This window comes from Mycoplasma testudinis ATCC 43263, assembly GCF_000687795.1.
Classification (GTDB): domain Bacteria; phylum Bacillota_I; class Bacilli_A; order Mycoplasmatales; family Mycoplasmoidaceae; genus Mycoplasmoides; species Mycoplasmoides testudinis.
This window is the reverse complement of the sequence record NZ_JHXT01000006.1, coordinates 1-57,671: the sequence shown is the minus strand read 5'-3', so window position 1 is coordinate 57,671 and position 57,671 is coordinate 1. Positions and strand designations below refer to the sequence as shown.

General features: G+C 31.9%; 46 protein-coding genes (1 of these 46 running past the window's edge). 7 read left to right on the top strand and 39 right to left on the bottom strand.

Translation table 4 applies throughout. From position 1 onward, the window contains the following. The 3 genes from kdpB to T384_RS0102200 form a co-directional block, all read right to left on the bottom strand. Positions 1-499 carry the beginning of a potassium-transporting ATPase subunit KdpB gene (gene kdpB / locus T384_RS06215; RefSeq protein WP_084266109.1) on the bottom strand. The gene continues 1,676 nt to the left of window position 1, outside the view, so 499 of the gene's 2,175 nt are visible here — the first part of the coding sequence; its start codon is at positions 497-499; its stop codon lies off the left edge, out of view. An 18-nt stretch (positions 500-517) separates the two neighbouring features. Continuing rightward, a complete protein-coding gene (gene kdpA / locus T384_RS06210) occupies positions 518-2,299 on the bottom strand; it encodes a potassium-transporting ATPase subunit KdpA (protein ID WP_084266108.1) in 1,782 nt (593 codons plus the stop codon). Positions 2,300-2,545: 246 nt separating this feature from the next. Beyond that, positions 2,546-3,217, bottom strand: coding sequence for a potassium channel family protein (locus tag T384_RS0102200; RefSeq protein WP_027119663.1), 672 nt, complete (start codon positions 3,215-3,217; stop codon positions 2,546-2,548). Positions 3,218-3,375: 158 nt separating this feature from the next. Between T384_RS0102200 and T384_RS06205 the strand changes: the two genes are divergently transcribed. After that, a complete protein-coding gene (locus T384_RS06205; protein ID WP_169734575.1) occupies positions 3,376-5,202 on the top strand; it encodes a TrkH family potassium uptake protein in 1,827 nt (608 codons plus the stop codon). 8 nt (positions 5,203-5,210) lie between these two features. Here T384_RS06205 and T384_RS0102190 read toward each other — a convergent pair whose 3' ends face one another. Both T384_RS0102190 and T384_RS0102185 read right to left on the bottom strand, forming a co-directional pair. Continuing rightward, a complete protein-coding gene (locus T384_RS0102190) occupies positions 5,211-5,915 on the bottom strand; it encodes a YebC/PmpR family DNA-binding transcriptional regulator (protein ID WP_027119662.1) in 705 nt (234 codons plus the stop codon). Positions 5,916-5,920: 5 nt separating this feature from the next. Then, on the bottom strand, positions 5,921-6,892 hold the full coding sequence (locus tag T384_RS0102185; protein WP_027119661.1) for a gluconeogenesis factor YvcK family protein: 972 nt from the start codon (positions 6,890-6,892) through the stop codon (positions 5,921-5,923). A 98-nt stretch (positions 6,893-6,990) separates the two neighbouring features. Between T384_RS0102185 and T384_RS0102180 the strand changes: the two genes are divergently transcribed. Then, positions 6,991-7,215 carry a hypothetical protein gene (locus tag T384_RS0102180; protein WP_027119660.1) on the top strand — a complete coding sequence of 75 codons (225 nt, stop codon included), beginning with the start codon at positions 6,991-6,993 and terminating at the stop codon, positions 7,213-7,215. A gap of 300 nt (positions 7,216-7,515) precedes the next feature. On the opposite strand, the gene T384_RS0102175 is transcribed toward T384_RS0102180, so the two are convergent. The 6 genes from T384_RS0102175 to T384_RS0102150 all read right to left on the bottom strand — a co-directional run bounded on the left by T384_RS0102175 (position 7,516) and on the right by T384_RS0102150 (position 15,156). Continuing rightward, a complete protein-coding gene (locus tag T384_RS0102175) occupies positions 7,516-7,767 on the bottom strand; it encodes a hypothetical protein (RefSeq protein ID WP_027119659.1) in 252 nt (83 codons plus the stop codon). A 438-nt stretch (positions 7,768-8,205) separates the two neighbouring features. Next, positions 8,206-10,851, bottom strand: coding sequence for a DUF31 family putative serine protease (locus T384_RS0102170; RefSeq protein WP_027119658.1), 2,646 nt, complete (start codon positions 10,849-10,851; stop codon positions 8,206-8,208). Between the two features lie 173 nt (positions 10,852-11,024). Further along, the gene (locus T384_RS0102165; protein ID WP_027119657.1) at positions 11,025-13,175 is read right to left on the bottom strand and encodes a DUF2779 domain-containing protein; all 2,151 of its coding nucleotides are present in this window, start codon (positions 13,173-13,175) and stop codon (positions 11,025-11,027) included. Beyond that, positions 13,175-14,131: a methionyl-tRNA formyltransferase gene (gene fmt, locus T384_RS0102160; protein ID WP_027119656.1), complete on the bottom strand. Its 957-nt coding sequence runs from the start codon at positions 14,129-14,131 to the stop codon at positions 13,175-13,177. The genes T384_RS0102165 and fmt overlap by 1 nt, the downstream gene beginning before the upstream one ends. A gap of 12 nt (positions 14,132-14,143) precedes the next feature. After that, entirely contained in the window at positions 14,144-14,833 is a 690-nt protein-coding gene (locus T384_RS0102155; protein WP_084266107.1) for a DUF5385 family protein, read from the bottom strand. Continuing rightward, positions 14,833-15,156 carry a hypothetical protein gene (locus T384_RS0102150; protein WP_027119654.1) on the bottom strand — a complete coding sequence of 108 codons (324 nt, stop codon included), beginning with the start codon at positions 15,154-15,156 and terminating at the stop codon, positions 14,833-14,835. Before T384_RS0102150 ends, T384_RS0102155 begins: the two co-directional genes overlap by 1 nt. Positions 15,157-15,242: 86 nt before the next feature. On the opposite strand from T384_RS0102150, the gene rpsT reads away from it, so the two are divergent. After that, positions 15,243-15,482, top strand: a complete 240-nt coding sequence (gene rpsT / locus T384_RS0102145) for a 30S ribosomal protein S20 (protein WP_027119653.1) — start codon at positions 15,243-15,245, stop codon at positions 15,480-15,482. A 61-nt stretch (positions 15,483-15,543) separates the two neighbouring features. Here the strand turns inward: rpsT and T384_RS0102140 are convergent, their stop codons facing one another. From T384_RS0102140 to T384_RS0102095, 10 genes are read right to left on the bottom strand one after another with little or no spacing between them, the layout of a single operon-like run. Further along, complete coding sequence (locus T384_RS0102140; protein WP_036498839.1) at positions 15,544-16,488, bottom strand: hypothetical protein; 945 nt, start codon at positions 16,486-16,488, stop codon at positions 15,544-15,546. A 37-nt stretch (positions 16,489-16,525) separates the two neighbouring features. Beyond that, complete coding sequence (locus T384_RS0102135; protein WP_027119651.1) at positions 16,526-17,980, bottom strand: MPN449 family protein; 1,455 nt, start codon at positions 17,978-17,980, stop codon at positions 16,526-16,528. A 1-nt stretch (position 17,981) separates the two neighbouring features. Next, a complete protein-coding gene (gene holA, locus T384_RS0102130; protein ID WP_027119650.1) occupies positions 17,982-18,908 on the bottom strand; it encodes a DNA polymerase III subunit delta in 927 nt (308 codons plus the stop codon). Continuing rightward, on the bottom strand, positions 18,844-20,025 hold the full coding sequence (locus tag T384_RS0102125; protein ID WP_027119649.1) for a ComEC/Rec2 family competence protein: 1,182 nt from the start codon (positions 20,023-20,025) through the stop codon (positions 18,844-18,846). Before T384_RS0102125 ends, holA begins: the two co-directional genes overlap by 65 nt. A 54-nt stretch (positions 20,026-20,079) precedes the next feature. Next, positions 20,080-22,689, bottom strand: coding sequence for a valine--tRNA ligase (valS, locus tag T384_RS0102120; RefSeq protein WP_036498836.1), 2,610 nt, complete (start codon positions 22,687-22,689; stop codon positions 20,080-20,082). 3 nt (positions 22,690-22,692) lie between these two features. Continuing rightward, positions 22,693-23,256: a ribosome biogenesis GTP-binding protein YihA/YsxC gene (yihA, locus tag T384_RS0102115; protein ID WP_052663436.1), complete on the bottom strand. Its 564-nt coding sequence runs from the start codon at positions 23,254-23,256 to the stop codon at positions 22,693-22,695. Between the two features lie 8 nt (positions 23,257-23,264). Continuing rightward, on the bottom strand, positions 23,265-23,489 hold the full coding sequence (locus T384_RS0102110) for a YneF family protein (protein WP_027119646.1): 225 nt from the start codon (positions 23,487-23,489) through the stop codon (positions 23,265-23,267). A 17-nt stretch (positions 23,490-23,506) separates the two neighbouring features. Beyond that, positions 23,507-25,273 carry a thiamine pyrophosphate-dependent enzyme gene (locus tag T384_RS0102105; RefSeq protein WP_027119645.1) on the bottom strand — a complete coding sequence of 589 codons (1,767 nt, stop codon included), beginning with the start codon at positions 25,271-25,273 and terminating at the stop codon, positions 23,507-23,509. Positions 25,274-25,310: 37 nt separating this feature from the next. After that, positions 25,311-26,300 carry a glycosyltransferase family A protein gene (locus T384_RS0102100; protein WP_027119644.1) on the bottom strand — a complete coding sequence of 330 codons (990 nt, stop codon included), beginning with the start codon at positions 26,298-26,300 and terminating at the stop codon, positions 25,311-25,313. 28 nt (positions 26,301-26,328) lie between these two features. Further along, the gene (locus T384_RS0102095) at positions 26,329-27,486 is read right to left on the bottom strand and encodes an iron-containing alcohol dehydrogenase (RefSeq protein ID WP_027119643.1); all 1,158 of its coding nucleotides are present in this window, start codon (positions 27,484-27,486) and stop codon (positions 26,329-26,331) included. Positions 27,487-27,861: 375 nt separating this feature from the next. Here T384_RS0102095 and T384_RS0102090 point away from each other — a divergent pair, with 375 nt between their 5' ends. After that, entirely contained in the window at positions 27,862-28,866 is a 1,005-nt protein-coding gene (locus tag T384_RS0102090; protein WP_156933113.1) for a hypothetical protein, read from the top strand. Positions 28,867-28,943: 77 nt separating this feature from the next. Here the strand turns inward: T384_RS0102090 and T384_RS0102085 are convergent, their stop codons facing one another. Together T384_RS0102085 and T384_RS06200 are read right to left on the bottom strand one after the other, a co-directional pair. Beyond that, positions 28,944-30,506 carry a catalase gene (locus tag T384_RS0102085; RefSeq protein WP_052663434.1) on the bottom strand — a complete coding sequence of 521 codons (1,563 nt, stop codon included), beginning with the start codon at positions 30,504-30,506 and terminating at the stop codon, positions 28,944-28,946. Positions 30,507-30,698: 192 nt separating this feature from the next. Further along, positions 30,699-32,093: an APC family permease gene (locus T384_RS06200; RefSeq protein WP_052663432.1), complete on the bottom strand. Its 1,395-nt coding sequence runs from the start codon at positions 32,091-32,093 to the stop codon at positions 30,699-30,701. A gap of 319 nt (positions 32,094-32,412) precedes the next feature. On the opposite strand from T384_RS06200, the gene T384_RS0102075 reads away from it, so the two are divergent. Further along, positions 32,413-32,838: a hypothetical protein gene (locus T384_RS0102075; RefSeq protein WP_027119640.1), complete on the top strand. Its 426-nt coding sequence runs from the start codon at positions 32,413-32,415 to the stop codon at positions 32,836-32,838. Between the two features lie 89 nt (positions 32,839-32,927). Here the strand turns inward: T384_RS0102075 and T384_RS0102070 are convergent, their stop codons facing one another. Genes T384_RS0102070 through T384_RS0102060 form a run of 3 tightly spaced genes read right to left on the bottom strand, consistent with a single transcriptional unit; the run spans position 32,928 to position 36,429 of the window. Next, positions 32,928-33,380: a hypothetical protein gene (locus T384_RS0102070; protein ID WP_027119639.1), complete on the bottom strand. Its 453-nt coding sequence runs from the start codon at positions 33,378-33,380 to the stop codon at positions 32,928-32,930. A 17-nt stretch (positions 33,381-33,397) separates the two neighbouring features. Beyond that, complete coding sequence (locus T384_RS0102065) at positions 33,398-34,891, bottom strand: C1 family peptidase (protein WP_052663430.1); 1,494 nt, start codon at positions 34,889-34,891, stop codon at positions 33,398-33,400. Positions 34,892-34,893: 2 nt separating this feature from the next. After that, complete coding sequence (locus T384_RS0102060) at positions 34,894-36,429, bottom strand: C1 family peptidase (protein WP_027119637.1); 1,536 nt, start codon at positions 36,427-36,429, stop codon at positions 34,894-34,896. Positions 36,430-36,544: 115 nt separating this feature from the next. On the opposite strand from T384_RS0102060, the gene T384_RS0102055 reads away from it, so the two are divergent. Next, positions 36,545-36,997, top strand: coding sequence for a hypothetical protein (locus tag T384_RS0102055; RefSeq protein ID WP_027119636.1), 453 nt, complete (start codon positions 36,545-36,547; stop codon positions 36,995-36,997). 86 nt (positions 36,998-37,083) lie between these two features. Here the strand turns inward: T384_RS0102055 and glgD are convergent, their stop codons facing one another. From glgD to T384_RS0102030, 5 genes are read right to left on the bottom strand one after another with little or no spacing between them, the layout of a single operon-like run. Then, positions 37,084-38,202 carry a glucose-1-phosphate adenylyltransferase subunit GlgD gene (glgD, locus tag T384_RS0102050; protein WP_027119635.1) on the bottom strand — a complete coding sequence of 373 codons (1,119 nt, stop codon included), beginning with the start codon at positions 38,200-38,202 and terminating at the stop codon, positions 37,084-37,086. Beyond that, a complete protein-coding gene (locus T384_RS0102045; RefSeq protein WP_036498831.1) occupies positions 38,202-39,329 on the bottom strand; it encodes a glucose-1-phosphate adenylyltransferase in 1,128 nt (375 codons plus the stop codon). Before T384_RS0102045 ends, glgD begins: the two co-directional genes overlap by 1 nt. 3 nt (positions 39,330-39,332) lie before the next feature. Then, on the bottom strand, positions 39,333-41,498 hold the full coding sequence (pulA, locus tag T384_RS06195; RefSeq protein WP_052663428.1) for a type I pullulanase: 2,166 nt from the start codon (positions 41,496-41,498) through the stop codon (positions 39,333-39,335). 19 nt (positions 41,499-41,517) lie between these two features. Continuing rightward, positions 41,518-43,506, bottom strand: a complete 1,989-nt coding sequence (glgB, locus tag T384_RS06190) for a 1,4-alpha-glucan branching protein GlgB (RefSeq protein WP_052663426.1) — start codon at positions 43,504-43,506, stop codon at positions 41,518-41,520. After that, complete coding sequence (locus T384_RS0102030) at positions 43,496-44,932, bottom strand: glycogen synthase (RefSeq protein WP_027119633.1); 1,437 nt, start codon at positions 44,930-44,932, stop codon at positions 43,496-43,498. The genes glgB and T384_RS0102030 overlap by 11 nt, the downstream gene beginning before the upstream one ends. Positions 44,933-45,226: 294 nt before the next feature. Between T384_RS0102030 and T384_RS0102020 the strand changes: the two genes are divergently transcribed. Next, positions 45,227-46,774: a phospho-sugar mutase gene (locus tag T384_RS0102020; RefSeq protein WP_027119632.1), complete on the top strand. Its 1,548-nt coding sequence runs from the start codon at positions 45,227-45,229 to the stop codon at positions 46,772-46,774. A 219-nt stretch (positions 46,775-46,993) separates the two neighbouring features. Here T384_RS0102020 and T384_RS0102015 read toward each other — a convergent pair whose 3' ends face one another. The 8 genes from T384_RS0102015 to T384_RS06175 all read right to left on the bottom strand — a co-directional run. Continuing rightward, on the bottom strand, positions 46,994-47,203 hold the full coding sequence (locus T384_RS0102015; RefSeq protein ID WP_027119631.1) for a hypothetical protein: 210 nt from the start codon (positions 47,201-47,203) through the stop codon (positions 46,994-46,996). 631 nt (positions 47,204-47,834) lie between these two features. Next, complete coding sequence (locus T384_RS0102010; RefSeq protein ID WP_027119630.1) at positions 47,835-49,127, bottom strand: hypothetical protein; 1,293 nt, start codon at positions 49,125-49,127, stop codon at positions 47,835-47,837. A gap of 269 nt (positions 49,128-49,396) precedes the next feature. Further along, positions 49,397-50,821 carry a hypothetical protein gene (locus tag T384_RS0102005; protein ID WP_027119629.1) on the bottom strand — a complete coding sequence of 475 codons (1,425 nt, stop codon included), beginning with the start codon at positions 50,819-50,821 and terminating at the stop codon, positions 49,397-49,399. A gap of 216 nt (positions 50,822-51,037) precedes the next feature. Then, entirely contained in the window at positions 51,038-51,982 is a 945-nt protein-coding gene (locus T384_RS0102000; protein WP_027119628.1) for an ABC transporter permease, read from the bottom strand. After that, positions 51,982-53,679, bottom strand: a complete 1,698-nt coding sequence (locus tag T384_RS06185) for an ABC transporter permease (RefSeq protein WP_052663425.1) — start codon at positions 53,677-53,679, stop codon at positions 51,982-51,984. Before T384_RS06185 ends, T384_RS0102000 begins: the two co-directional genes overlap by 1 nt. Next, entirely contained in the window at positions 53,666-55,408 is a 1,743-nt protein-coding gene (locus T384_RS0101990) for an ABC transporter ATP-binding protein (RefSeq protein ID WP_052663423.1), read from the bottom strand. Before T384_RS0101990 ends, T384_RS06185 begins: the two co-directional genes overlap by 14 nt. A gap of 60 nt (positions 55,409-55,468) precedes the next feature. Beyond that, the gene (locus tag T384_RS06180) at positions 55,469-57,151 is read right to left on the bottom strand and encodes a BMP family ABC transporter substrate-binding protein (RefSeq protein ID WP_052663421.1); all 1,683 of its coding nucleotides are present in this window, start codon (positions 57,149-57,151) and stop codon (positions 55,469-55,471) included. 238 nt (positions 57,152-57,389) lie between these two features. Further along, on the bottom strand, positions 57,390-57,671 hold a 282-nt coding region (locus T384_RS06175; RefSeq protein ID WP_036498828.1), incomplete at its 5' end, for a hypothetical protein.

Sequence of the window (57,671 nt, the reverse complement as noted above, 5' to 3'; positions counted from 1 at the left end):
CAACTGAAGCAATTCCTAAAACGGCTTCGCCATCTGTTGGCACTTGATCTCCTGCTTTAATTAAAACTAAGTCACCAATATTTAAAAGTTGACTATTAATTTCTTCATAAGGCGATTCATAATTGATTTCTTTAATCCGTTTGGCCATCACATTCTTTTTGGCTTTTTTTAAACTATCTGCTTGAGCTTTTCCCCGTCCTTCAGCAATTGCTTCAGCAAAATTAGCAAATAAAACGGTAAATCACAATATTAAAGCAATTGTTCCAACATATCATGGTTGAGAAACAATTAATCCTGTACTAAAACTTAAGCCAAATAAGATGGTGGTAAAAATCGCAGATAAATAAACGATAAACATTACGGGGTTTTTCAACTGAAATCAAGGGTTCAATTTAACAAAAGTTGCCTTTATTGCAGATTTTAAAATCGGTTTAATTTTTGATCATTTACTACCAAAACTAGCTTGGTTTTTTTGCTTTTTCAAGTTCGAAACTGACATAAATAAATCCTATTTAAACTAACGTAAATAACTTAAAGGCAAGACCTTAAGTGATAACAATGTTTGTTTGTTCATTTGAATTTTTGGCATAGTTTGTCTTTGTGAAACTTGTTCGCCAATCGGACCTAAAGCTCAAGCCGGGAAAAAGCTTAATGCACCGATAATTAAAATTACTCCAAAAACCATAATTGAAAACATTGTGGTATCTGTTTTTAAAGTTCCAGCTGAACTTGCGACATATTTTTTCTTGGCAAAATTCTTGCCCAGATAAATAACTGCCATTATTGGTACAAAACGGGTAATTAGCATAATTACACCCCCCGAAACATTCGTCCATAAATTATTGGCATCAAATCCCGCAAAAGAGCTACCATTATTATTAGCTAACGAACTAAATGCGTACAAGATTTCGCTAAATCCATGGACACCTTTATTTGTTAATGATGCGTTTATATTTGGAATAAATGTTGTAAATGCAGTTCCCAACAAAACTAATAAAACCGGCGGTAAAATAATTGAACTTACCATCTTCATATCAAAGCTGTCAATTTTCTTATTGAGATATTCTGGAGTTCTACCAATCATTAATCCAGCAATGAAAATTGAAAGTAAAACGAAAGCAATCATCCCATATAAACCACTACCAATTCCTCCAAAAACGATTTCCCCTAACTGCATCAAAAACATTAATACTAATCCGCCCATTGGCGTAAAACTATCAAGGGTCGAATTAACAGATCCATTAGAAGTTGCTGTTGTAGCCACTGCCCAAAAAGCTGACAAGCCAACTCCAAATCGGGATTCTTTACCTTCAAAATTTTGGGTTTTTAAAACTGACGAACCAACATATTCAGCAGCCACCCCAAGAACAAGACAAATAACAAAAATTGAAAGCATTACTTTTAAAATCATTGATCCTTGTTTACGTTGATTTACAGCAAACCCAAAAGTAAAACATAACGAAATGGGAATCAATAAAATGCTTCCGGTTTGAACTAAGTTACTAAATACAGTCGGGTTTTCAAACGGATGTGCCGAATTCGCTCCAAAAAATCCACCACCATTAGTTCCTAGTTGCTTAATACTAATTTGGCTTGCGGCTGGACCTAAGGGCATAAAAATATTAGCTTGTTCTGTATTGGCGTTAGCACCATCTAAGGTTTGGCTAACACTTCCAGCAGCAAATGATTGGGGAACTCCTTGTGAAATCAACAAAATAGAACTAAGTAAAGCTAAAGGTAATAACAAATATAAAACAACGCGAATTAAATCAACATAAAAATTACCAACAGTTTTAGATTCTTTTAAAATCAAACCACGAACCAAGACAAACAAGACACAAATCCCTACAGCTCCTGAAACAAAATTTTGAACTGTTAAACCTAATACTTGGGATAAATATGATAATTGGGTTTCGCCGGCATAGGCTTGTCAGTTGGTGTTAGTAATATAACTAATGGCTGTGTTTAATGCAAGATCTCAACTCATTCCTTGAACGTGATTAGGATTAAGAATAAAATAACCTTGCAACATTAATAACCCGAACAGAAAAATGAAACCAACGAAAGAAAAAGCCAATACGTGAAGGGTATATGTTTTCGGTTTCATTTGCGCATCCATTGAAACCCCCATCATTTTGAAAATGAGTTTTTCAATAGGTCCAAAAAAACGACTAAAAAAGAATATTTTTTGACCGTTAAAAATCTTATAGATAAATTTACCAATAAAATACGACAAGCCAATAACGATTAGTAAGGTAATTACAATCGTTACCGAAGATAAAATTATGTCTTGTTGCATAAAGATGAAGTTTTATATATTTAATAAACCTTAAGAATTAAAGTTTTTGTAAAAAAAACATGAAAAACAAGTAAACCAACAGGGCTAATCCAATTACGCCAGCAACGATTAATAAAATAGTCATTTCTTTAGTTGCTAATTTCCTTATGGCATGAATAATAACATATTAATCGCAAGTGAACTAATCTAGTCATCAAAACAGGCGTTTATTTTGGAAACATCTGATTTGTGAATTTAGTTAATTTATTAGTCTTTTTTAAGAGTTACATATTCAATAAAAGAATCTATATCTTCAGATTTACATACGGCTGAAACAAGATCACCTTGCTTTAAGATAGTTGTAGCTGTAATAGGAAAAATCAATTCTCCATCCCGTTGTATTGAAATAACGTTAGCACCACCATAGCGGCGTAAATTTAGATCAGCTAATTTACGCTCAAAGATTTCTTGGTTGGTAACTGCAGTTTTAACGAAACTAATTCCTTCACCTAATAAAGAAATATCAGCACTTAAATTATGAATAACTTTTAAAGCCACGTTTTGACCAACAATTTCTTCGGGGATGACTGAATCTTTTACACCCATTGTATTAAGAACCCGCTTGTGAACGACGTTTTTTGCTCGAGCAATAATGTTTTTCACTTTTACTTCTTTTAAGTTTGCACAAATCATAATTGAAGCTTCGATATTACTAACACCAACAATAACAGTACTAAATGTTCGCAGACCTAATTCATCTAACGTATTTAAATCAGTGGCATCTGCCCGAACAACATATTCAAATTCTTTTGAAGCCAATTGAACTAGTTCGTCGCGAGTGTCAATCAGCAAAAGATTATTGTTATTTGATTGAAGTGATTTGGCAACTTGCATGCCAAAGCGCCCCAATCCAATAATACATATATCTGCTTTACTCATATAAAATTATTGTGCCTAAAACCTTAAATTTCCATTGAATGGAATAAGTTATTTTGGTTAATATAATATAATATATTTTCCAGTATATGAAAAATAATAGAAATTCAAAATTTCAAGAATTTAAAAATAAGCATCGAAAATTACTCAAAATAACAAAAGTGTTGCTTTGGGGCGATACCGTCGCCCAAAAGATAACACATTTTTATGTTTACTTAATACTACTTGGTGCAATTCTTTTATATTTACCAATTTCTTTGACCTCGGTTCCAGATCATTACAGCAAAACGATCTCTGAAGATTATTTGAATCCAGCAACGATTGGTTCAGCTTGAAACGCCACTATTCACGGCGTTGTTCCAGCTAGTGCTTGGAATCAAGTAATCAACGGAACTGATCATTTCTTTTTGTTACAAAATTCTGGAAATACTAATACTTACTTAATAATGGATAGTATTTCTGGAGCGCCAAAAATTATCCAAACCCAACAATATACTTTTTGAGATGCCATTTTTGTTGCTGCTTCAGCATTTAGTGATACTGGGTTAACAACAGTTGTATTGCGCAGTACATATACTGTTTTTGGTCAAGTTATAGTAGCTTTATTAATTCAAATTGGTGGAATCGGATTTGTAGTTATTGCTTTTTTGTTATGAAAAATATTCCGGGCTCGGGAACGTGATCATTCAGCTTTTTCTAAAGCGTTGGTTCTGCAAGCAGAACGGGGAAATTCAAAATTAGGTGGAACCACAAAAACGATTATTGTTGCTGTTATCTTTATTTTTTGCGCTGAAATTGTATACGCTATTTTTTATGCTTTATACTTTAATTTTGCACCTGCGTTTGAACAACAGGTATTAGCATCATCTTCAATCGCCGGAAATGATTTAGGAACAAAAGCGTCATTAATTACTATTAATAGCACCTCGCCAATTTATGTTCACAACAGCCCATATGCAATTTGAGCAGGAATTTTTAACTCTATTTCAGCAATGAATAATGCGGGTTTTGACATTTTAGGATCGGCAAGTTTAAGTGCTTATCGGAACGATACAAATGCGGTCTTTTTGACTATCGTGGCATCAGAATTTTTCATTGGTGGAATCGGATATCCAGTGATTTTTGAAGTGTATGAACACATCCGTCATAAACGAAACAAATTAAATACCCAAAAGTACCGTTACAGCATATTTACTAAAATATCTTTAATTACAAGTTTGACAATTACTATTATTGGATTTATTTTAGTGGTTTCATTAGAATTAACAAATCCAGATGGATCTGTTCAAATCTTGAATCAAATTGCCAATGCGAGTCCCAACCAGGCAATAAATGTGGTTAATAATTTGCAAAACAACATAAATGGAATCAACCGTGCGGTATACGGAAACAACGTTGTCTTTAATCAAGTATGAAACGCTTTATTTGAAACTCTTTCAACTCGCAGCGCTGGATATAGCACAATCTCTAATAACTTGTATTCAGACCCAACCAAAATTGTATTAACAATCTTAATGTTTATTGGAGCCGCTCCAAGCTCTACAGCTGGAGGAATTAGAACCACTACACTAGCGCTAATTTTAGTTGCTGTCTGAAGCAAATTACGTGGTCGCAAAGAAGTCCGAATGTTTAAACGAACAATTCCAAAAGAAACTGTTACCAACGCTTATGTTGTAACACTACTAATGATCATTTGATTAGGCGTATCCGTATTTATTTCAGCTGCTACTATAGCTGGGCAAGTACCTGACTCAAAACTTACATACATTGATATCTTATACGAATTTAGTTCAGCGTTTGGTACAGTTGGCTTGAGTACTGGTGTTTCAAATATTATCACAACGATTGTTCCGATTCCATTAATCTTGCTAGTTATATTAATGATTATTGGACAATTAGGACCATCCACTACCATTTTAGCTGCAGTCAAAAAAAATCCGACCGGAAACACTTACAAGTATCCAGTCGAAGATATTAAAATTGGTTAACTTTTAATTTAATTAGCTTTATTTGAAACGACTCATTGAATATCGTCATCATCTTCGCACGCATCTAAAAAGCGATTGAAAATTTCGTTTTCATTATCTGATAATGAAACTTCAACTAAAGGGTCTAATTTTAACTCGCTATGACTAATCTCAAAACCGTTTTTGGATAAAACGTTTTTGATTTCATAATACGAATTTGGTGAACAAACGATTTCGAAACCTTCACCATCACTATTCAAATCAATAAGGTCAAAATCAATCAATAATTCCAACAATTTCTCGTCTTGGTAATTATTTAAATTTGTTAAAATTATTCCCCGTTGTTCAAAATTAATCTTCACGCTATTTGGTTTAGCTAATTTTCCATGTAATTTACTTATGTGTCCATTTAAATTACTGATGGTACGGTTCGTATTATCAGTCAGTGCGTGGACAATAATTCCTAAACCATTTGGACCATAAATTTCGTATTCGACTTCAACCATATCAGCGCTATCTTTAGTTGAACCGTTGATATTTCTTTCGATTGAATCTCGAGATAAATTAAATTGTAAAGCACGATCTACAGCGGCCTTCAAACGCGGGTTAGCTTCTATATTTGGGCCGCCTACTTTTGCAGCCGCTTTAATTTCTTTTGCCAGTTTTTGTCAAACCTTGGCATTGTTTTGTTGCTTTTTGTTAGTCTGACTAGCAACTAAGTGTTTACGTGGCATTTAATTTACTCCCTTTCAAAAATGTTACAAAATGCTTTTAAAATCTTTTTCGCATCATGCCGCACATAAATTTTTTCGTTATTGTTGATTAATGGCATCTCAATAATTTGAACATGTGAATCATATGCTTCTTGATTAATCAATACAGGGTGGGAATTTTCGAGCGCATAATGTTTAATAATCGAATCATTAATTTTTCCCTTATGAACTAAAGCGTAATCAATAACTCCATACTCTAAATGATCTTCAATAGCTTTAATATGTTGATACAAATTCATATCGTGAGTTTCTCCGGGTTGGGTCATAATGTTAGAAACATAAATGACTTTAGCTTTTTCGTTTTGAATAATGGCCTTTTTAATTCCTGGAGCAATTAAATTGGGAATAATTGAAGTATACAGTGAACCAACCGAAAAAACAATGTAATCAGCCTTTTTGATTTTTTCAATAACTACTGGATTGGTTTTAATTTTATCAGGATTAATATAGGAAATTTTTTTAATTGTTTTATTGATGTTAGGGATATGATGTTCTCCAACAGTTTCTGTACCATCCGTGTATGTTGCTTTAATACTAATATCTGGATTGCTAGCAACCGGATAAATTGAACCTTTCACATTTAAGATCTCGCTGATATTTTGGATTCCTTCATAGAACCCACCACTAATTTCAACAAGGGCAGTAATAATTAAATTACCTAACGAGTGGTTATCAAAAACTGCATTTTCTTTAACTGAGGATTCAAATCGATGATCCATTAACTTTTTTAAAATATGTTCACTATTTGATAAAGCAACAATTACTCTTCTTAAATCTCCAACTGCTGGTAGTTTAAACTCTTGGCGAACTGTTGCAGTTGATCCACCATCATCAGATACAGAAACAATCGCCGATATATCAATGTCAGGAATTTCCTTCATTCCCTTCAAGATGGTGCTCAATCCAGAGCCACCACCAAGCACAACAACGTTATTCATAAGAACTCCTATAATGCATAAGGTAAATAATTTTAATTGATAAAAGTAAAAAAACAATTATAATTTTACACGTTAAACACACAACAGATGGAGGCCACATGGCTAAATACACAAAATACGAATGATTAAAAATAATTATGTTCTGATCTTTTGTCATTGCAATTATTTGATTCATATTAGATTCAATTATTGCAATCGCAGGAGTAGCTCAAGGAGCAGTTATTGCATTATTCGTGCTTGCGTTAATCTTTACTTTTATTTCAGCAAGTATTTGAATTTACGTAAAAATTAAAAAAACAACCCGCAAGGTTGCTCGAAATTAAGTAATTAAATTATTACTTTATAAAGCAAAAATTCAGGTTCAAAGCCTGAATTTTTTATTTGAATAAGAACTTATTAAAAAGGCGCGATTTAGCAAACCATTATTTGGTACTTATTAAACAGGTTTATAGAAGTAGGATAGATCACACATAAAATAGTAGAGATTTCTTCCAGTTTTATTTTTATTCAGTTATTATCTTAAAATTGGGATTATTTGATATCAAGAAAACATAAAATTTAATCCAGATTTTAAGACTACATTTTATTAGTTTTTTCAGAGAATAGCTGTTTTTAATTAACAACTAATCCTTACTTCCATAATTTTTTTCTCAAGATAAATGTTCAGAATGACCAGTTGTAGATCGGAGATAAGTTTTAGCTTTAAAATCAATTTCATTTAATCGCTTCACAAAATTTATTTGGATGATGTATTTTAGAAAACGATCATCGTATTTATTAATGATCTTGGTGTGATAGCGATAAAAATTATGATATGCAACATATTGCTTGACTTTCTTTTTAAAACTTTCATCTCAGCAACATCTCGAATTCATGGAAGCAATTCTTTATCAAACTTACTTAAATTGTTATCTATTTGTCTGTTTACTTCACTAACACCTAAGGGAGTTAATTGATGTTCTACTCTTAACGACCTTAACAAAGCATAAAACTGTGGTAGCTAACAAAATTAGTTTCTTTAAATTCCATAGCGTTATTAGCTCTAGTTCTTTTAATGGTAATTCCATGTTCTTCAAAATTTGCATAAGCTCGTTTATATAATTCGCTTAGTTCAGCAGTAATTTGCTACACCAAAACTTCAGAGTATAAGAACTTGAATCATGATCGATTAATCCAGCAACGTAAAGTTTTTGGAAAATTCAGGCAATTGTGTTTTAGCAAAAATCTTTATATTTAATTGTATATTGATGGTTTCTATAATAGAAAATTCGTTCAGGATATTTTTTTCAATATAACAAATTGGTGTTATTTATTTAATTTAATCCCAAGTTAAAAGTCAATCAAGAACGATCTTGTAACTTTTGCTCTAATTCTGGGCGAACATTCATTCTTCCAGAAGCTAAAACGTTTGATTTCGAATAAGGGTCTTGGCCAACAAAATTGGTAACAAAAGTTCTGTTGACATTACCAGCTGTGGGTCCATATGAATAAACAATCCCAAAATTGTTGAAGTTCGCGTCAATAATCATTGAACCTGAATTTCCTGGACTAACTTGGTCGCCATCTAAGATTGTAGTTGTTCCAACTGTAAATGTTTGTTGGTACAAGCCTAATGTCTGATTTGAAATGTCATGATCGTTCGGATATTTTTTAATGTGGTTGGAATTATATTTTCCATCTTTACTGTATGGTTCATAATATTTTTTATAGTCGTTTTCATTATAGTAAGTGTAAAAACTTTGGGTGTTATTCGCTGAGCCACTATCTGTATAAAATTGATTCAACGAATAAGTCACGCTATGATCAGAAGTTCTTCAAGAAAAAATTTGATTGCTACTTTGGCGACTATTTGTTCCTGGATAACCTGCTAAATAAGTGTTAGTGCGATCATCAGTGCGTGGGTTGGCACTTAATGAACCACTAAATCACTCTTTTTGTTGTGGCGCTGGTTCTTGCAAAACATTCCATAAAACAGGTCAGCTTTCTTTAATATCGTTGGCATTAAATGTCATTTTAATAAAAATAACATCAGGGCCAATTAAGTTGTTAGTATAAGTTTTAAACTCACTTTCGTGGTGTTTCCCACCATCTACGTAAGAATTTAATTGGCCATCATTTCTTGGAATGTGGCCGATTGTTTCGCTTGGTGCATAAACAATACTATCGATGAAATTTTGGCGACTTTGGGTTAATCATTCTGGTGTATCCATGCTTGCCCAATTCAAATTATTCGGATTTTTGTCTTGAATATTGATTACGGGGTGACTTTTGGTTACAATTTGATTTTTATATTCATAATTAGCACCTTGTGCTTTTGTGGCACTACCATCAGCTGAAATAACATCTTTTGAATTAATTGGGTTAGTATTTTCGTAACCATTAGTTGGGTTAAAATGCCCTCACATGAAATTGTCAAATCCTGAATTTGCAAGTCAGCTAGTTTGGAGATTTTCTTTTTGTTGATCTCTAACTCTATCGAAGTCGAATTTTCCAGGCGAAAAACTGTAGAACACGAAAGAACCAGGATTTGCAGAACTTGGTTCGGTTCCGGCAATTTTCCCAATATCAAGAACGTGCTTATTAGTCGCCATTAAAAACGAATAACTTTGTTGCGGAGTGTCAGGGTGATCTTTCTCTTGTTGATCTTTAAAAATCCGATCAACTATTCAAGCTGTTCCACCATCTCCGTATGAGCGATCATAACTGGGAAAAGAGAAACGGTCAGCTGGGTTATTGTGTCTTCTATCTTTAGCCTCTCGATAAGTTTGATCAAAGTTGTCATTTGGTGTATCGTTTGCACTTTGATAACCGGCATAGGTATAACTTAATACTATTGATCGGTCAGCAATCTTTTTAATATAGTCAAAATCACTTTTCAAACCGATATTATTTTTTGTCGAATTGCCGCCAGTCAAAGTTACATAAAAGGCCTTTGTAGCCCCTGATTGCTCGTAACTGACGTAAAGTTTCAAAGTTCCTTTTTGATTGCTCACATCTTTTGGATTAGCATAAAACATAACATTTTTAATACCACTTGGCATCCCGTTAGGATCAAATAACAACATTCCTTTTTCGGAATCATTCATATCAGTAGTTTTCTTATTATCGCTCATAACTGAAGCTTGATTACCGCGAATTTCATCACTTAATGTTATCAACTTCCAAGCGAACATTTTTGGATTTTGTCCCATTTCATTATGCGAAACCAAATAAGTTAATGATTTTAAATTAAATTTTAATGGTGATTCTTGCATCGCCACTGCTTCGTTCATAATGCTTGGGGTTGGCGCAATGGGTTGCGGTGCTTGAGCAGTTTTATCTAAATTTGAATTGCTAGCTTGATCTCTGTCCCGATTGGCGATAATTTTATAGTTGTATCAAAAATTATATGATTGCTTAAATTCAACTTCAGATGATAATTTAGGATTTAAAGTTTTGTCACCCGTATAAATTTCGTTGCGTTGTTCAACAGCAGTCTTGAAAGTATTTGAATTTGGGTTAAACTCAGGACGATTAGCGTTCGCATCAGCAGAAAGAAAATCAGTTGCCTTTAGTGATCCTACAATCGAACCATTTTGTGGCGTTCATTTCTCTGGGTGGAGTGTATTTCAACTTGAATCTCAAAGAAAATCGGTTGAACTAGGTAATCCACTGGCAGTTTTAGTATATTCACTATTGTTGTAACCAATAGAATTGTGGACTAATTGTGTTGCGGTTTGGTTGTCTGGATTTGGAGTATCCTGCTTTTTTTCAGGGCCTTTACTTTCTATACTAGGATCTTTAGTATTAGAATTAGAGGGAGTAGGATCTTTAGTCTTAGAGAGAATAACACCACTGCCAGTAGAAGGTTTAGCACAACTTACACCTAAAACCGTAATCGCTGAAAAACTAATAGTTGAAAGCACGAAAGAAATGAACTTCTTGTGCTTTGAAGATTTTTTGATTTTTGATAAAGCCATAATGAAATTCCTTTCTTATGGGCGATTAAATTTGTAATTTGGAATTTTTAAAAGAAATCAATCAATTAACATAAAATCAATTGTATTGATACTTGATTATAAATTTTTTACAAATTTATACTTATTAAACAGCTTTATAGGAGTACGGTAAACTTATTATTAGGCATAAACCATTACTTGGCTAAATCATTTTGTTGCGTCAAATACGGCTCGAATCGTCGAAGTAATTCAGCAACATAATATTCGACTGCAATCATTGCTCGAACATCATTTTCACAATACTTTTGCAAGTTTGCTTCAGTGGTTTTTCAAGTTTCGTCATCAATTCGGTTAAAAAATCTTAAACTGGTTAAGGCCTGAGCTTTATCACCCTTTCGAACTTCTAAGGTTGAATAACTAACGGTTCGAGTTTGGTCTAAATATTTTTGAGGGACGATTGGAAGAACTACTTTAATTGAATAATAGCCTTTTAAATCTCTTAAAACGATATTCTTTTTATTTAGCGAAAAGAAATCAGCCAGATCATATAGGTTCCGGATAATTCGATCAATTTTATAGCTGTAATCACTATCTTCTAAAATTGATTTCAATTCAATTAACCGGTTTTTTTCAAAGGAAGCATTATAAACAATATAACTATATTCATCTGTGTTCTCTTCATATAATTCATCAACCACTTGTTTAAAGAATTCATTTGTAATATTAATCGGGTCAACGATTAAATTTTTACACTCACTGTTGGCAATTCCAGCACCGTGATCTTTCACAATTGAACATTGGGTAATAACTTGCATAAAAGGTAAAGAATTATCCATAACTCGAATCGCTTGGTTTAAAGTTTCAAAATCAAAATAAACTTTTTTAGATTTTAAAGTACGGTAAAAATCATAAGCATTATAAAAACAATAAATTCCATCAACGCTTTGATCATGAGCTTGATTATTTGTAAATAAATAAGTCTTCATACTCTCATTTATTTCTTTAATTTTTTTTGTTTTATGAAAAGGATCTGGAGTGTTTTTAATTTTTTGATGTCATGCTAAGAAACTAGAAAGATCGTATTTATTTGCATTGTTGGTAGTTGTTTCTTTATTGGCATAAATAAATTGAAAGACACTAGTTCAATCAATAAGTTTTCCTGAATAACTAAAGATTGGGAAACCCTGTTTTTCAAAAACATGTTGAATTAAAGGACGATACCGAAAAATTCTTCAATAGGTATGATATTTATCGCTCAACTCAATTTTTATTGATGCACCAACTTCATGATTAGCAAGTTTTGCTAAGTCGTCTTCAAAACGAGCGTTCAAGAAGAGTAATTCCTCAACTAAATCTTCAATTGCTTTTGGTGAACTTCTTTTGGTAACGCTTGGCGTTAGATCATTTTCTGGTTTTTTTGAAGGTGGATTAGAAGCTGATTTTTTCATCGCTACAAAATCTAGAGACATTAAATCATGTAACGAAATTACAGAAGAAGGATTCTTCCGCAACTCTTGCTTTAATTTAATGGTTTCAACACCGTAATATGGAAATGGTTTTTGATCTTCCTTATGCTTTGGCTTAGGTAAAGATGTTTGTGCAGTTTTAGCACAATTCAGGTGTTGAACTCGGGTAAATGAAACGTGACCTTTCTGATTTAACTCATAAGCAATTAAAAACAATGTTGCGTCATCCAAATGATCAATCGTATGTTTGATTATTTTAGCCTGATAGAACATTTCAAGGACGTGAATACGTTTAGACGAAGTAACTCCTTTAACTTCATATAATTCGTAATGATTATTAGCAAACACAATAGCATCAGGAATTGCGACTGCATTGAGATATGTAAACACTGGGTTTAAAAATAAAGTCGGAACATTTGTTTCTTCTATAACTTTTTTAGTTAATAAAGCGCGCTCTTTAATATTTGACTTGATTCCTTTGTATAAGGTATCAAAGTCCACAATATTTACAACTTTTAAAGTTTGCGAAGCAACCCGTTTTAAATATTCAACCGCTTGCTCAGATACGATTCGTCCTTCAATTACTCGGGGGTCATTAGAGTCTAAAACGCTGATTTCATTAACTTCGTCTTTTACAAAATCTAAGACATCAAATTCAACAGCTTCATATTCTTCGTCATCGTTATCTATGACGTTCATTACTGAATTTTTGTTAGTGTTGGTTTGGGAAACAGTGGCAGAATCAGTTTTAACTGGATATAAATAACTATTGATAATCCCCATAATTTCTTCGTCGGTTAAAAATCAAAGATTATCGGGGCGATCAAACATATTTAAATAATCTTGTTTTGTAATATAAAGTGGTTTTTTAATTGCCATTAAAAGAAAACATCTCCAATTTTAAACGGATACGTACCATGGTAATTGATTACTTTTGTTCGTTTTTTACCTGGTAATAAAAATTCCGTAATACGCACAGCCTTATCAGACTCACCACAAGCAATCAAAAAAACGTTTGGTTCTAATTTAAGGACTGTTCCAGGAGGTAACTGGTTAGAATTATGATGAACTGCTTCGGCATGGTAAAACTTTATTATTTTTTGGTCTGCAAAATTTGTATAAGTTCCAGGAATAGGTGAAAAAGCATTAATGTGACCAACGATTTTAATCGCAGGTTGTGACCAATCTATTTTCTCTTGTTGCTTTGTTAGCATTGATGCAACTAAATACGGATTGGTTTTATCTTGCTGAATTCAAATAACCTTTTCACTAATAATGTCCAAAAGTGATTGATACAACAAACCAGGAGCTTTTTGAATCACAACGTTCAGTAAATCGCCGCTTGTAAACCCAGAAGGAATGTCTATAATATTTTGACAGCAAATTGGTCCGGTATCCATTGTTTGTTCCATCTTCATTATCGAAATAGCGGTTTGGCTATCTTGGTTCCAAATTGCATAATTAATTGGTGCGGCACCGCGGTATTGTGGTAACAAGGAAGGGTGAACATTAATTACCCCATATTTAAAACTATTGAGTAGGTTCAAGCTTAAGCGTTGTCCATAAGCCACGCAAACACCCAAAGGACATCCTAAGGCGATTATTTGATCTATTTCCTGATTTAGTTTAATTGGTTGGAAACATAAAATATTATTATCAATGGCAAATTGCTTCACCGGATTGATAATAATTTTTTGATTTCGGCCAACAGGTTTATCAGGTTGAGTAACAATGGCCACGATTTCGAATTCGTTCGAATTATAAAGCCTAATCAAACATGCAACACTAAGCGATGTTGATCCAAAAAAAACAATTCGTGTCTTATTTAAAATCACATCGTACTCCTGTTAGTGGGATTGGGTTTGAACTGTTGTGCCTTGTTTTTGCATCTTCCGCAATTGTTTTTTTTCTTGAGCTGCTTTTTTCTTAGCGGTTCTAGCACGACGTTGTTTTTCCATTTTTTCAATTTTTTCATCTTCCCGCTTTTTAATTGGTTCAATTCATTTGAATTCGGTTTCAAAATCCATTAACCCATTAACAACGATATTGCGTTTAACTGAAGGTTCACCTTTAGCTTTTTTAGCATTTGGAGATTGAACAACTTCGGCTTCAATAATTCTCGCGGGATCATTTTGTCGAGTTTTAGCATCTCGAGAAATAAAGTAAATACAATAAAGTTCTTTAGATGCTTGCTTTTGTCTTTTTTCGCGGTATTTTTTAGCTTCGAGTTTAGACAAACTATTTTTTTGGATATAATCTTCAGTTTCAAACTGGTACGATTTTTTTAACTTTTTATCTTGCAAGGGATTGTTACGCTTAGCAACAAATGAATATGAGACTTCTTTCCCACGTTCGTTATGATCTTGAAGATATTGTTTAACAGTTCGTCAAACTTCGTCTTTTTTTTCAGACTTACTTTGAGCAGTTACGCTTGCTGGCTGATTTTTCTTTTTCTTGCGCTTTGATACAAAATACCAGATTAAAGCAATCGGGATAATGAAAATTAACAGTCCAAATAAACCACTACTACCGCCCATTATTTATGTTCCTTTTCTTTCTTTGGTTGAAATGCTGTTTGCAAAAAAACATTTAATCCACTAAACGCTAAATCTAAAACATCTCGCAATTGTTTGGTGAATCCAACTTCTTTGTTTCAATTTTTAAGTTCACTAGAAGCTATTTTCAGATTAGCGAAAAAAACATCTTGATTTGCTTTAAAACGTTGTGGCGTATTTTCTTTAACGGCTTTAACGTGTAATTCACGTTTTACTTCGCTAACTTTATTACGCACAGAATTGTCAAGCTCTTGTACCTTCGTATCAATTTTGCTTGAGATCAAATTATTTTTTTTACTAATCATACAAATTAATTATAAGTTTAAACTTCTTAATATTATAATTTTGTTTACTAGAAAATCAAACATTAACTTTATCAAAAGGAAAATTTATGGCAAATATCAAAGCAAATGACAAAACATTGCGAAAAAGTGTCAAGCGTCGCGCTGACCACAAAGGTCAAAAAACTGAATTAAAAAATCAAATTAAAACAGTTAAAGAAACTAAAAAGGTAGAAGATTTAAATAACCTTTATGGAACAGCAGATAAACTGGCACGTAAAGGAACAATTTCAGAAAATCGCGCACGTCGGCTTAAGTCACGTAATGCAAAAGCTTTAAATAAGAAATAGTTTCCCTTTTATAAAATACTAAAAAATCCTTGTTAATGCTTAATGGCTAACAAGGATTTTTTTATCATTGGTTGTTAATTTTATTTCGGATTTGTTTGAGATTTGGTTCAGCTAATCTTAAAACACCTACAATTACTAAAATTAAAATTGGATCACGAAAAATTTCCTTTAAAACCCGGGGCACTAAATAATAATAAGCGCCAAAATTAATCAGGTTATTATTTGGACGGCCATTACTTAAAAAGTTTAAAAGTTCAATTATCGAAATCGTCCCCATTACAAATGAAAATAAAATAGAAAGCAACGGAACAAGTAAACTCACATACAAAAAAAGACGGGGATTTTTTTTATGTTTAATGTGCTGGCGTAAAAAATAAAACATAATGATTTCCATCACAACAAAAAAAACTGCAAGAGTAGTTGCGGTGAGAATTTGTGTAGAATCGATTCCTAGTCCGAAAATATTTGCGGCATTATTTGTTTTACCGTTGTTTTCGATAAAATTGTTTTTCCCAAAATAAATCAAACTAAAAATTCCAATTCCCAAGAAGCCAACAATAACAATTTGGTTAAAAATTAAATCCCAAATCCATGATTTTGCATTTAATCGTAAATGATAAATTCCAGCAACAATCCCAGCGACAATCATAATTAACGATTCTTGGATGGCATACATTCAAAATCAAACACCTCCGCCCATCGCCCATGTAATCGTATCAGTTAAAAAACCTAAAGGAATTCCAATTATTGGACCAAAAATTCACCCCATTATTGTGATGGGAATTCAGGTCACACCAATTCGCATTGTCGGACCTAAAGGGATACTAAACAATTGAGTAACTATCCGGAATGCAATCATCAATGCTAAAAGAACTAGTAAGTGAGTTGTATGTCTAATTTTGATTGGATAAAAAGGAAAAAGAAACTTTAAAAAAAGGAGCTTAAAGCTCTTTTTTTGATGCACTTGATGTTGAATATAAGGGCCTTGAAGTTCGGTTGAAATCATAATCTTCTTATCTCCTTATACTCTTGATAATTCTGGTTTAGAAACCGCCTCCACCGAAAGGACCACGACGGCGACCAAAAGGGCCACCACCCATACCACCGAACGGACCATTAGGGCCAGCACCTGGCATATTTCCACCAGAAGCGCTTTCAGCTTCCTTGGCATATTGTTCAATTAATTGAGTTAGTCTTTCAATATCAACCTTTGGATTCAATAAGTAAGCAACAATTACGATAATAACTAGGGGTCCAAATGAAGCTAAACTAATAATAATCGTGTAATAAATTCCTAATATTTCAGGAGTATTAGGTTGAGAAGGTAATCCAGTTTGGAAAATATTTGATTGTTGTAAAAAGGTAACTTGAGTAAAAGTTCCAGAAAAGGGAATAAAGTTAAACAGAATATAAAATAAACCAACAATAATAATCGTAGAAATTTGCAAATGATAACGCATATTATCATTAACTTTAGGAATTTCAGGATTGTTTAAAATTACTGAAGCAGCACTTGCATAGCGTCGCATTTTTCCACCAGACAATCGTCCTTGGCTATCATTGAAATACCTTCACGTCAAGACAATTCCAGAGATTAACATAATTATTGGGCCAATGATAAACGAGAAAAGAGCAGATCCTTGAACACGGCTTGTGATGGCTTGTCCTGCAGCATTAGTTCCCGAAACAACAAGACCATTTACAGATGCAACGATCCATGCAACGATTGTGGCTGCATTAGTTAAAAAAAATAAAATTGAAAAGGCTAGAGCAATATATTGCAACAATATAATTGCTCGTGGCTTTTCGGTTCACCGATAAACCTTTCCAATTAAAAGTTCAATTTGTAATCTTTGGTTAGCAAGTTGTTGGGCCATTGGATTATAAGACCCAAATCCTTCAGCTTCAGAAGGAGCTTGCTGATTAAATAATTCAGGATTAAAACCAACATTTTTAACTTTAGGATCATTTTCGGTCGCAAAAGTGCTTTGTTTTTTAAATTCGTCTGAAGGGATTCTTTGACCCTGAAGCGGAGGTTTGTCAGCGTCACCAGTTGGGCCAGCTCCTAAACCAGAAATAGCAACCGGAATAACACCATCTATTGTTGGCGCAGATGCTAGTGGTTTGTCATCGTCCAAATTAACGTCATTAGCTAAATCAATTGTGAAATCACTTAAAGGTTTGGAGAAAATATTTCGACAAAAAACGTCAGTATATTTAATATCATCTGCTAAGTCGTCTAAATCAATTGAGATTTTAACTTCAGAAAAATTAATTTTTCGATTTGATAAACGTTCAAAATTACCAATATACTTGTCAGTAAGCAATAACTCAGGAGTATTTTGTTTTTCGAGATAATCGTGAATCTTAATTAATTTTTCAACTATTAACTGAAAATCAGGATTCTTAACAAACTCACCAACTAAAATTGTGTTACCAAAAATAGTACTTAAATGTTGGCGAGATTGTAGCAAAAGGTTTTTGGAGTCTTGGTTCATTTTAGTTAGAAAGGCCTTTTAATAAAAAGAAACGAACACTATTATATTGTTCAATAGAATATTTTTTTATTTTGATATCTGTGCTAATTATACCATTTAAAAACTTTTCTAATTTTGCAGCAGACGTATTCATACATAACTTGCGCATGTTTTTTAGTTGGAAAATGCTTAAACCTAAACTTTTCGTAATAATCGTATCATTAATTTTCTGAGATAATGCTCGATAGACCATAATTAGCTTAATTATTTGTGTTGCTAGAATTTGCAAAATATCAATTGGCGAATAACGATCTGGTACTAACGCGTGATAAAGTTTAGCAGTGGCGTCAGTTTTTTGCAAAAGAACGTATTCCATTAATTTAAAAATGGAATCATTATTATATTCAAATGTCAGCCCGTCAATTAATTCTTTTGTTAACTCCTTAGGTTTGAAAAGTTTCAATTTAGCAATTTCGTTCTGAATTACTAAAGCATTAGGCAAAACTCGTGCCACTAATAAAGCCAAGTTCTCATAAGAGAGATTAATACCTTCATTAGCCAATAAAGTCACGATATTGCCTTGCATCGAATAACTTGTTAATTTGGGGATACTAATTACATTCACATTTTTAATAAAATCTGTTAAAACTTTAGTTTTGGCTAACTTTTCATTTTCCACAGTTAAAAAAACTTTTAAACTAGTATTTAATTTCAAAATTGAGAATAAATCTTCTGAGGCGTTTGCTTCAGTTACATTAGCTAAAAAAGTACATCCATAAACGATAATCTTTTTTTCAGTATCTTCAAATAAATTTTGCGAATGAAGCATTCCTGAAAGTTGTTCGATGGAATTGTAAACTACTTTTTCATATGAAAAATAATCTTTATCAAGAATTTTTTGTAACTCTTGGTGAATTAAGCCTTGGTCCGATGAATGAATTATGGTCATTAATTAAAAACTTTCTTTTTTTAGGATGCATCTTATTAGATCAGATAAGAGCAATTATAAAGAATACACTATAGTACAACAAATAAATGTAATCTGCATGGAAAGATTTTAAGTATCAATAAAATTTAATATCGTGAAAATAATTTAAAGTTGCCGCCAAGGCTAGATATAGTCAATCAAAATAATCCCAAATAAATCAAAAAGGTAAAAGAGCTAATGAAAATAAATAGTAAAAACTAATAACGGGAGTAAAAATTCAAGAATTAAAAATAATTAACAAATTAATTTTGTGATTAATACTAAAAATTATTGGGGCCGACAAAAAATTAATAATTAAAGAAGCTAGAATTGCAAGCATAATTTTTGGTAGATTTTTAAGATATAACAAAAAGCATAAAACTATTGTTCCAAAATAAGTCAATTGGAAACCAATGTCATAAACAGCAAATGGATTGATAAGCAAAACAATACATCCAGATAAAACCGTTCGGTATAATGGGTCGTTTTGAGTTTTGCTGTTTTTAAACATACTCAAAAAACTACTAATTACAACTCGTAAAATTGCAAATCCCATTCCTAAGAAATAACCATAAAACAAGCAAGTTAAAAAACTTAAAAAATTTCCTAGAGCATGTTTTTGCCCACATGCTTTTTTAATTAAAACACTTAAAATACTCAGATGAAATCCACTTACAGAAATCAAATGAACGATTCCTAAATCGATTAATTGAAAATAAAAAGGATTTAAATCTCGCGGCCTTGAATTAAAAATAATTAATTGCAAATAACTTGCTGTTACTGAAGTTTTTTTAGATTCTAGAAATTGTAAGACAATATTTCTGAGATTGAAAGGTGCAGGAATTAAAGCTAAGCCTTTTTTGATTGACACATCTTGCCAACAAGCAAAATAGAAAATTGCTCCCCATAGTAAAAACAAAATTAAAAAAAACAGAATGTATTTAATTTGTTGATATGAAAAAATACAGCATGTACTCAATAAAACAATAACAGCAAATGCTATTGTTAAAATTACTAAACTTTTAAACAATAGAAAAATAATTCCACAAAAACTCAAGAAAATAAAAACAATAAATTTTTCATCAAATTTCTTATACATTTTTTCGCCCCAATAAATAGAATGCGAAAAAGTAGTAAAATTTAAGAAAAAATTTTATTTATTTTTTAATGCAGTTTCTAACTCAGCCTCATATTTAGCTAATTTTTCTTGTTCTTGTTTAACTTTTTGAGGTGGTGCATTCTTAATAAAATTATTATTACTCAAAATGGTTCTTGACCTTTGCACTTCAGCTTTTAAAAAGGCAATTTTTTTCTCCAATGAAGCATTGGCAGCTTGATTGAGTTTTTCATCATGGATTACAAGATATCCATCACCAATCGTTAAAACTTGTTTAGCATTTTTTGGAAGCTCTGAAACAAATGAAACAAATTGACAATTTATGGCATCAAAATAAGGCGATGCTTGTTTAACAATTTGCAATACTTCTTTTTTAGAACTCACCAAAGATATTTTTAAAAGGTATTTATTAGAAAGATTTGCTTGAGCTTTGAACTTCCGCAATAATTGAATAAGTTCAACTACAGTGTCAAATTTTTGAGATTGCGAATTGCCTCTAGATTTTTTAGGTCATTTTTGTTGAAGTACAAAGACATTTTCATTTTGTCTTAAAGCTTGGAAAATCCGTTCACTCAAAAAAGGTGCAAAAGGATGTAAAATTATGCAAATCTGTTCTAATACGTCTCGTAAAACTTTAACTGTATGTGGCGCATGTTGCGTTTTTAATGTCGGTTTTGACAGTTCTAAATAAGTATTGCAAAAATCGTTCCATATAAAGTCGTAAACATATTTATTAGCTAATGTAAAATCGTAACGATCCAATAAAGAAGCAACTTTTTTGGCAATTGCAAAACAGCGTTCAATAATTCAAGTGTCTGCTAACGAATGCTTGCTGCTGCTTTGGTAAGAATTAAATTCGCAATTTAAACTAAGAACATATTTACTCGCATTTCATAATTTATTTAAAAAATTACTTGCATCGTTTAAACGCTCCATTTGAAAGTTAGTATCTTCTCCAGGAGTCGTATTTGCTGTTAAACATATTCTTAAAGCATCTGACCCGTATTTTTCAATAAGTGGAATTGGATCGATGACATTACCAACTGATTTTGACATTTTCACACCTTTTGCGTCACGAATTAAACCGTGGACTAACAAATGTTTAAATGGCAATTGTTTCGTGTGAAAAAAACCTTGAAACAACATTCTAATTCCTCAAAAGAAAATAATGTCAAATCCCATCACCATTAAATTATTTGGGTAACCATTTTTGAATTCTTTTGTTTGATTTGGCCAATCAAAACAAATTAAAGGCCACAGTGAAGAAGAAAATCACGTATCCAAGACGTCCGGATCTTGATAATAATTAACAAGATCTTTGGGTGGATTAACGTCGACATAAATTTCTTTTGTTTTTTTATGATATCAAACAGGAATTTGATGACCTCAAACTAATTGTCGAGAAATACACCATTCATTAGTTTCGTCCAGTCAATGGGTTAATAAATTAATAAAACGTTTTGGAAAAACACTTAATTCTTTCTTATCAAGAATCGCTTTTTTTAACTGCGGAACGATTTTTGGCAGATCAACAAATCATTGCGTGGAAAGCATCGGCTCAACAACTGCGCCTGAACGTTCCGAAAATCCAACATTACTAGTTAAGTTTTCGACCTTTATTAAATGACCTGAAGCTTTCAATTTTTCAACAACTTTTGGTCTTGCACTTAAACGGTCTAAAGATTTAAATTCTTGGGCTATTTCATTAAGGGTTCCATCTAAATTGAAACAACTAAATTCAGGAAGTTGATATTTTTTTCCAAGTTTATAGTCATTAAAATCGTGAGCTGGAGTACATTTTAAAACGCCGCTACCAAAATCTAGTTCCACATAACTGTCTTGCATTACAGGCATCAGAACATTCGTTAATGGGTTATAAACATTTTTACCAACAAATTTTTTATAACGTTTGTCCTTTGGATTAACAAATAAAGCCGCGTCAGCAAAAATTGTTTCAGGCCGTGATGTAGCAACAATTAATTTATCTTGTGAATTTTCAACAGAATAAGCCACATAATACAAATATTGTTGAACAGGTTTATTGATAACTTCAATATTAGAAATTGCTGTTTGTAATTTAACATCTCAATTAACTAATGCTTTCGCTTGATAAATCAATTTTGCATCATAAAGTTTTTTAAAAGCAAAAACAACCGCTTTGTTTGAATGATCATCTAAAGTAAAATGATGATTTGACCAGTCTACTGAAGCCCCTAAAAGCTTTACTTGAGAATTAATAATCTCACCTTGAGAAAGAGCTCATTTCATAATTGCAGCAACTTTTGTTCGGCGGTCAAGTTTCATGTAATCTTTTTTAGAATTAGCATCCAAGATTTTTTCATATTTTGTTTGTGTAGCTATTCCCGCGTGGTCATATCCTGGAACCCAACTTACATTAAACCCTTGTAAACGTTTATAACGCAAAAATAAATCGCTAAGTGACAATTCCCAAGAATGACCAAGATGCAAAACGCCAGTCAAATTTGGCGGAGCCATAACGATACTAAAATTTTCTTTATTAGTTGAAGGTTTAAATAAGTTCGCATTAATTCATTTATCATACAAACCGATAGCAATTTTTTGTGGGTCATATAATCCCTCAAATAAAAATGATTCATCAGTTTTTTTCTTTGCTTTGATTGACATAACTTATTTTAAACAAACCTCCATTTGTTTAATTATTTCAGGAAAATTTTTCTTAGTTTTTGTACTTGTTAAAAATATGTTAGTTTCGCTTATTTTTAAATATGTTGCAATTTTACGTTTGAGATTATGTAATTCACTTTGATTTAACTTGTCAATTTTGTTAGCAACTACAAAGTGTTGTAAATCTGTTTGGGAAATAATTTTTATCATGTCAGCATCCTGCTGAGTAATAACTCCTGCATCAATGATTTGGAAAATCGCTTTAAGATTAGCACGATAGTTTAAATAATCACTTATAAAATCCGAAATTAAGTCTTTTTGAAGCTTACTAATTTTTGCGTAGCCATACCCTGGTAAATCGACAATCCGTCAATTTTTATATTCGTAAAAATTTAATGTTTGCGTTCTTCCCGGGGTATTAGATGTTTTAGCAATTTTTAAACTCACAAGCGCGTTAATAAAACTAGACTTACCAACATTACTCCGACCAATTAAACAAACTTCGTGGCAATCATCTTGCGGGCACTGATCTAGAGCTGATGCACTTTTCAAAAACTTTGCAATCAAAATAATCCTTACTTCTTATCTTGCTGTTTAAATTCACGCATGATTTGGCGGACTTGAGCTTCAGATGGCTTACGTCCCATTTTGGTGTACATGTTGCGGATTTGTTCTTCGGTTACAGGTGGATTATCTTTAATTTGTTTTTTAAAAATTTTAATTGAAATAAAATAACCTACAATCGCACCAACAATTAAACTTAATGGGATTCCTAACCCTAATGCAAGACCTAACTCCATATATTTTCTTATTCTCCTTAATTATTTTTTAGTTGAGCAATTATTTCGTGTGCAGTTGTACTGACATTAACATTATTGGATTTTACTACAATATTTCGCTTGTTTAGTGATAATAAGACACTATTGTCAACTTCGTCCATGATATTTCCATTAACAAAAAAGTATGGTTTAGTTCCTAAAATGTTTTTTAAATCATGAGAATTTTGTTTTAGAAAACTAGAAAAATTATCTGTTAAAAATATTGTGGCGTTAACCTTGTCGTTGTTTAATTCTTCTTGAATTTCTTTAGCTAGCTTTAAATCATCGTGTTTACTAATAAGTGTCAAATCCTGAAGATGAACATCATTATTTAATTTTTTTTCATGAAGAATATTTTGAGATTCACTTGATGAAATAGTAAACGATTGTGATTTTATAAAGTCTATAAATGTGCATGTTTCATATTTTGCAGAATAATTCAAATCTTCAAAAATCATGACATAATTTAGCGGGATTCTTGCATTATCTTGATGATTAATCAACATATTAAAAGATACAAATTTATTCGCATACAAAAGTAAATCAAAAAAACCCGCACTTAAAAATCCTTGAGCAATTCCATCTGCACAACAATAACGATTACTTAGTAAACAAACGCGGGATGTCAAATCAGCACCAGTTTCTAATTTATCGTTTGAAATCACAAAACCTATAGTTTTTTCGTGAGTTTGAAGATAATTAACAAATGGAGAATTTGCTGTAAGAAAATTGACATTTGCAACAATCGGGTGGGATTTCATTCACCCTAACAAAAATTCATTAACTTTAGTTTTTTCGATATTTTGCAAATTGACAAAATTGCTCTCAAAATGAGAAATTCTTTTTTGGAATCTTTTATTAATTGAATTTGCTAAAGCAAACTCCAAACCATCCATAAATTTGTTTTCTTCAACTTCGTAATCAAACCGTTCAACGATTGTTTTGTATTCATCATCTGATAAATTCATTTGCATCGCATATTTGGTACCAGCATAAGAACTTCCGTGAGCGGCAACAGTATTAATTTCAATAAAAACTGGTCGATTATAAAGTTGAGCTTTACTAATGGCTTTAGAAATTTGCAATGGATTAGAACCATCTCCCACTGTAATATAGTGTCATCCGTGAGATTGAACTTGTAGTTTTTGGTTTGTTATCGTGTGATTGCTTAGCAAGCCTTGTTTTTCTACTCCAGAGAAATCTGCTAAAACTATTAAATTTCCTAAGGAAAATTTACCCGCAATTGCTAGTGACTCATAAAAATTTCCAGTCGTAAAATCGGTTTGGTCAATCACACAATAGATATTTTTTCGGGCTAATTCTGTTCCTTGATTTTTGCATAAATAAAAATCACTTAAAGCAAGCCCAACTGCAAAATCCAAAGCATAACCATTTTTGAAATTTTCGTATGAAAAAACATTATGAGGTAAACCCAAATTAATATTGGGAAAATTAGTTTTTTCGGTAAGTGTATTCTCACTAATATTAGATGCCAATAAAATAGTTTTAAGAAAACTATTTCCATAATCTTTTGACACGACAAGAAGATCATTTAAATAGTGTACAGCGCCACTGTTAGCACTCGTAAAATGATCTTTAAATAAGGCGTAAAAAATCGGAGTCGCCTGTAGTGCTTTAGCAAAATTACCAGGTTTTGAAGATTTAATAGCGCTTAACGACAAAAATCTTAAATTATTGATTAAGTCTTGATCATCAATATTTTCTTGATTTACCGTTTTTTGTTTTGATTTGTTAAATTTGAACATAAGCAATTTTAAATTATTTCAAGGTAAAAAATTTAAATTATTTGAAGTTGAAAAACTTTAGCAAAGAACCTTTATTGGAAACAGAAAAAGATTCAGCGGTTCAGTTGTATTCTTTAAGAATGCTAACTAACAGCGGTTTTAGATGCGAAATTATTTGCAGCTGATAGTCTTCATTAAAAGTTGACCAAAAATCAACTAATACACTTAATAAATTATTCATTAAAGAAATTCGCAAGTTACCATAATCTGATTTGTCAACACCAAAACTTTCAGGTTGAGACAATCAAATACTTGTGGATCTAATCAGGTGTTCGTAAAATAAAATTTTTTCTTCAAATACACCTTTCATAAAATCCGGATGCAATGGAGAATTTTTTATAGTTGATTCAGGTGAAGAACGGAAATATGTTGTTTTCAAAATGATTTGAAAAAGCAAACCATAATCAAAAAAACCATTAATACCTAGTTCACAATTTAAGGATTCGTAAAAATTCTTAGAAAGCAATACACTAGATCAATTAAAGGACTTTTCAAATAAAAACTTTTCTGATAAACGGTCAAATTTTTGAACTGCTGACAATTTCATTTTCGGACAGCATCAATAAAATAACGATTTTCAAGTTGGAACTTTAACACTGACTACAGCTTCGGTAAATCTTTCGATCGTTTCAGACATTCTCCTAATTGAATTTTTACTCAAATAATCTGGTGCTGAAATAAATAAAAAATATTGTCCAGTACTTCTTTCTATCAAATTTTTGCAAACATCTTTTAATGTCAATTTTTCATCGCTGCTGAAAACTCGCACACGACCATCTTGACTTTCGAACTGCTTAACAATATTTAAAACTTTTAGGTCAGTTTGATTACACCAACAAACAACTTCAAGATTTTTGTAAGTTTGTTCTAAGCAGGACTCTAATGTTTTAAAAATGATATTGGAATTATTTGAAACTGGGACCAAAATGCTAATTAAAGGATTTCTTGTATACGCTAGTTCGTAAGATCGAATATTACTATCGTTCATATAAATACCTAATTTGAAAACCCAACAGCTAAGCCGGAATTAAATTTATCACTTTTTGTAATAATGCAAGATGTTTGGGTGGAATCGGATCTCCAGAAGCAACATGTTTATAAATTTTCTTACGGTCATCGTCTGTAATTTTTTTAATTTCTGCAAAATCACTAAACTTGGCTGGAAGATTAATAATCTTAATGAATGCTTTTAGTTTTTTAATTAAAGCATCAACAGTTTTAGTACCAAAAACGGCATCTCCGATTTCTAATAGTTCTTTAGCGAAAGCACTATCCACTAAAGCACGGTGTTTAATATATGTTGGAGTAACTAGTGCTAAACCCGCACCATGAGTGACATCTCAAATAGCTGAAATAGCATGTTCTATCCGATGAACACTCCAATCAGTTTGGTTTTCAAAACTAGCTAAATCATTTAAGGCCATTGTAGTTGTAAACAAAACGTTAGCTCTAGCTTCATAGTTTCGTGGATTTTTTACCACGATTGGTGCATATTTAATCAGAGTTCTTAAGTTTGCGAAAATATATTGTTTAGTTCATTCGAACGTTTTCCCACCAAAAAATTGTTCTAGTAAATGACTAAAGCAATCAAAAATTCCAGAAGCGGTTTGCCATGGATTAACTGTATAGGTATATTCTGGGTTTAAGATTGCAGCGATTGGGGTTGCTGAAGGAGTAAAAACACCTCGCTTTTCTAATGTTTTTTGATTTGTAATTACACTTCCTGCATTGTTTTCACTAGCAGTTCCTGCAAGTGTTACAACCGCAATTATTGGCAAAGCAGGTTTAGTTACTAAAGATTGGTTTTGAACATAACTTCAACAATCTTTATATTGCGGATTTGTAGCTAAAATTCCCATCACCTTTGCTGCATCGGTTGCCGATCCGCCACCAACTGACAAAATTGCATCAACCTTATTTTTAGCAGCTGTTTTAGCCCCAAGATAAACATGGTCTTCACGAGGATTTGGTTGAATCCCAGAAAACTCTATAGTCGTAATTTTGGCCTTTTTTAAAATGTTAATAACTTGATCATAAATTCCGTTTTTCTTAATTGATCCGCCACCATAAGTTAACATTACCTTTTTAATTTTGTGGGCTTTAAAAACCTCTTCTAATCCCGAAAGAGAATCCTTGCCAAAATATAACTTAGTTTTAAAGTCTATTGTTTCCATTTAGTTACTCCTGATTTATTACTTACACAAAGGCCATAAACCTAAATTTGCAAGTAATGCTTTAATATATTGTAAATTTTCGGTAAAAGAATTTTTTAAAAAAGAATTGGAACATTTTAAAAAAACATATCTACTAAAGTAAAATTGCTTCGACAAGCAATCATATTTTTAACTAATCCTCAATTATCTTGAATAAAATCAAAATTAAAAAACAAGAATTAGTAAAAATTTAAGTTTAAAAATTGTTCATATTTTTGTTAATAAGTAATTTATCTATCTGACTAAAATTACGACCTATTTATGGGTCGAAATTGGGTTGAATCACGCCATATCTTTTCTGGCACAAAAAGCGATAATTTTTACGAGGTACAAAAAATGAAAAAAGAAACCCTTATTAAAAGTTGAAATTTGCCAAAAGAATATGATGAAAAAGATTTAGCTTACAGTTTTGGAAAAATGGCCGTTAAATTATTAGAACCATATGAACCTAAGAAATTAGACTATCAAGAATCTAAAATTATTAACTTTTTTAATCCTCGTGCCAATGAATTAATTAACAATGAACAATTATATAAAGGATTAATTAACCAGCTAACTGGATTAACTAAACTATATTTAACTTTAAGTGAAAACCAAATAAAATTAGCTGAACTAAAACGTCATAGAGACTGGATTTATCTAAAAGATTTTTGCTTTGAAATAATTTATGAAGCATTAATGTTAGCCCGTACAAAAGTAAAGTATGTAATTGAAGTACAATTTGATTTATTAGAAGTATTTTTATACGTTGTTTGGTTTTTTGCATCCCAAAAAACAACCATCAAAATATTTGAAAACGTTGTTCCTTTATCATTTGCATATCCCGGGATAAGTTTCGAGTCTCAATATAATATGTCGTGTCGGTCAGCAAAAATAAATTACTCCAACCAAGAGGCTACAACTCAAACAATCAATATCCTTAAAGGAATTGCAAACCATTTTATGTTTCACGAGTTACTAGCCAAAAACTGAGAAGAAAATTTTGTCAAAGAGAACAATCATGAATTAACCAAAAAATGCGAAATTCGCATATTTGAATGAATCATATTGCATTATCTATTACCACTTTACATAAGTGTTCATGGGTATAAAGAAAATGACAAGAACTTCAAAAACTTGATTCATGACTTATTTTATTATGATTTCAAAGAAGCAATTATTGCCAAAGGATGTAATTTGTTATTACAAGCTAATTATAAAGTTCAAGAACTTAAAGACAAAGAATTAATCGAGATTTTTGAAATGGCTAAACCCCGCATTAAAAAATTCAAAGAAAATTTTTTGATATGACAACAAAAGATTAAAAAGCCAAATGAATTAAATGGCATCAGGATTAATTAAACTGTTAAAACACAAAAAAAGAAAAACCCTCAAGGCAGCTTTAATGCTTGAGGGTTTTAGTTCTATTTAATATCTAACTATTTTTTTGTTGCTGCTACTAATTCTTTTTGGGAAAGCTTTGATAATTTATCAATTTCTGTATAATCTAAACCTAGTTTTTGTGCAAGTGGTTTTGCAAGTTTAGGAGAAACTTTATTTCATAAAGCAACTGCTCGCTTTTGAACGCGAACAATCGCTCCCTTAATATGACCTGCTAAATTATTAATAGTATGTTCTTGAGCAGTTTTGTCCATTACTTTTTCAAATAATACACGCGGTTGTTCAAAATCTATCGGTTCAATTTCAACAGGATAATGATCAGCACTAACTTCGCCTAAAGAAAAGCTTGGAACCTTAACTTCTGGCATAACATCAAAGTCATCAGTGCTATTAGGATAATAATTTGCTCCAGCTCCACCATTATCATCAACACGCATATAACCATCACGTTGAGTTGTGTATGTTACTTTTGCGTTTTTAGGCATATTTACTGGAATTAAGTGGCTATTAGCTCCTAATCGGTGGCGGGCTGTGTCAGCGTAACTAAATAAACGTCCTTGTAACATTGGGTCTGGCGAAGCAGCAATACCAGGAACGAAATTACTTGGTAAGAAACTAGCTTGTTCAACTTCAGCAAAATAGTTTTGCGGGTTTCTGTTTAATGTAATTGTTCCTAATTTTTTTAAAGGATAATCTTTTTGAGAAACAACCTTAGTTACATCAAAAATATTGTATTTATATTTTTTACCTTGTTCAGGTGTCATAATTTGAACATAGACATCTCATACTGGGTACTTTTTATTTTCAATTGCTTTGAAAAGATCTTCGGTATGAAAATCCGGATTAATCTTTTTCAATTCATCAGCTTGTTCTTGTGATAATCCTTTTGAACCCAAGCGGCTGCGGATGTGGTACTTAACTCAGTAATAATGTTTTTCATCAGTGTATCACATAAAAGTGTGTGACCCATAACCATGCATATGCCGTCATGATTCAGGAGTTCCACGATCACTAAATAAGATTAGCACTTGGTGATAAGATTCAGGTGTTAAAGATAAAAAATCTCAAAACATTGTTGGATCTTTTAAATTGGTTTGAGGATTGCGTTTTTGTGTGTGAATAAAATCTGGAAATTTTAAAGCATCACGAATAAAGAATATTGGAGTGTTATTACCGACTAGATCGTAATTTCCTTCTTCTGTATAAAATTTAATTGAAAAGCCACGAGGATCACGTTCTGTATCGGCACTACCTTTTTCTCCGCCAACACTAGAAAAGCGAATAAACAAATCAGTTTTTTTACCTTTCGGCCCATTTAAAAAAGCCGCTCGGGTATATTTTTTAACATCAAATTCAGGATCTAACGTGAAAACACCATAAGCGCCTCCACCTTTTGCATGAACAACTCGTTCAGGAATACGTTCCCGATCAAAAGCAGCTAGTTTTTCAATTAAATGTGAATCTTCAAGTAGTGTAGGTCCATTCTTACCAGCTCTTTTAGAAACTAGATCATTCGCTATTGGAGCACCATCATATGTAGATAAAACTCGCTTTGATTTTTTCTTTCCAGGTTTAGTTGTTGTAACTTTTTTTGCAGCCATATCTGTCCTTCTTATTAGTTAATTTAAATAACTAAATTATATTAACATTTTTTATTAAAAACGCAGGGTCTAAGACTTAAAAATAAAATTGTGCTTACTCTTGAAATGATTGAATTTTTTTAATTAGTAAATTAATGTTATCGATTGCATTTAACACTGATGAAAAATTTTGGTCGAATCCAAATTGTAGGTTTATTTGATCTTCGTCACTTTTGGTATATACATTAGTAACTGGTTTAGCTTTTTTTCAATGCGGTAACGCCAGAAGTATAACAAATACCCAAAACCAATAGAAACGATATAAGCGACAATGATAATAGTATTTTCAACTCGTCATGCTGAGTTAACAATTGGTGGAAATAAAAAAACAATTAGCGCAATAAAAATAATAATCATGGCTAAAACATAGACAGTTTTTTCATAGAATGGAATTTTTGTTATTTTCTTTTCTTTTTCTAAAACCATTGCGCTCAACATCGTGAAAAAATACTGGATTAAAAACGCGATAGTTCCCAGCTGAATTACAGCTTCAAAGAAATTTTCCAGATTAAGTAAAAAAGGAATTAATCAAAAAATCAGTAATGATAACAAAGTTAATCCAGCCGCAAATAAAATGGCATTTCGCAACTCACCTTTTTTATTTTTGTTAGCTAAAACTAATGGCAAAAAACCATCTTCTGCTAAAGGCGCAATTTTTCGCGCTCCAGCAATGCTGATTGATAAACGTGAAGAAATTCCATTAAAAACTAAACCAACAACAAAAATGATTACTCCGGTTGCTCCAATTAATGCCTGAAAGACCTGACTATAATTTGAAATATTTGGACCAATATTCAAACCATTCAAAATAATGTAAGCAATAAAATAAAAGATCAAAATGGAAGCAAATCCGTACATTAAAATTTTTCGAAAACTCTTTGTTTTTACATCAGGCGACATAGCAGACACGTCTTCAATTCCGCCGAATGCAAACATAAATGAAATTACATTTGAAAAAATCATAATCGATGTTACTCGATTAGTAGATGCAAAATTCAATTGATAAGCATCTTGTCTAATGGCTAAAATCAAGGCGATAACAATTCCCATTAATAAGATGATTCATTTAACAATAGCAGTAGCTAAAATCAAGTATTTATTTAATTTTAAACCTAATGTCGAAATTAACACCAAAATTCCAAAGAAGACAATAGAACCGACTTGAACTCCAATTCGAGCTGCATTGCTCGCGTCAATTTGCGGAATTGTAATTAATGCACTAGCCAAAAACAAAGGTGCGGTCGCTGCTAAAATTGGACCTTGAATAAATTGGTTTCAGCCAACAAAAAAAGAGGCTTTACGACCAAACGTTTTTTTAGCATAGTAATAAGATCCACCATAATTATCAGGGAACTCTGTTGCTAAACGAGAAAAAGAAAATGCGACACCTAGAGTAATCACCGATGTCAATAAAATAACTACCAATCCAAAGGGACCTAAATTAATAACCCCTGAAATAGTGGCAATAAAACCAAACCCAATTATATAATTAACTACAAATAGCGAAAACTGCCGAGTAGACAGCTTATGACCTTGCTGCTTTTTCATTTATAAAATCCTTATTTATTAGAAAATGTATGTATGTAATAACTGTTGAACAGATAGCAAAATGCTATTAAAATAAAAAATTTAACAGATTCAACAGATGGTAGAAATGAAAATATATTTAAATGAATTTATCATGATGATATATTTTATCTAAAAAATTAAAACATAGCAAATTTATATTTGCTTAATTTCATAAAAATAGCACAGTAACTTGGCATAATAATTTTCAAACGATTAGCCGATTACTCAAAAATTTAAATAAAAAAGAAGCAATAAAATATACAATCAAATATATTTACTTAATACGATAGGAAACTAAATGACTATTAATCTCAACTGATTTGATTTAAATCAACTTTTTGAATATCTTACGACAACAATCATTCGTTCTCAGGACGCAGAAACAGACGAAGAATTACAAGAAATCGCTGAAGCCTATCGGGATGAATGATTTCTAAAAGAAGAAATTTGAAATCTGTTAGATAAAAATTCAAACGATAAAGAAAAATTAATTTCTCTTGAAATTAAAAACAGTCTGCTTATAAAAATAACTAATCATATGGATAACTTACTAAAACTAATGAGTGGAGATCAAAGTGTTATTCCATCATTAAATTACTTAAATGAAGAAGTCGACCATATTGATTGAGAAGAAGAAAGCGGGATGTTTGACGAATTTTTAGCAAATGGATTAACTCCATTACTTGAACAGTTAAAAAAAGCAATTTCTAAAATTAACAAATAAACTTCTTAGATAATAAAGATAAAGCCCCAAAATCTCATTTTAAAAATGTGAGCTTGGGGTTTTTGTTTCGTCAATAAAATTGATTCTAGTTATTTATTTTCAGTTGGCGGGTTTTTATCTTGCGGTTCATTTTTCGCTTTTTTATTAACCATTTTAAAAGTTTCGGCTGGTATATTATATTGTTTCACAAGTGTTTTAAAAACAGCAACAATGTCTTTATAACGAATTTTGTTTTTCCTTGAAATTAATGGATATAAAACGCATTCATCTTCGATTAAAATGGTGATGATTGCTTCAATTTTAGGTTTACTTTTGACATTTGAATATCCCAAATATGAACATAACAAAACTGTTAAAGCACCAGCAACCCCAGCGATAGTTAAAAAATTAGTATTTTGGGGATTTGTAAAAGAAAGCCCATAAAATAAGATAACTAAGCAAATTCCAACTACTAAAAAGAATCAAAAACCTTTTCATTGGTTAATGTATAGGTTAATGACTTTAGCATGTTCAATGATTTCATCACGGTTTATTCTTTTCAAATGAAAAACTCTTTAGTTTATTTAGCAAGGGTCCCAATTGGATCTCAAGGTTCTAAGTTAATTGGTTTCATATCAAATGAGCTTAAATTCAAATGTTTTTTCAAAAATTCAAATTTCTTTTTATCAACTACTAATTGAAAAACGAACTTATTGAATCACGAATCACTCATCATGTAATAACCATCTTTACCAGTTGCAGATCCTCAAGAATTTTCAATTTTTCATTTTGTCAGACCAATCTTATCCATGTTAGCATTCAAATAATCAAGAGCTTTTTGGCCGGAAAGTTTTTTAACTTGGGCTTGAATTTTTTTAAATGCATTTATATCAAAATCTGCACCAGTGATAACCATCGCATGATTCATGGCGCTAACATGCAAATCTAATTCACTACCTTTATTAAGAGTAAATGTAGTGTCAAACAAATGTTCATAATCAAAGGCTTGATCGTCTCAAACACCAGTATCACGTGATCCATAGTTACTAACGTCTGAACCAAACCACAGCGGTTTGTCTTCTAGTAATGTTTCTAATGCTAAGTATTTTAGTAGTTGCATACTAACGTTGTGGTGCATAATTGGTTTACCCCCAACAACATTGTTTAAAAATTCAAAAGTAAACTTACGATACATTGGCTTTGAAGGAGTCGGAGCATGAATTAAACTAACGTATTCACCCAATTGTGGTTTAACGTGCTTTTTATAAAATTGCAAAGGTGTTAAATTAGGTTCAACAAATTTTTCTAATTTATAGTCATAAACAGTTTTATATTTAGAATTTTTAATCTGTTGTTTTGCTGAATAAATAAAGTCAAACTTTTGTGGTGGTTCACCATAAGCAATCACTAAAAACTTAAAGATTTGCGCTAATACATCTTCTTTAATTGCTTGTAAAGAGATTACGTCTTTGGATTTACTATTACGTAATTGTATACAACCATCGCGCAACATTCAATTTACTAAAAAATTGATTTCAGAAGTATGAGCAGCTGCGTATGAATCGGGCATAACAGATTTTGGAACGACACCATATTTTTCAACAACATTTGCAACCATGTCTCATTGTCCACCATCAGCATTAGGTTCTTGGTTAAAGAAATAAACATAACGGTCAGTTAATGGTTTATCGATCGTTGCAATAATCGATTCTAAGTAAAAATTACAACGTTCAAATTTATCTCAGAAAGCTAAATAACTTTGTGATAATTCAAACCCATCAAGATTGAGTTTTTTACTAATACCTTCACGCATAATGTTCACAGCCGCAAACAATCAGCAACGTCCAGAGTTAAATTGGTTAGTTACGCCTTGAGTTGCTAAATTAACACTAAAATCAAAATTTGCAAAGGCAGCAGCATTCGCTTTTTTAGCAGTTTTAATCATTCCTAAATGGTAAATGGCTGTTGTGATTAATTTATGATTTTTTGATTTTTCGACTTCTTTCAATCATTGTTGCAAAACGTCACGATTAAGCGCTTCATTTTTCAAGGTATTATTTAATTTAGTAGCCATAATTATTTACATCCTTTAGACAAATTATTTGCATTTACAGCAAAAGGTTCATATTTTGACAGCAATTCAGGTTTAGTTTTAAGGCCTTTGCCAAAAGTTGTTTCAAAACCATCTAATTTCTTCAATAACAAAGCTAATTTTTTATCAACTAGTGGATATTTATCAAAGAAATTTTGTAATGATTTTTTAGTGATGACTGCTTGTGAAACAAATTGATTGAATCAAGAATCAGTAATTACTACAAAACCTTTATTACCTGATTTTTCACTATGACTATTTTCAACTTTTCAACGGTCAATAACAATTGCATCTGCAAGTCTTTCAAATAGTTCTTGAGGGTTTTTTGAAAGCTTGGCAAAATCTTTAATTAAATTTTGTTGTTTTTGTTTAGAAGCTGTTTCATTGTAATGAAAACCTAAAAAAATCATAGCGTGGTTGCTTACTAGTTGACCTACGCTTTCCATCGCTGGTTGATCTTTATTTAATTTAATGTCAAATAGTGTTTCGTAATCGTAAACTTTAAAATCAAAAATTCCAGTTTTTGCATTCCCACACGTTCCATATTGACAGGCAAATCAAATTGGCTCATTATTTAGAATTGCTGCTAAAGAAGCTAATTTTAGAATTGGCTTAGTAACATTTAAGGCCAAAATATTATTAGTTTCAATAATAGTTTTTGTATCTTCTAATTCGTACATTTGGTTAAATTTTTTATTTTTCACATTGTAATTGATAATATCAATGTAATTATCAAATTTGTATTGTACAAATTTTTCAAAAAATTCCAAAGGGCTTTTAAAACTAACTGTTTTAGTTAATTTGTTTTTCTTTTCTTGAACTTGATATGAGTAACTAAACGCTCCTGGAATTGGACCATAACAACGGGTCAGCATCTTTAAAGCGTCTTTTAAAGCCATTTCTTTAATTTCATTTTGTTTATCAGGATTATTTACAGCTTTGCGAATTTTTTCGGCTGCCACTTTTAAATGTCGATCTAAAAAAACATTAATTGCGCGAGTTTCTTTTGCGGTTGCTGAATCTGGCATAATTTCCACTGGAACTACACCATATTTTTTAATAACCGAAACACCAAACTCAAAAAATCCACCATCACCACCAAAACCATTCGCCATCAAACGATCAACTTCACGATCTGTTAAAGGAAGTGAAGCAGTTTTGATTACATTATTTAGAAAATAATTAGCTCTTTCAAATTTATCTCAAAAGGCCGAATAACTTTGCGAAAATTCAAAATTTTTAATTTTGTATTTTTTAGCTACATGCACCCGCATAACGTTAAATGTAGCAAATAATCAACAACGGCCTGAACGAGCTTGATCTGTTACAGATAAAGTTTCCATACGAATGTCGTTTGAAAAAAGATATGGTTGTTTTTCCTGCGCTGCTGGATCAACAATAACTTCATTAATTGTAGCTTGTGATAAGGCGTTTTGTGCAATTTGAAAACTTTCCTCTTGTTTGAATTTTTTAATTAAATCTAAATACTTTTTAGAATCTATGGCTTTTGCATTTTTCATATATAAACCTCAGTAATAATTATTAGATTATAAAGAAAACAATTTAACATTTTTAAGAAGATTTATAATTTTCCTAAAAGTAAAAATAATTTTGAAAAAGATACGGAACAAACAAATGCAAGAAAAAACAGTAGAAGTACTTTTTAATCATAAGATTCAAGAAGGAAGTTGGGTTATTAAAGCTTATGAAAAATTAGGCTTAAAATTTCTAAAAGACGCCTCTGAAGAAAGTGTTCTAGGATATGATATTTATCTATTTTTAGAACCAGATAATTGATCGCAAAACGAAATGCTTGTTCAGTCAAAAAAACAATATGATGCACTCCAAAAACATTTAAATATTATTGCACCGCCTAAAGAACCAGCTGAAAATTATTTTTGAGGACCCTATGTCTTTCTTTGGTTTTCGTTTTGAGCAATAATTGGTCTAATAATCGGTGGATTAATTTATATTTTAATAAACATAAAAGGAAATAATAATCAACCAGCAAAACCAGATGAAGTTTTATTAAAAGACATTGAAAGAACCAAAAAGCAAATGCAACTATTAATTGATAAAATTAACTAAAAGAATCCAATTAAAAACTGTTCACTACATTCTAAAATAGCTAAGATAAATAAATATAAATCCTGTTTTTATTAAATACTAAACTCTTAAATTTTGGAATTTTTTACAATTACTAATGGTGCTGATTCATTTGCCATCAACACTTTGTTTTCGGTGATTATTGAATTTTGATCAATAATAATATTTTTTAATTTGGCCCCTTCGTTAATCACCGTTTCAGTTAAAATAATACAATTTTCAATTTTTGCATTCTTTTTAATGTGAACCCGGCGGAATAAAATTGAATTTCTCACTGAACCGTCAATTTCACAACCGCTACCAACTAAGCAATGATCTACGTTGGCATTTTTGCCATAATAAGATGCATTCTGATCAACCTCTCTTGTATAAAGCGGAGCTTGGGTAAATACTTCTCGGGTAATATTCATATCTAATAAAGCGTACATTTGATTCAAGAAATAATCTTCAACCGAAGTAAAAATCCCAACCCATGTAGGTACTTCATAACCAATTATTTTTAATTCGTCCACTTTACTAGCTAAAAAGGTTTGTAACCGGGTATTGATATTTTGTTCTACGGCTTCATTCACCATTTTGACATACAATTTTTTAGACATCATAAAGATCCCAAGATCAATATTTTTTTCTTCAGCTTCTGCATTGTTGATGCCAAAATTCAAAATCCGTTTGGTTCGCGGGTTTGTATTTAAGATATTAATACCAATATATTTTTTGGCATGCGAGCTTTTCCGATAAGCCCAAACTATATCAGCTCCACTCTCAATCAATTTATGATACATTTCAAGATAATTAATCCGGTTAATTGTCCGAGCATTTGTATATAAAACATAATCCCTTTGGACACTATTTATATGTGCTAGGTTTTTAAATAAAGCACCTAGATCACAACCTGTACCTATTTGATCCTTGGTTGTAAACAAATAATTAATTCCTTCATTCTTGCGATGTAAGTTTCAGTTTGAACCTGTTCCAATATAATTAAAAATATGCCGGTTGGGCTTATCCACCAATAAATAAACAGGGTAAATCGAAGCATTAACTAAATTTGAAAAAGCAAAGTCGACTAAGCGGTAACGACTTAAAACAGGCAAAATTGGCATCGCGTGGCTGATACCAATTCCCCGAATTTGACTAGCGTTTTGATTTGTATCAACAATCGCCAAAATATTTCGATTTAAGGCCATTACTTTTCGCCTCCTGCATAAACATAAATATCTTTAGAATCAGCACTACCAACTTTTGCATTTACTGGTACTACTTGTTTTTCGATGACCACAGATCGGATCACGCTTGCTCCTTTACTGATTTTGACATCGCTCATAATTACTGAATCTTTAACCACCGCACCAGCTTCGATATCTACTCCTTGAAAAATCATTGAGTTTTCTACAGTACCATCAATATGACAACCATTACCAACAAATGATTGTTTGACTTTTGAACCAGATCCTAAAAATTGCGGTGGTAAGGAACTGGCTTTTGAATAAATTATCCAGGAGCGATCAGATAAATCCAATTCATTATGAAAATGTATCAAATCTAAATTAGCTTCTCAATAACTGTTGACTGTTCCGACATCTTTTCAATACCCTTTAAATAAATAAGCGTATATTTTGTTTTTTTGTTTCTCCAACATATAAGGTAGTAAATCGTGACCAAAGTCATTGAAGGGAATTTTTTTGGAATTACAGTACTCCATTGTTCGTTTTAATAAATTCCAATTAAAAACATAAATTCCCATGCTTGCTAAATTGTTTTTAGGTTTAGCTGGTTTTTCATCAAATTCAACAATCTTTTTTTGTTTATCGACATTTAAAATTCCGAATCGGCTAGCATCTTCTCAAGGAACTTCCATTGCAGCAATAGTAACATCTGCTTCATGTTCTTTATGATACTCAATCAATTTGGAATAATCCATTTTATAAATGTGATCGCCTGATAAAACTACCAGATAATCGGGGTTGTATTCTTCAATGTATTCAAAATTTTCAAAAACAGCATGTGAAGTACCTTCATACCATGAACCGATTTTACCTCGGACTTGTGGACTAAGAACCGTGACCCCTCCGTCGGAGCGGTCTAAATCTCAAGGTAAACCAATTCCAATATGACGCGCTAAAGCAAGTGGCTGATACTGGGTTAAAACTCCAACTGTATCAATCCCACTATTAGTACAGTTACTTAACGCAAAATCAATTATGCGATAACGCCCTCCAAAGGGAACAGCTGGTTTGGCTATTTTAGCGGTTAATTGTTTTAAGCGCGATCCTTGACCGCCAGCAAGAATTAAGGCGATAACTTCTTTTTTCATAATCTAATTCCTTTTATAAAAGACGTAAAATCCATAAGCTAAAATTTCCACGTTTTTATTGACATCGATGGAAGGGTTATGGAAGTGGTTATTAGTAACGCAAATAAAATCATGATATTCTTTAACAGTTGTTTGTGGTGTACTACTTGTATTAATCACCACATGAAAAATATCTTTGTCATCTGACAAACAATAAGTCACTAAAGAATTTTTTTCGTGAATTACATGTGTATATTTAGCAATTTCTTCTTTAGTTCTTAAACGAAATAAATAGTTATCTTTACGAATATCAACTAACTTCTTAAAAAACTCAATTTCCCGTTGATATTCGTTAATCTGGTTTCAATCAAACCGGTTATAAGAAATTGGTTTGTTGTAAGTATTGTCTTCACCAAATTTAGTTCGATAGATTTCTTGTCCAGCATGAATGAATGGGATTCCTTGACTTAACATTACAATCCCCAAGCCCAACAAAGCCATTTTTTGAATTGATGAAGGATTGAATGTTGGTAACCGATCTTTTAAATAATCATAAAAAGTTTGATTATCATGGGCTTCAATATAGTTAACGCTTTGTCATGGTTCGTTAAATATGTTATGAAACATGTTTAACCCTAACGAAGCCATCATAGCATTTGCGGCCTGATTAAAAAAACCAAGATTACCACTCACAAAACCACCCTGAGCTTTATCTCATTGGCTGCCGCGAATAGCATCACGGAAATAATCGTTAAAAAAACCAATTTTCTTTAATTCGTTGTGGTTTTGCATGTTTGCTAAAGGTTGGTCAGTTGCTGATGGCATGTTTCAACCTTCTCCATAAATAATAAAACTAGGATTAATAGCACGGGCCATTTCGACAATGGCATTCATTGTTTGAACATCTAAAATACCCATTAAATCAAAACGAAAACCATCAAGTTTAAATTCTTCAATTCAGTAGCGGCACATGTCCACAATATATTTTCGGACCATTAATCGTTCACTTGCAATATCGTTGCCAACTCCTGTGGCGTTACTAAAAAAACCACGACCATCAAAGCGAAAGAAATAACCAGGCAAAATCTTTTGTCAAGCAAAACTATTAACATCATAAACGTGGTTATAAACAACGTCCATAACAACCGCTATATTTTTTTCATGTAATGTTGAAATCATCCGCTTTAATTCAATAATCCGGTTGTATGGATCATTCGCATCGCTTGCGTATGCTCCTTCAGGAACGTTAAATTGAATAGGGTCATAGCCCCAATTATATTCAAGGCCTTTGGGATAATGCAATTCATCTAACGTTTTAAAATCATAAAAAGGCAAAATTTGTACATGCGTTACATTTAAATCAGTTAAATAATCCAATCCAATTTTATTTCCGTTTTGATCTGTTAGTCCGGTTTCAGTCATTCCCAAAAATTTTCCACGGTGTTTAAAAAAAGCAGAATCAGTAAAATCCCGGATATTTAATTCGTAAACAACGGCATCAGGATAATCAACAATTCGGTTTTTTGGACGATCAAACTTCATCGCACTTCGGGTTTTTTCAAGATTAATAACGTATGAAAATTCACTATTAGCACTCGAAGAAAAAGCGTAAGGATCAGTTGTTTCATGAGTGGTGTGATTGCTATGAATAACATAGCGATACATCATTCCTTCACAATCACGATCTAAACGAATACTAAACGTGCCTTCTTCGTTATCAATTAACTGAAAGGTTTCTAATAATTCTTTGGAATAAGGGTCATAAACTAATAATTCAACCGCTAAAGCTAAGGGAGCATAAATTTTAAAGCAAGTTGATTCTTTTGAATAATGATAACCTAAATCGTTTTTGCCATAATAAATACTACTATCAAAATCAGGTCGAAAAACAAGCGACCCCATCTTCACGGGTAGCCGCGTTAATTCCTTATCAATAATGTAGTATTGGTGGCGTAAAAAGAAAACGTTCCGCGGAACCTTTAGTTTAACAAAATCCTCAGTTTCTTGGGATTCAATCATTAAAACATTAGCTTGATGAGTCAAGTTTTCATTAACGTCAAAAAGTCAAAAACTATCTTCTTTTTTGTAGCGGTTTTTTGGAGCATTTACAGTGATTAAATCTCAGTTATCATAAAAACATTCAATACATGAAGTCGTTTCATCTTTAAAGGCTATTGGAATTGTTCGCATAAGTTAAATAACCTTTCACTTAAATTTTATTTTTCTTTAAAAAAATGGCCGCAAATGGAGCTAATTTAATGTTTACTCAACAATGATTTTCATCTTGTTGGATAACAATTTTTCCAGGGTTTTCATCCATGGTATTAATTGCTCCAGTTCCGCCGTATTTTAAATCATCACTATTTAAAAGTTCTACATATTCAAATAAATGTTTATGATCAGGCTTGGCCTTAAGATCGATTGTGTATGTTTCATAATACTGATCAGAAAAGTTATAAACCATTAATAATTCATCGTGAGCTTTTAAGCCTTTGCGGTTGAAAGCAAAAATATTATTGTTTTCGTGAACTAGAACTCATTCAAAAGCTAAGGGATCAAACTCACGTTCATATAAAGGTTTTTGTTCTTTATAAAGATGTAATAAGTCCTTCGCAAATAATGAGTGGGTTTGGTTAAAGTGATTAGATAACAGATGCCAATCAAGCGAAGTTTTTTCGTTTCATTCATTTGCTTGCGCAAAATCAATTCCCATGAATAATAATTTTTTTCCAGGGTGGCCAAACAAATAGCCAATCATTAATTTAGATTGCCGCATTTGTTGGTCATAAAATCCAGGCGATTTTAAAAGAATTGATTTTTTTAAATGGACAACTTCATCATGTGAAAAGGCAACTAGAAATCTCTCGGTAAAATTATAAGAAATGCTGAAGGTAATATCATTAAATGCACCACCATCACGACGGGCTTCAAAAGGTTTTTTCATAAATCTGAAAAAATCATTTGAGAAACCAAGATCTCATTTTAAGTCAAATCCCAATCCACCAGTAGATAATGACTTAGTAACACTCCCATAAGCTGAAGAATCTTCTGCGATCATCAAAACATCTGGATGATTTTCTTTCACGTGAGAAATTGTGTTTTTGATAAATTCAACTCCATCCGGATTAACTTTACCCGATGAATTTCCTTGGTAATACAAAATATAAGAAACTGCATCAAACCGAAATCCATCAATATGGAAATCTTCAATTCAATAGTATAAAGCTGATAAGAGAAAACTCTTAACCTCATTTTTACCGAGGTTGAAATTAGCTGTTCCTCATAAATAATTTTCTCGATCAAATTCGATCGGGCTTGAAAAAACTTCATGAGTACCATCAAAGTTATATAAACCATGGTCGTCTTTATTAAAATGAACCGGCACAAAATCCATAATCACTTTAATATTATTTTGGTGGGCTAAATCAATTAAGTATTTCAATTCGTCAGGATTTCCGTATCGACTCGTAGCTGCAAAGTAACCAGTTATTTGATATCCTCATGAACCTAAAAAAGGATGCTCTGCCAGTGGTAAAAATTCAATATGTGTATAACCCATATTTTTCACATATTCGATGAGTTGATGCGCATAGTCTTCATAATTCAAAAATTTGTTATCAAGGGTTTTTCTTCAAGAACCCAAATGGACTTCGTAAATTGCCATTGGTAAATTTTCATATTTTTCGACGGCGCGACGTTTTAAATATTTTTGATCTTTCCACTGATAGGCACTTCGGTTGTAAAGAATACTATTAAAGTACGGATCTAATTCGGCATAAAAAGCAAACGGATCACTTTTCATTAAAACTTTATCGTCAGCAGTAATAATTTGATATTTATACTTACAACCATAATTAATTTTGTTAATTTGTACTTCCCAAATTCCATGCATTGTTTTTTTCATTGCATGAGCAACCATTTGATCTTTTGCCACGATCATCAAATTAACAGCTTTAGCGTGTGGAGCTCAAACCCGAAAAACAAACCCATCAACAATATTATTGGAAACTTGAAGAGCACCTAGTTCATCATGCAAATGAGTATGAGTTCCTTCGGTAAATTTGAGTAAATCAATCATTTTGGAAACATGTCGTAAGGAATTTGTTTTAGCAGCGGAAACGGAAACTTTCATAGATTTTTCTTTCTGGTGGGCCGTTGTTAATAAATCTGCTTTTAAAGCGATCTTTTTAGGCAACATTTTTCTTATACAATTCCAAGTATTGTTTAGCGATATCAACCCAACTAAATTTCGATTGCATTCCTTCGTTAACAAGGCGTTCTCAAGTTTGGCGGTCGTTATCAAATACGTTGTGAGCTTCTTGAACAGCAGCGACTAAAGAATTAACATTAAAGTCTTCAAACAAAAAACCGTTCCCGTTTGGCAATTTGTAATCAAAAACCGTATCTGCTAATCCACCAGTTTTGCGAACAATTGGAACCGTTCCGTATGCCAAAGCAATTAATTGAGTTAAACCACATGGTTCAAAATACGAAGGGATTAAGAAAGCATCTGCGCCGGCATAAATTTCATGCGCATATTTTTCGTTGAATTCATTAATAAAACGACATGGTTTATCAAAATATGAACAAACGCGTTTTAAATTCATTTCATATAATTTATCGCCTGTACCAAGAATAACAAATTGAATATTAGGATTATGCTTTTGCAAGATTGGTAAAGCCATATCAAATATATCAAACCCTTTTTGATTTACTAAACGACTAACAATTCCGATTAAAAATTTATTGGGGTTAACTTCTAAACCCGTTTTTTCTTGTAAATGCTTTTTGTTAACAGCTTTGTTTATTTTTCAATTATCTTTAGTAAAGTTAGTAAAGATTAATTCATCAGATTCAGGGTTGTAAATTTCTGTATCTAAACCATTTAAGATTCCTGTTAATTTATTACTGTTTTTGAGTAATAATGTATCCAACCCCATTCCTAATTCACAACTTTGAATTTCTAACATATAAGTTGGACTAACAGTTGTCACTGCATCTGAAAAAACAATACCAGAACGCATAAACGAAAAGACATCAGCTGTAATTGCTTCTTGGATTACTGACTTTGTTTTGGATCAATTAAATAATTTTAAAACATGGTCAGCTCCAAATTGGCCTTGATATTGCAAGTTATGAATGGTGAAAACAGTTTTAATTTTGTTTAATTCACCATTTCCAGAAAGCTTTAACATCAAAGGAATCAATCCAGTATGTCAATCATTTAAATGAATAATGTTAGGTTTTGATTGTTCAACTTCTAAGAATTTAACAACTGCTTTTGAAAATAAGGCAAAATCAAAAGCATTTGTAAAGTTAGAATATGAACTAGTAAGTTGGTTTATCGGGTTTTCTTTAGTTGCGACAAAATAATAGTCAACACTGTGGTATCTAAGTTTCTTGACAATCACTTGATAATCTTGATGCTCAAGTTGAACGCTCCACTGCAAATAATCTGTCATCTGAGAAGTATACTTCTCAGGAATTGAATAAAAGAACGGCAAAATTACACTAACTTCAACTCCAATTTTTGTCAATGCTCTTGGAAATGCATAACTAACATCTCCTAAGCCGCCTGTTTTGATAAACGGATAGCACTCCGCTGATATGTACCAAATACGCATTGCAACCACCTCAATTTTCTATTTCTCTTTACTTAAATTCTAAACCAATAAGAAATTAATATGGAAAATATAATTGGCAATTTAAAAAAAGTCTGCAACAATAATTTTTTTCAAACTTTTTTGTTACAAAGTCCATTCACTTTTTTTATTTTTGAAATGAATTTTAATTGCTTTAATTAAAAAATGTGGCGTCAAGATATTCTTAAAAACAAAGTGGATAAACAGGTTTTTTAATCTTTAAATTTAAAATTAAATTAGTTATTAAAAAGAAAATAAGGAGATTCAATTTTACAGATGGGTAAATTAGAATTTGGAACAGCAGGAATGCGTGGTGTTTTAGGTCCACAAGAAGACCAACTAAACATCAATCACGTTCAACGCGTCACTGAAGGATATGCAAAATATTTAAAAAAACTATATCCGAAAAAGAAAAAAATATTAATTGTGATAGGTCGAGACAATCGAAAAGAAAGCAAAAACTTTGCGCAAGCATGTGCAGCAATGTTAGTCAAATACGGCATTAGCGTTTATTATTCTAAGGCTATTAGTCCAACGCCACTTGTTTCATATTTAATTATGCATAAGAACGCCCAAGGTGGAATCAACATTACAGCATCTCATAATCCTAAAGAATATAATGGGATTAAATTATATAGTCCGGGAGGGTACCAAATTCTCCCTGAAGAAGTAAATGCCATTTTAAAAGAATTCGAACCATACGAAAATTATCCAAAAAATATCGAATTTAGTCATAACAACAAATTATTTAAATATGCAGAAAACGATGATAAAGAAGATTTGATTAATAAGTATCTAAATGGTCTAATTCGAATTGCTGGAGCATCAAGTGACTTTTCAAACCTAAAAGTTGCTTACTCACCATTGCATGGTACTGGAGCTAAGTTTGCTGCAAAGCTTTTTGAACAATTTAAAGTAAAGGTTTTTTATGATCAAAAAGCAATGAAAGAAGATCCAGAATTTACATACGTTAAAAATCCAAATCCTGAATCAGATCTAGCATACGAACGAATTTTAGAAATCGCCAAAAAAAATAATACAGATATTTTGATTGTAACTGATCCTGATGCTGATCGTATCGGTTTAGGAGTGAAAGATAAAAATACAGGAGAATATATCCGACTAAATGGAAATGAAACGGCCATTTTAACTTTTGATTATTTATTGAAAAATAAGGAGTTAGAAAATCGTTATTTAGTTCATTCATTTGTATCATCCACATTACCAGCAACAATGGCTAAAGAAAATGGTGTTAAAGTTTATGAAACAGCTACCGGATTTAAATGAATTGGCGAACTAGTTAACCGAATAAGCCACAAAAATAAAAAATCCCGAATGCTGTACGCATTTGAAGAATCATATGGTTCATTAATAAACCAACACATGGCCGCTGATAAGGATGCTTTACAAGGCATGGTAATTTTATTAAAAATGGCAAGTGAATATAAAAAAGCCGGAACAAATTTACTAGAAGTATTAGACAAAATTTATCAAAAATATGGCTATGTTGCTTCAAAAAGTATTACGATCGATTTAGATCCTAAGAATCCGCATCAACTAGATCAAATCAAGGATCGTTTCCGAAATTTAAATATGCATCTAGGTAAAGTTGTTGATTTTTGCAACGGCATCAACGAATGCGCTCCAAGTGATATGTTAAAAATTGAATTTAATGAAAACGGGCGCTATGACTGAATTGCATTAAGGCCAAGTGGAACTGAGGCAAAAATTAAGTTTTACTTATTTGCCCTTGAAGCAAAACCAGAGTGGGCTCAAGACCGTTTCAATTGATTCTTAAGAGAAATCGAAAGAACATTTAAATAAAAAAAACAAATTTTTCATAACTAAGACGAGTTAAAAAAAATATTAAAACGGTGCAAAAGAAAAATCAAATTCTTTTGCACCGTTTTTTATCATCTTAGAACCTATCCGTAACTGAAAACTTGTGTTTTTCTAATAACTCGTAAAAAGAATTAATTCCAGGAGGAAGCTAGGCAGATGGAAATTGATTGGTTTTACAGAATTTCTGATAGGGTAAAAAAATTATGAATTTAAATTTAAGGCTATGATTGGAGTTTTAGATTTTTTTAGTACTTCTTCAAGTTCAAGACGAATGTTCATTCTTCCAGAACTCAAAACATTTGATCTTGAATAAGGATCTTGTCCTAAGAAATCACTAACATAAGTTGCTGAAAGCACAAAGGAAATAAATTTTCTGCGCTTTGAAAATCTTTTGTTTTTGGATAAAGCCATAACAAAATTCCTTTCTTATGGTTAATTAAATTTGTAATTTAGAAGTTTATAAGATATATCAATCAATTGCCATTAGGTTAATTGTATTGATATTTAATTATCAATTTTTTGTTAATATAGTGAAATCTTAAAATTTGCACCCTCTCTTGTCATCGCGTCTATGATAAAAAGCAAAAGTCCAAAATAACGTTTCCTTGTACTTTATTAATGATCGTTGTAGATTATCGAATCTACAAAGAATTCTGAATGAGGCATGTAAGTAAAGTATATCCACAAGTATGAATAGCAATAAAAATAAATGGAATACACAGCATATTAATTTTTCAGTATTAGATTAAACAAAAAAACGTTATTTCATTTCAAGATGGGAAAATATAATTTAAAAAGCATCTTCATACTCTATCCTTCAATTTTTGCACACAAAAGACAAGGAATTAAGGTATGAAATTAGGTACGAGAAGAAAAAAAACAGCAAATGAACACCTAGATTATTTGGTCTAGGTGTTAATTTGTTGAAATATTGAAGTTAAAAATCAATTGTTGAATAGCTTCAGTTACAAAAACTTAGCAAGCACAAAAGGGTTGTTCTGAAAAATCCTTAAATGAAATTTTTCCAAGTCTTTATAATTTTTTATTTGTTAGCAGTTAATAAGGCATTCCAAGCAGCCGTTACATCAATAGGATCGGTTGAAAAAGGTCCAAAAGTAGTTTTGGGAAATAACGAACTTTCTTTACCATCAACTAAAGTGTGCTGTGCGATGCTAGCATTAGATACCAACCCACTAATAGTATTTGTTTTAGCATCAACTAAAGCGTTATTAGCATACGATTCAACGACAATTTCTGAGCTTTGGCTTACTTTAACTTTGTTATTTGGATCAGAGTTTACACTTAATGTAAACTTAGTGAATAAAGTAAATGATGCAGTGTGATTATCTTTGTTATATGAGAAATTATCTAATAATCAAGACATGGACGGTGTTATCGAAGTAGTTGCTAAACTAGGATTTGTTTTGATCATTTGAGCTTGTTGGGTTGCTATCTTTTCTTTTATTTGCGCTGAAGGGATGTTCACATACACCAATACAGAAGCTTGAACTAAATCGCTGTCAGAAACTAATTTACTAGACAAATAATCTTTTAAATTAGTTGAATTTGCTTTAATGTCCGAAACTATTTTTGCATCTGGTTCAGTAGTTGAAACAACTTTAGATCCGTCTACCATGGGGGGAATAGCAATTTTGTTCTCGCTAGTAAGATATGCTAACCAAATTGATGTCAAATCTAAATTAACTGTGAGGTTTTGGTCTGGGATATTAACGTTGTCCGGGAGATTGATGTTATTATTAACAAAATTATTAGTTGTTTTAACAGATTGTTTAACGTCAGAAATTATTCCTGTTACTAAATTTACTGGAGCATCTTTGGCTTCTAAAATAAATTCTGAATCTGCTGAAAAATTAAAATCTTTGTCTGCAATTTTGGTATCAATTTTAACGTTAGATTTTACAGAAATTTTGAAGGTAGCAGTTTGCTTAGATTCATTATAGTTAACGTTATCTAGAAAATAATGAAAGGTAACAGAAGGCTTAATGGCTTGAGCTACATTTAATGAACCTGCGAAATCCTTAGTGGTGTCACCAATATTATTTGCATTTGCTAAATAAGCTTTTAAAGTTTCTGATAATAAGTTTGTACTAAAATTTGCTTGTAAATCAGCGCGAATTCCTTCGGCTCCAGCGTTATCTTCTTTATATGCTTTTTGTGTTTGATTAACAGTCGAATCTTGCGGTTGAGGTTTAACAGTTGAAGGATCAGTTGTCTGAGAATTTCCGCATGCTGATGCAATTGCGGGGACAGCGACAACTAAACCCCCAAAAGCGATACCTAATCCAGTAAAACGTTTTAATCTAGATTGTTTCATAACAATATTCCTATGCATAAGATGCTTATATGGCATTATTCTACTCCTTACATACTAAAAAGCAGAATAAATAACCACTAATTAAATTATTGTTGTTAACATTGCAAAACAATCACTCTTATAAAATAGTTTCATATTTGGCTTTATTAAAACCAAATCAAGAAATAAAATAAAAAATGGTTTGAATAAAAGATTTTAAAATCGTATCGTCCAAAATTGAATTAAGTTAACAAAACAACTACTCAAATTGATTTCACGACGCTAATTATTTAAGACTCGAAACCAGAAATTTTATAAATTGGGGTGGTAATATCAACAGTTTTTGCTGTTTCGCGTGGTGAAGTTTTTTGTTGTCAACTAAATCTAAAACTAACATCCAGTGTAAAGTGATCATTTGGATCAGGATGAACTATTTGCTTTAACTGAATTCTATCGTGTGAATTAGTGGGAAATATGATATTTGCAGCATTAAATACTTTTGGTTGTTCAAAATAAGAATTAAGAACATCGATTTGTTCATTAGAAAAGAAGTCATCGTTTGAAAAGAACTTATTAATTTTGAATGAAGCATCTTTAATTGAATCGGAGATATTGGGACTAAGTTTAAATTCCCCTCCTTTTAAAGTGTCAATAAAGGCTTGGGCTTTATTGACTAGTTGTTCATAACCATATACAGTTAATGACATTTGACTCACAGGTGATTGTGATAATAAATCATTATAACCAAATGAATCTAAGGCGTAGATTATTTTTGTATTTTGAATAGTCAAAGTTTTGGGATTATTTACTTGTTTATCTTGTTTAGCAAGCGACATATACAATCGAGCGTGCTGTAATCAAACACTAATTGGTCTATAATCAACAACAAGATAAATCCCATAAGGTTCAGATCCATTTAAAGATGAAAAGCTAAAAGTAGGAGCTTCTAAAAAATATTTATAGTTGCTTTGAGAAAGGCTGGTAGGTAATTGTGGAAGTTTACTACTTTGAGAACTCATTGCATTATTAAAATCGCTTATTGAATCATATAAACCAGCCGGGTGAGATGAAGTATTGACATTATTTGGATTGTCAAGGTTAACATAATAATTATCGTTATTATTTACTTCACTAGGGATCTGATTCAAATAATTTACTCAATCTGATTGAATGCTTGCTTTATATCCAGCAATATAAAAATACGCCGAACCGCCAACATCTGATCTAGTTTGTTTTCCGGTTTGTTCAAAATAAATTGTTTGGCCTTGAAACATTTTGTAAACACTATACTTAATTATGATAATTCCTGTAGCATCGTCAACTTTAGCAACCGAAAACTTCATTTTGTAGTCGTTGATGTTAAGAAATGCATCAGCATGGATATTTTTCAGGTAATCTATAATGTTGTTTAATTTCTTTTCTTTTGTTGAATCATTTTTATCGGCAGCTGAAATATTCTGGTTAAGCTCCTTAACACCAAAATTATCTGGAAAAAACATCTCACTAGGTTTTAAATTCTGACCAACGATTGGATGATACACATAACTATCATTATCTGAATAAAAATTTTGAAGATCAGTAATTTCATCTTGATTTTGAAGTGGCAAATCAGGTTCTCTTAGATTACTACATGCTGATAAAATACTTCCAGAAATTATTGGAAAACCAATGGCTAAAGCTGAACACAAACCTATTTTTTTAAAATTATTTTTCATAACCAACACACCTTGAATCAGAACATCTGTTTAAATAACCTAAATTATATACCGGCATTATTTTCTCGAAATATTTTTTATTAGTGATGTATTACAATTTGAAACACCAAAAATAACCAGAACCACCTTAAACTTTACTTATAAGCAAAAAAAATCCGTAAAACATTGTTTTAATAAAACAACTTTACGGATTTGATTTTTAAACTTTGAAAAAGATTAACGTAATCCTTTATCAAAGTGTTTACCCGAGAACTTCGGCGGCACCACAAACCTTCCAAACACTACCATTACAAATAGAGTTAATAAGAACGGAGTCATTCTTAATAAGAAAGTATTTTCAATTGAACCAACTGTTGTAGGTAAAGCCAATTGGGTAAATGTAAGTAAGAATTCAAACAGCAAAGCCAAAATAATTCCTGGCAAAATTTTTCATGAGCTAACGATTAATAAAGCTAAAGCAATAAATCCTAATCCATTAACGTCACCATTAAAAGAACTTCGTACCGAAGCGAATCCAAACAATGCTCCTCCAAGACCGGCAATAAAACTAGCAAATAAGATTCCTAATCATTGGTACTTTAGAACGTTGATTCCTTGTGCATCAACAGCGTTCGGATTTTCACCACATGCCCGGTAACGTAAACCAAGTTTAGAGAAATTCATCACAACATAAACTAAAAGAATGATAACCATTATTATTACAAAAGTAACAACGGATTCAGCGTTAATTCCAGAATTACCAATAACAGTTGACGGAACGTAGCGGTTAGCTAATGCAGTTTGTCCGAAAAAGCGTTGTGAACGATCAGAAATTGCTAATCCAATTCCTGTTGCTAACAAGTTAATTCCAGTACCCGCAATGACATGGTCAGCTTTTAATTTAATGGCGGCTAACGCAAATAGTGCACCAACAGGAATCGATAAGAAAGCTGAGATAAAAAAGGCTAATAAGAAAGTTCAGTTGAATGCATCTAAATTAGCTCCACTAAAATCTGGACTATTAGCAAACACATTTGAAAAAATGTAAAAGAATAAAACCCCAAATGTCATCATTCCGTTAATTCCGATGTTAACAATCCCAACACGTTCTGATAAGTATCCACTTAATACCCCTAAAGCTAAAGCAGGACCTCATATAAATCACATATTAATAAGTTGCATTATATAAGACCTCCCGGAAGTTTTGGCGTGTTAGTTACAAATCATTGTTCAACACGATTAACATGTTTTTCAATTTGTTTAATAATTTCATCATCATGAGCAGCAATTTTTCATTTTTCTACTAAGACTTTATCTTTCTTTCAGAAACTTAAGCGAGGCATTACATTAGAGATTTGTGAAAATTCAATTTTTTGCTCTCAGTCAATGACTAATGAATATGCACAAGACATCTTTAATTCTTCATGAATTTCATTACGTTCTTTCATATATTCAACATTGATTGCATGTTTTAATAAATGGTATTGCTTGCTAAAACGAATCAAAACTAATTTGTAAATTGGAGTAAGTAAGAACGAAATTATAAATTTGCGGAATTTAGGATCAAGATTTTTTAACATCATGTCAGTTTTTGTACGAACTAAGCTAGCTCTCATATCAGCAATCTTAAACGTTCTTTTTTCTGCTGCTGCTGACATATGATTTTCATAGTTAAGATAATTCTCACTGTTAGCCTTACGGTATTTTAATAAGTAAAACCACCGTCATGGACGCAAGTACGAAGCTAATCCATAAATCGCTATAATGTACATCATAATTCCAGTGATTAAAGAAATGGTAGTAACTGGTAATCCAGCTTGAGCTGCGCCGGCATTAACTGCAGCAAATAAGATTGAAACTACAAAAATTCCAATCGGATTATTTAAAGCAATCAAGCCAATGGCAATTCCGTTAAATCCTTCTGCAGGCACTTGATTTAGTTGTGTCCCACCAATGGCATCGAAATTTAAGGAATTAGAAGTTCCAGTGTAAACAATTACACCTAACACACCTGCAATTATACCAGAGATGGCAAATGAAGCCAATTGTAGATTCTTGTAGTTATAGCCAAAGTATTGTGCAGCTGTTGGCGAAGTTCCAGTTGTTTTTAATTTGTGCCCAAAAACTGTAAATTTCATTACAGCTCAAATGATGATTACTAAGACAACTGTTACAGCTATAGATCATACTCAACCACTGTTGTTGTTAAATCCTAAACCGGGTTGGAAGAAAGTATATCCCGCAGGCAATTGAATGGCTCTGAAAAACCCATTATTGTTAGCTGCGTTATCAAGTAATTGAGTTTCAGGAGTTCGAACTAAATAAGCAACCATAAATAAAATAATTCAGTTTAGTAAGATTGCACTTACAACTTCATTAACCTTCAAATAAACTTTAAACAAACCCACTAAAGTAGCTACAAAAGTTGCACCAATAATAGAAAAAATTAAAGTAACAATTTGACCACCACCAGCTATAGTTTTTCAATCAGAAGGAAAAACATTAATCAATAAGAATGCAGTAGAAGCCCCAGCCATCATTTGTCCAGAAATTCCGATGTTAAAAATTCCTACATTCATACAAAACGAAAACGCTAAACCAGCAACTGTAAAAATGGCAATCTGATAAATAAAGTTTTGAACATTAGCGGCACCACTTTCGAATAGGCGGCTAAACATAAAGCCAAAAGAAGCTGGTCTAGATCCCAATCAAACAGTAATAAAATAAGACAGCATTACAGCAACTAAAATAAAGAAGACAACTGAAATGAATTTTCGACGCAACGATTTTTGTGGCGCCCGATAAAAATACTTATCATAAAAACCGATTGTATTATTTTTTAACAAGCTTTTTAGAAACGGACCATTAAACTTCGACATGTTTTACCTCTTCCCCGGCTAATAATTCCCCAATTCTCTTCCGGGTCATTACCTCTTTGTTTCCCATTCCAACAATTGTATTACGACTCATCACGGCAATTGTGTCTGCTAAGGCCAAAATTTCATCTAATTCGTACGAAATCAAAATAATTGTATTCCCTTGCTTTTTTTCTTCCAAAGCCCGTTGGTGAATATATTCAATAGCACCAATATCTAAGCCTCGAGTTGGTTGAACCATAATTAGTAACTTGTGTGGTTTAGTAATTTCTCTTCCCACAATTAGTTTTTGTTGGTTTCCTCCAGATAATGCTCGAGAATTAGCTGTCCCATTAGCAGTTCCTCGAACATCAAACTTTTCAATAATTTCATTAGCATACTTAGCAATTTCATATTCAACAATTACTCCGCCAATACTAAACGGATGATGATTAATTAGATTGTTGACTGCATTACGACGGCAACTTTGGTCTAACACCAAACCATATTTATGACGATCTTCAGGAACATGACTAATCCCATCTTTTGTTCTTTTATTAATGGAATCTCGGGAAATGTCTTTACCATAAAAGAAAATAGTTTTTGGTTTTGCTAATTTTAATCCTGACAAATATTCTGCAAGTTTAGATTGACCATTACCTTCCACTCCAGCAATTGCAAAAATCTCACCTTTTTTAACTTTAAAACTAACTGTTACAGGTTCAGCTTTAGCTGTTCTTGCACTTTTAGGCACAACAGATGCATTTTTGTTTTGTAAAGTTGTTTCGCTCTTATTTTTAGAATGCAATTTCTTGAAACTTAAAAACTTCTTAGCTTCATCAAAATAATGACGAACTTTCTTTTCTGCTAATGATACATACCAGTCAATTGGTGGAACAAAAGTCAAATCAAGTTTATCAACTTCTAAAATGACATCATCGTATTCATTTTTTAAGTCGTTAATTGATTCAACTAGTTTGTGACCAACCATCAATTCAGCCATTGCTGAAACTGGTGCTCTTTTAACATCAACGGTATCCACATACACACCTTTACGGATCACGGTTGCAACATCTGCCACTTCTTTAACTTCGTACAACTTGTGGGTAATAATAATGATTGTTTTACCTTCTTTTTTGAACAATTTTAAGATGTCCAAAAAACCACTGATTTCAGAATCGGATAAAACCGCGGTCGGTTCATCAAAAATCAAAATATCGGGGTTTCTAAATAAAACTTTTAAAATTTCCACTTTTTGTTGTTGACCAACAGTTAAAGTAGATACTTTCGCACTCAAGTCAACATTGAATTGATATTGATCAATGATGGCTTGAATTTTCTTTCTGCTTTCTGCACGAGTCATTAATCCAAAAACAGTTTTTTCAGATCCTAAAATAATATTGTCAATTACACTATAGTTATCAATCAATTTAAAGTGTTGATGCACCATTCCAATATTATATTTTGCAGCATCTTTTGATGATGCAAAAACAACTTTTTCACCACGAATAAAAATTTCCCCACGATCTGGTTCATATAAGCCAAATAAAATCGACATCAAAGTAGATTTTCCAGCACCATTTTCACCAATGATGGCATGAACTTCATTTTTAAGTACAGATAAATTAATACCAACATTAGCTTTAATTTGACCATTATTAAAGCTTTTGTGAATATCCAACATTTGCAAAGCATAAGCGTCTTTAGCCACGTTACGATCAATATGATATTCGCTAAATTGGTTATTACTCATAACTTCTCCCTGGATTATTTTTATTATTCAAAACAATTAAATTAATAATGTTTTTCATAATTAAGATTTCCCAATGTTATAAAAGAATCCTGTTCCATCTAAACGATTTTCAGGTTTTAAGTCTGATTGGAAGTCAGGTCCACCACCAACAGCGATTAACGGATACTTGTTATTTTCATTAGGTGCTGGTGCACTACTTTGAATTGCGGGAAGGTCAGCCCCGTAAGATTTAATTAGATTATCACCTGTAATCATTCAATCACCAACATCGTCATTAGGACTTTTAACTTTTACACGGGTATTGTTTTCTGTTAAAATTCGACCATAGTTAGCAAGAATTTCGTTTTTCTTTGTTTGGTAATCAGGTGCTTGTGAATTATCTCCCAAAATCACATTACTTAACAATTGTTTAGGAATACTATTGACAGTTGAGTCTAAAGTTTGCCCATCGCTAATCGTTGTTCCTGAAGAAACAAAGAATAACGGGTCAACTAAGAATTGATCACCGGCCGGAGAAATTCCAACCGCTCGATTATCAATGTTACCAACATTATTAAACCCAAATCCATTAAAACCATTAACAGTTTTTCCGGTACGAATGGCTTCTAATGTATCCTTAACAGAAAGCGTCAAATCTTTAAGTGAAGAAAAAGGAATTAGTTGTTTTAAACCTTTAAAATCTGAAGGGATATTTCCGTTAAGTGGGAATTGTAAATCAGTAATATTTTCTTGGGCGGTATCTACTCCAAGAACAACTGCACGACGATTAACTTGTTGTTGGACGTTCGCTACTACTTGAGCTGTTTGCGGTCCAGCAATTGGGAAAATAACAGATGCACCATTATTTAACATCGCAGGGGTTAACGTATTAACCCGTTGTTCGTTAGCTGCAAAACTACCGCTCAAAAAAGAAGCCATTGTGAAACTATTATCTGGAGAGATCCAAGAGATTTTCTTAGTTGGTGTATTTTGGTCAATCATTAAATGGGGTTGCATAACTTCGTTTCAATAAGCAATTCCTTGTCTAAATCCCATGAAGTAGTTCAATGTAGATGGGAAAGCCAATCCCACAAAGCTACTTACGCCATAAGTGTCTCGGTTTGCTGCGGGAGCTTGAGGATTAATTTCCCCAACCGTTTGAAAGTAATCATGATTTAAATTCAGGTATGCTGCTGTTGCTACACCCACTAAAAATGACCCCTGATCTGCTCGGTAAGTAATACTTGAGATATTCCGAACATTATAAGGGGTCCCATCTGCAGCTGATGTACTCATTGCACCGTCAACAAAAATAAATCCAAAATCAGAAAAAACTTGTTGGTTATCTGTTCGTGGATCGACAACTAAATTTAAAGCATTTTGCTGATTAAATCCTGTTGCTACAGCAATTTTAGATCCATCATTTTGAGCATTATTATACGTGTTAACACGACTTTGGTCATCAGTTCCGGGGCGTTTTCAAATTCCGTTACCATCAATAACTGAATTATCGTTAGCTTGAGGAACAGAATTTGAATTTAATTTAACATCATCAATATAGAAGTTACGAATCCCATCTCATGATGATTCACTAAAAGACTGGTCAGCTAAAGTTGAACTATTATCAGATACGATTAACTGAACAGTACTGGTATATCCAAAATTACCAAACGAGCCAGCAATTCCGCCAGCAATTACTGCAACTGCTGCGGCCGCCGAACCTGAAATGGTCAAAATCTTGGCTATTTTCTTTTTATTGCGCATTTTGATCCTTAATTGAAAATTGAATAAGAAAAAAGAATTTTCATTGTCAACAAATGTATTTTAAAAAAAGAAACTTCTTTTTTAAAACTATCTTGCAAAATCTGAACTCTCAAGTTGAAGCAAAAACCATACTAAAAGTTCATTTTTTTTAAAAAATATTCAAAAAATAGGTTAAAACTTCAATTTTATGAAGTCTTAACGTTAGGTTTCATAAAATAAATAGGTGGTAGAAGAACAGTTAGTGAATTGTATTATCTAAGGAATAATTGATGAAATATCCCTCTAACATTTTTGTTTTTAGCAATCCCTTTGATCCACTTTTATAAGTTATAGTTTCTGTTTCTATAATATTACTTTTTTGATTTGAAAAATTATACACAACTTGATAGTTTTGGTCTAATTTTTTGGCAGACGAAAGTTGAGCGTGTTGTAATATTCTTATAAGCGAATGACCTCCCGTTTGATGTTTCATCTTCTTTTGAATCATAAAATATTGTTTTCATTCAATCAATGATTTTAT